General features: G+C 37.1%; 46 protein-coding genes (2 of these 46 cut by a window edge). 32 read left to right on the top strand and 14 right to left on the bottom strand.

Annotation, left to right across the window (positions count from 1 at the left end; translation table 11 throughout):
• Positions 1-759, bottom strand: the 5' portion of a protein-coding gene (locus AEQU1_RS03520) for a polyprenyl synthetase family protein (RefSeq protein ID WP_111878801.1). It extends 216 nt beyond the left edge of the window; 759 of the gene's 975 nt are visible here — the first part of the coding sequence; its start codon is at positions 757-759; its stop codon lies off the left edge, out of view.
• A 153-nt stretch (positions 760-912) separates the two neighbouring features.
• Between AEQU1_RS03520 and AEQU1_RS03515 the strand changes: the two genes are divergently transcribed.
• The 9 genes from AEQU1_RS03515 to AEQU1_RS03475 all read left to right on the top strand — a co-directional run bounded on the left by AEQU1_RS03515 (position 913) and on the right by AEQU1_RS03475 (position 12,774).
• The gene (locus AEQU1_RS03515) at positions 913-1,524 is read left to right on the top strand and encodes a TetR/AcrR family transcriptional regulator (RefSeq protein WP_111878799.1); all 612 of its coding nucleotides are present in this window, start codon (positions 913-915) and stop codon (positions 1,522-1,524) included.
• A complete protein-coding gene (locus AEQU1_RS03510; RefSeq protein WP_111878798.1) occupies positions 1,517-2,896 on the top strand; it encodes a TolC family protein in 1,380 nt (459 codons plus the stop codon). The genes AEQU1_RS03515 and AEQU1_RS03510 overlap by 8 nt, the downstream gene beginning before the upstream one ends.
• Positions 2,897-2,953: 57 nt before the next feature.
• Positions 2,954-4,114 (top strand): efflux RND transporter periplasmic adaptor subunit, encoded by a 1,161-nt coding sequence (locus AEQU1_RS03505; protein ID WP_111878796.1) that lies wholly within the window; start codon positions 2,954-2,956, stop codon positions 4,112-4,114.
• 15 nt (positions 4,115-4,129) lie between these two features.
• A complete protein-coding gene (locus AEQU1_RS03500; protein WP_111878795.1) occupies positions 4,130-7,627 on the top strand; it encodes an efflux RND transporter permease subunit in 3,498 nt (1,165 codons plus the stop codon).
• Between the two features lie 87 nt (positions 7,628-7,714).
• Positions 7,715-8,407: a T9SS type A sorting domain-containing protein gene (locus AEQU1_RS03495; protein WP_111878793.1), complete on the top strand. Its 693-nt coding sequence runs from the start codon at positions 7,715-7,717 to the stop codon at positions 8,405-8,407.
• A gap of 204 nt (positions 8,408-8,611) precedes the next feature.
• Positions 8,612-10,366, top strand: a complete 1,755-nt coding sequence (aspS, locus tag AEQU1_RS03490; RefSeq protein ID WP_111878792.1) for an aspartate--tRNA ligase — start codon at positions 8,612-8,614, stop codon at positions 10,364-10,366.
• A gap of 42 nt (positions 10,367-10,408) precedes the next feature.
• Positions 10,409-12,205 carry a chloride channel protein gene (locus tag AEQU1_RS03485; RefSeq protein WP_111878790.1) on the top strand — a complete coding sequence of 599 codons (1,797 nt, stop codon included), beginning with the start codon at positions 10,409-10,411 and terminating at the stop codon, positions 12,203-12,205.
• Between the two features lie 27 nt (positions 12,206-12,232).
• Positions 12,233-12,478 carry a hypothetical protein gene (locus AEQU1_RS03480; RefSeq protein WP_111878789.1) on the top strand — a complete coding sequence of 82 codons (246 nt, stop codon included), beginning with the start codon at positions 12,233-12,235 and terminating at the stop codon, positions 12,476-12,478.
• A gap of 98 nt (positions 12,479-12,576) precedes the next feature.
• Complete coding sequence (locus tag AEQU1_RS03475) at positions 12,577-12,774, top strand: cold-shock protein (protein WP_111878787.1); 198 nt, start codon at positions 12,577-12,579, stop codon at positions 12,772-12,774.
• A gap of 55 nt (positions 12,775-12,829) precedes the next feature.
• On the opposite strand, the gene AEQU1_RS03470 is transcribed toward AEQU1_RS03475, so the two are convergent.
• Positions 12,830-13,279, bottom strand: a complete 450-nt coding sequence (locus AEQU1_RS03470; RefSeq protein ID WP_111879049.1) for a nucleoside deaminase — start codon at positions 13,277-13,279, stop codon at positions 12,830-12,832.
• A 115-nt stretch (positions 13,280-13,394) separates the two neighbouring features.
• Between AEQU1_RS03470 and AEQU1_RS03465 the strand changes: the two genes are divergently transcribed.
• The gene (locus tag AEQU1_RS03465; RefSeq protein WP_111878785.1) at positions 13,395-15,173 is read left to right on the top strand and encodes a 1-deoxy-D-xylulose-5-phosphate synthase; all 1,779 of its coding nucleotides are present in this window, start codon (positions 13,395-13,397) and stop codon (positions 15,171-15,173) included.
• 51 nt (positions 15,174-15,224) lie between these two features.
• On the opposite strand, the gene AEQU1_RS03460 is transcribed toward AEQU1_RS03465, so the two are convergent.
• Both AEQU1_RS03460 and AEQU1_RS03455 read right to left on the bottom strand, forming a co-directional pair.
• Entirely contained in the window at positions 15,225-17,843 is a 2,619-nt protein-coding gene (locus tag AEQU1_RS03460) for a T9SS-dependent M36 family metallopeptidase (RefSeq protein ID WP_111878784.1), read from the bottom strand.
• A 164-nt stretch (positions 17,844-18,007) separates the two neighbouring features.
• Positions 18,008-19,336 (bottom strand): deoxyguanosinetriphosphate triphosphohydrolase, encoded by a 1,329-nt coding sequence (locus AEQU1_RS03455; RefSeq protein ID WP_111879047.1) that lies wholly within the window; start codon positions 19,334-19,336, stop codon positions 18,008-18,010.
• A gap of 174 nt (positions 19,337-19,510) precedes the next feature.
• Between AEQU1_RS03455 and AEQU1_RS03450 the strand changes: the two genes are divergently transcribed.
• Together AEQU1_RS03450 and AEQU1_RS03445 are read left to right on the top strand one after the other, a co-directional pair.
• Positions 19,511-22,336 (top strand): TonB-dependent receptor, encoded by a 2,826-nt coding sequence (locus AEQU1_RS03450; RefSeq protein WP_111878782.1) that lies wholly within the window; start codon positions 19,511-19,513, stop codon positions 22,334-22,336.
• A 92-nt stretch (positions 22,337-22,428) separates the two neighbouring features.
• Positions 22,429-23,697 carry a hypothetical protein gene (locus AEQU1_RS03445; protein WP_111878781.1) on the top strand — a complete coding sequence of 423 codons (1,269 nt, stop codon included), beginning with the start codon at positions 22,429-22,431 and terminating at the stop codon, positions 23,695-23,697.
• 71 nt (positions 23,698-23,768) lie between these two features.
• Here AEQU1_RS03445 and AEQU1_RS03440 read toward each other — a convergent pair whose 3' ends face one another.
• A complete protein-coding gene (locus AEQU1_RS03440) occupies positions 23,769-24,128 on the bottom strand; it encodes a toxin-antitoxin system YwqK family antitoxin (RefSeq protein WP_111878779.1) in 360 nt (119 codons plus the stop codon).
• 387 nt (positions 24,129-24,515) lie between these two features.
• On the opposite strand from AEQU1_RS03440, the gene AEQU1_RS03435 reads away from it, so the two are divergent.
• Together AEQU1_RS03435 and AEQU1_RS03430 are read left to right on the top strand one after the other, a co-directional pair.
• On the top strand, positions 24,516-25,742 hold the full coding sequence (locus tag AEQU1_RS03435; RefSeq protein ID WP_181566697.1) for an OprO/OprP family phosphate-selective porin: 1,227 nt from the start codon (positions 24,516-24,518) through the stop codon (positions 25,740-25,742).
• A gap of 75 nt (positions 25,743-25,817) precedes the next feature.
• On the top strand, positions 25,818-28,061 hold the full coding sequence (locus AEQU1_RS03430; RefSeq protein ID WP_111878776.1) for an inorganic phosphate transporter: 2,244 nt from the start codon (positions 25,818-25,820) through the stop codon (positions 28,059-28,061).
• 238 nt (positions 28,062-28,299) lie between these two features.
• Here AEQU1_RS03430 and AEQU1_RS03425 read toward each other — a convergent pair whose 3' ends face one another.
• The 8 genes from AEQU1_RS03425 to AEQU1_RS03390 form a co-directional block, all read right to left on the bottom strand.
• Positions 28,300-30,714 carry a ribonucleoside-diphosphate reductase subunit alpha gene (locus tag AEQU1_RS03425; RefSeq protein WP_111878775.1) on the bottom strand — a complete coding sequence of 805 codons (2,415 nt, stop codon included), beginning with the start codon at positions 30,712-30,714 and terminating at the stop codon, positions 28,300-28,302.
• A gap of 114 nt (positions 30,715-30,828) precedes the next feature.
• A complete protein-coding gene (locus AEQU1_RS03420; protein WP_111878773.1) occupies positions 30,829-31,806 on the bottom strand; it encodes a ribonucleotide-diphosphate reductase subunit beta in 978 nt (325 codons plus the stop codon).
• A gap of 326 nt (positions 31,807-32,132) precedes the next feature.
• Positions 32,133-33,590, bottom strand: a complete 1,458-nt coding sequence (locus AEQU1_RS03415) for a HAMP domain-containing sensor histidine kinase (protein WP_111878772.1) — start codon at positions 33,588-33,590, stop codon at positions 32,133-32,135.
• Between the two features lie 66 nt (positions 33,591-33,656).
• Positions 33,657-34,196, bottom strand: a complete 540-nt coding sequence (hemJ, locus tag AEQU1_RS03410) for a protoporphyrinogen oxidase HemJ (protein ID WP_111878770.1) — start codon at positions 34,194-34,196, stop codon at positions 33,657-33,659.
• 82 nt (positions 34,197-34,278) lie between these two features.
• Complete coding sequence (locus tag AEQU1_RS03405; protein WP_111878768.1) at positions 34,279-35,361, bottom strand: T9SS type A sorting domain-containing protein; 1,083 nt, start codon at positions 35,359-35,361, stop codon at positions 34,279-34,281.
• Positions 35,362-35,400: 39 nt separating this feature from the next.
• Positions 35,401-36,744: an MATE family efflux transporter gene (locus tag AEQU1_RS03400; RefSeq protein WP_111878767.1), complete on the bottom strand. Its 1,344-nt coding sequence runs from the start codon at positions 36,742-36,744 to the stop codon at positions 35,401-35,403.
• Positions 36,744-37,781 (bottom strand): ferrochelatase, encoded by a 1,038-nt coding sequence (gene hemH, locus AEQU1_RS03395; RefSeq protein ID WP_111878765.1) that lies wholly within the window; start codon positions 37,779-37,781, stop codon positions 36,744-36,746. Before hemH ends, AEQU1_RS03400 begins: the two co-directional genes overlap by 1 nt.
• A gap of 88 nt (positions 37,782-37,869) precedes the next feature.
• Positions 37,870-38,760, bottom strand: coding sequence for a helix-turn-helix transcriptional regulator (locus tag AEQU1_RS03390; RefSeq protein WP_111878763.1), 891 nt, complete (start codon positions 38,758-38,760; stop codon positions 37,870-37,872).
• A 192-nt stretch (positions 38,761-38,952) separates the two neighbouring features.
• Between AEQU1_RS03390 and hemA the strand changes: the two genes are divergently transcribed.
• The 17 genes from hemA (at position 38,953) to AEQU1_RS03305 (ending at position 53,569) form a co-directional block, all read left to right on the top strand.
• Positions 38,953-40,212 (top strand): glutamyl-tRNA reductase, encoded by a 1,260-nt coding sequence (hemA, locus tag AEQU1_RS03385; RefSeq protein WP_111878762.1) that lies wholly within the window; start codon positions 38,953-38,955, stop codon positions 40,210-40,212.
• A 2-nt stretch (positions 40,213-40,214) separates the two neighbouring features.
• The gene (gene hemC / locus AEQU1_RS03380; RefSeq protein WP_181566696.1) at positions 40,215-41,150 is read left to right on the top strand and encodes a hydroxymethylbilane synthase; all 936 of its coding nucleotides are present in this window, start codon (positions 40,215-40,217) and stop codon (positions 41,148-41,150) included.
• Entirely contained in the window at positions 41,147-42,898 is a 1,752-nt protein-coding gene (locus AEQU1_RS03375; RefSeq protein WP_111878758.1) for a TrkH family potassium uptake protein, read from the top strand. The genes hemC and AEQU1_RS03375 overlap by 4 nt, the downstream gene beginning before the upstream one ends.
• Before the next feature lie 28 nt (positions 42,899-42,926).
• A complete protein-coding gene (locus AEQU1_RS03370; RefSeq protein WP_111878756.1) occupies positions 42,927-43,631 on the top strand; it encodes a TrkA family potassium uptake protein in 705 nt (234 codons plus the stop codon).
• On the top strand, positions 43,609-44,262 hold the full coding sequence (locus AEQU1_RS03365; protein ID WP_111878755.1) for a uroporphyrinogen-III synthase: 654 nt from the start codon (positions 43,609-43,611) through the stop codon (positions 44,260-44,262). Before AEQU1_RS03370 ends, AEQU1_RS03365 begins: the two co-directional genes overlap by 23 nt.
• Positions 44,255-45,283: a uroporphyrinogen decarboxylase gene (hemE, locus tag AEQU1_RS03360; protein ID WP_111878753.1), complete on the top strand. Its 1,029-nt coding sequence runs from the start codon at positions 44,255-44,257 to the stop codon at positions 45,281-45,283. The genes AEQU1_RS03365 and hemE overlap by 8 nt, the downstream gene beginning before the upstream one ends.
• Entirely contained in the window at positions 45,284-45,769 is a 486-nt protein-coding gene (locus AEQU1_RS03355) for a DUF6973 domain-containing protein (RefSeq protein ID WP_111878751.1), read from the top strand.
• Complete coding sequence (locus AEQU1_RS03350; RefSeq protein WP_111878750.1) at positions 45,770-46,525, top strand: EI24 domain-containing protein; 756 nt, start codon at positions 45,770-45,772, stop codon at positions 46,523-46,525.
• Entirely contained in the window at positions 46,525-47,442 is a 918-nt protein-coding gene (gene hemF / locus AEQU1_RS03345; protein ID WP_111879045.1) for an oxygen-dependent coproporphyrinogen oxidase, read from the top strand. The genes AEQU1_RS03350 and hemF overlap by 1 nt, the downstream gene beginning before the upstream one ends.
• Before the next feature lie 69 nt (positions 47,443-47,511).
• Positions 47,512-48,501: a porphobilinogen synthase gene (hemB, locus tag AEQU1_RS03340; protein ID WP_111878748.1), complete on the top strand. Its 990-nt coding sequence runs from the start codon at positions 47,512-47,514 to the stop codon at positions 48,499-48,501.
• A 45-nt stretch (positions 48,502-48,546) separates the two neighbouring features.
• Positions 48,547-48,903 (top strand): hypothetical protein, encoded by a 357-nt coding sequence (locus AEQU1_RS03335; RefSeq protein WP_111878747.1) that lies wholly within the window; start codon positions 48,547-48,549, stop codon positions 48,901-48,903.
• A gap of 81 nt (positions 48,904-48,984) precedes the next feature.
• Complete coding sequence (locus AEQU1_RS03330; protein ID WP_111878745.1) at positions 48,985-49,455, top strand: hypothetical protein; 471 nt, start codon at positions 48,985-48,987, stop codon at positions 49,453-49,455.
• Between the two features lie 112 nt (positions 49,456-49,567).
• A complete protein-coding gene (locus AEQU1_RS03325) occupies positions 49,568-50,671 on the top strand; it encodes a CNNM domain-containing protein (protein ID WP_111878744.1) in 1,104 nt (367 codons plus the stop codon).
• The gene (locus tag AEQU1_RS03320; protein WP_111878742.1) at positions 50,668-51,168 is read left to right on the top strand and encodes a methylated-DNA--[protein]-cysteine S-methyltransferase; all 501 of its coding nucleotides are present in this window, start codon (positions 50,668-50,670) and stop codon (positions 51,166-51,168) included. The genes AEQU1_RS03325 and AEQU1_RS03320 overlap by 4 nt, the downstream gene beginning before the upstream one ends.
• On the top strand, positions 51,169-52,317 hold the full coding sequence (locus AEQU1_RS03315) for a serine hydrolase (protein ID WP_111878740.1): 1,149 nt from the start codon (positions 51,169-51,171) through the stop codon (positions 52,315-52,317).
• Between the two features lie 44 nt (positions 52,318-52,361).
• Positions 52,362-53,075, top strand: coding sequence for a 3'-5' exonuclease (locus AEQU1_RS03310; RefSeq protein ID WP_111878739.1), 714 nt, complete (start codon positions 52,362-52,364; stop codon positions 53,073-53,075).
• Positions 53,076-53,161: 86 nt separating this feature from the next.
• Positions 53,162-53,569: a hypothetical protein gene (locus tag AEQU1_RS03305; protein WP_181566695.1), complete on the top strand. Its 408-nt coding sequence runs from the start codon at positions 53,162-53,164 to the stop codon at positions 53,567-53,569.
• A 79-nt stretch (positions 53,570-53,648) separates the two neighbouring features.
• Here the strand turns inward: AEQU1_RS03305 and AEQU1_RS03300 are convergent, their stop codons facing one another.
• Positions 53,649-56,702 (bottom strand): M4 family metallopeptidase, encoded by a 3,054-nt coding sequence (locus AEQU1_RS03300; RefSeq protein WP_111878737.1) that lies wholly within the window; start codon positions 56,700-56,702, stop codon positions 53,649-53,651.
• Positions 56,703-56,844: 142 nt separating this feature from the next.
• Here AEQU1_RS03300 and AEQU1_RS03295 point away from each other — a divergent pair, with 142 nt between their 5' ends.
• Positions 56,845-57,671, top strand: the 5' end (the start) of a protein-coding gene (locus tag AEQU1_RS03295) for an ABC transporter ATP-binding protein (protein WP_111878736.1). The gene runs 862 nt beyond the window's last position; the window shows 827 of its 1,689 coding nt (coding positions 1-827); the start codon lies at positions 56,845-56,847; the stop codon falls past the right edge of the window.

Genomic DNA, 57,671 nt, shown 5'->3' with positions numbered 1-57,671 from the left:
CAATTCTTCAGCCTGTACTGAAGATCCCTGCCCAACTGCCATCAAATAAAGAAAGGTCTTTTTATTCGAAATAATATCACCCCCCACTTGTTTTCCAAATGTTTGGGGGTTACCGAAAACATCTAAATAATCATCTTGCAACTGAAAAGCGATACCCAGATTTCTTCCAAATTGATATATTTTGTCTTTATCATTTTCAGAAGCTTCCGCCACAATAGCACCCATTTTCATTGCTGCTCCAACCAAAACTGCGGTTTTATGATCTATCATTTTTATGTATTCTACCAAGGTTACGTCATCACGCGTTTCAAAATCCATGTCGTGCTGCTGCCCCTCACAAACCTGGAGTGCGGTTTGGCTGAAAAGTTTTGCAAGTTCCTGAAACATTTTTGGTTCGTAGTTTTCAAAAAACTGGTATGCCAAAATCAACATCGCATCACCAGAAAGGATGGCGGTACTTACATCCCATTTTTCGTGAACTGTTTTTTGACCCCTACGCAGTGGCGCATTATCCATTATATCGTCATGAATAAGCGAAAAATTATGGAATAATTCTACAGCAAGCGCGGCATGTATGGATTTTTTAAAATCAGTTCCAAAAAAATCACAAACCATTAATGTAAGTATAGGCCGTAACCTTTTACCTCCCAACGAAAGAATATATTTTATAGGGTCGTAAAGTTGGTGCGGTTCTTTTTGGGCAACAGCATTATCGAGATATTCCTGAAGCACGTTGTTGTATTTATTCAAAAAATCCATTGTTAAAAATTTTGGCTAAAGTAAAACAAGCAAAGCAAAACCGCACAATTTAAGAACAAAAATAGGTGTGTTGTTAATGCCGTGTTAAAAAAATAAAACTTCGGAAACTTTTTTTGTTTTAATAGTTTCCCAGACATATCTTTGCGCTCTATTATGAAAGAAAAAATTATTCAAAAATCTACTGATCTTTTTTTAAAGCTTGGCTTCAAAAGTGTTACGATGGATGATATTGCCAATGAAATGGCCATTTCAAAAAAAACTATTTATACACATTTCAAGAATAAAACAGCTTTGGTTAAAGAATGTACCCATAATATTCTACATAACATTACTGCTGGAATTGATGAAATCTGTTCTCATGAGCAAAACCCTATTGAGGAGTTATTTGAAATAAAGAAGTTTGTCATGGGCACAATTGAGGCTGAACAATCTTCGCCACAATATCAGCTTCAAAAGTATTATCCAGAAATATTCGAGGGTATTAAAGAAAGTCATTTTGAAAAAATGATGGAATGTACCCACACCAATCTACGCAGAGGGATTAAAAACGGAGTTTACCGAAGCAACTTAGATATAGATTTTATTGCAAGACTTTATTTTTTAGGAATTCACGGTATAAAAGACCAAAAGCTATTTCCAATTGAAAAGTTTTCAACGGAGTTTCTTACAGAGGAATATCTTGAATATCATATACGTGGAATTGTAACACCTGAAGGTTTCTTAACACTAACAAAATTCATTAAAGAGCACCAAACCAATGACTAACAAAATTTTAGTATTCAGCTTCCTATTGTTTACTGCCCTGAGTTTTTCTCAGCAAAAGAATAATTACACTTTCAGTTTGGAAGAGGCCGTAACTTTTGCTCTTGACAGCAATTATACTTCCATAAACGCACAGCGAGATATAGCCAAAGCCATCAAACAAAAGTGGGAAACCACCGCGCAAGGCCTTCCGCAGATAGATGGAAGTATATCTTATAACAACAATTTAAAACAACCTGTATCGCTTATTCCCGCAGAGTTTGGCGGCGGTGAGCCCGGCACTTTTGTACCTATTACTTTCGGCACAAAACAAAATGCAAATGCGGTTGCAACCTTAAATCAATTAATTTTTGACGGAAGTTACCTCGTAGGTATTAAGGCTGCAAAAGCATTTTTAAGATATTCCGAAAATGCCAACGAAAAAACACGTTTGGAGGTCAGAAAAGGTGTAATTAATGCTTATGGCAGTGTTCTGCTGGCACAGGAACTAGTAGCTATTTTTGAAAAAAACAAAACTAACCTTGAGAAAAATCTCAACGAAACCCGAAAAATTTACGAAAACGGTTTGGGGGAAGAAGAAAGTGTAGAACAACTTGAAATCACTTTTTTGGACATTGAAACCCAACTAAACAATGCCCGTAGAAGTCAGGCTATCGCCAAGCAGATGTTCAATCTTGCCTTGGGTATTGATGTGGAAGCGCCCGTAACATTGACCGATAACCTAGATCAATTGGCCAATCAAAATATAAGCCTTTCGCTTTTAGATTCGTCAATAAAAATTGAAGATAACGTAGATTATAAAATCGCCTTTAACCTTACGGAGCAGCGCTATTTTGAAAATAGGCTGGAAAAGAGCAAATTTCTCCCAAGTCTTTCGGCTTTTATAAATTACGGAACCTCAGCGAACAGTGAGGATTTTAGCTTTTTTAATGGGGATCAAATATGGTATCAATCTTCTGTTTTTGGGGTTAGTTTGAATGTTCCTATTTTTAGTAGCGGTATGAGAAGCGCAGCTGCACAACGCACTAAAATTGCGTTAGACCAAGCAAAGACAGATTTAGACCAAACCAAGCAACAAATAAAACTTGACCTAACAACAGCACAAAGCAATTATCAGTTCGCGATAGAAAATTATGAAAATTCAAAGAAAAACCTTGCTTTAGCTGAGCGTATTGAAAACAAGAATCAAATAAAATTCACGGAAGGCCTTTCAACAAGTTTTGACTTACGGCAAGCCCAAACGCAATTATATTCAGCACAACAGCAATTTTTTCAATCCATGCTTAATGTAATCAATGAAAAAGCGAATCTTGAAACTGTACTTAACATTCCACAGTTGCGTATCAATTACGAAGAAATTAAAGGCAAATACTAAAACCTCTCTTAAACCCATCAACTAATAAACTAATCGACTTTTTAAATAAAATCAACAATGAAAAAATCAATTCTAATATTAATAACGCTAATCACCCTCGCTTCCTGCGGTGGCGATAATAAATCGGTTGATGCGATAATTGGATCCAAAGACATGGCCGCTGTAAAAGCTAAGCGTACTGACTTAAACGAACAACAAAGAGTGCTTAAGGCAGAAATAGATAAGCTAAATGAATACATAGATCAAAACGAAAAGAAAGAACGGCCTGCTTTAGTTACTGCTGAAGTAATTAAAGACAGCGTTTTTAATCACTATGTTGAAGTGCAGGGAAATGTAGAAACAGATCAAAACGTAGTATTAAATGCGGAATATTCTGGAGTACTCACAAATGTTTATGTGAAAGAAGGCCAACGCGTTTCTAAAGGGCAGCGACTTGCCAAAATAGACGATGGTGGAATGGGAAGCCAAGTGGCGCAACAAGAGGCACAACTGGCACTTGCCAAAACTACATTTGAGCGTCAGGAAAAACTTTGGGACCAAAAAATAGGTTCGGAAATTCAATTTCTTCAAGCTAAAACCAATTATGAAGCTGCTAAAAACGCTACTCAGCAAATGCGTACACAATTGGGAAAAACAGTAATCACAGCTCCTTTTAGCGGAGTGGTTGATGAAATTATTTCTGATCCGGGACAAGTTGTAATTCCGGGGCAAACACAAATAATTCGATTAGTAAACCTGAGCAATATGTACGTAAAAGCGTCTATACCGGAGACTTATATTAAAAACATAAAGAAAGGAACCCAAGTAAAAGTGAATCTTGCTTCCATAAATGAAGATTTCACTGGAACGGTTCGCCAAGTGAGCAATTATATCAACCCAAATAACAGAAGTTTTGATATACAAGTTGAAATTCCGAACAAAGACGGGCTTGTAAAACCAAACCTTATTGCAACCGTAAAAGTAAATGACTATAGCGCAGATGCAGCTATAACTGTGCCTGAAAATATACTTATGGAAAACGCAGAAGGTGAAACTATCGCTTTTCTCTACCAACCAGTGAATGATTCAACTGGAGTTGCAAAACGCGTACTTCTTGTAACTGGACTATCCTATCAAAACCATACAGAAGTAAAATCTGGCCTAAAAAAAGGAGATACAATTATTATTGAAGGAGCCAAAACCCTTCGCGACGGTCAAAAAGTAACTATCAAAAACTAAGAAACCCTTTGCACCATGAGCAAAAACCCGTATAAAGAATTTAGTATTTCATCTTGGGCCATTGACAATAAAATGACGGTCTATGTAGTAATGGCAATCATCCTCTTTTTGGGTGCTTACGCTTACTACAGTATGCCGCGCGAGGCTTTTCCAGAAATTATTGAAACCAAAATCTACGTAAGTTCCGTAAACCCTGGAAACTCTGCCGAAGATGTTGAAAAATTTATCACAGAACCTTTAGAGGAAGAATTTAAGGACATTGCAGGCGTGAAGGAAATCACCTCCACTACCCTTCAGGATTACTCTATTATCATTGTGGAATTTGAAGAAAGCGTAGAAATTCCCGTAGCAAAACAGTTGGTAAAAGATAAAGTTGATCAAGTAAAATCTGAAACTACTTGGCCCACTTTAACTAATGGCGGCAAAGTAGAACCCAACGTTTTCAATTTAAATTTTTCTGAAGAAGTTCCCATATTAAACATCAATCTTACGGGAGACTATCCCGTTCAGCAGTTGAAGGATTATGCCGAATATCTTCAGGACAAAATTGAATTGCTCCCGCAAATTAAAGAAGCTACCGTAAGAGGCGCCGAAGGAAAGGAGGTTGAAATAGCGGTAGACATTTATAAAATGACCGCTTCGCAGGTAAGTTTTGATAATATCATAAATGCTGTGAAAGGAGAGAATAACACCATTTCTGGTGGAAATATCATCACCAACGGCGTTCAAAAAAACATCCGTATAACTGGTGAAATTGAAGATCCAAAAGAACTGGAAAACGTAGTAGTTAAAAAAGACGACGGGATTATTTTCCTCAAAGACATAGCTGATATAAAATTTAAGGAAAAAGACGCTACCACCTATGCCCGAGAATACGGCAAGCCTGTAGTGATGCTTGACATAAAAAAACGTGCCGGTAAAAACATGATTGAAGCCGTAGAGCAGATTAAAAAAATCGTGTCCGAAGAAGAGGAAAATTATCTACCGCCAGGCTTACACGTTAGTTTAACCAATGATCAATCCATCAAAACAGAAAATCAGGTAAATGATTTGGTAAACAATATCATTTTTGGGGTTCTTTTGGTTGTATTGGTTTTGATGTTTTTCTTAGGTTTCAGAAATGCGTTATTTGTAGGTTTCGCCATTCCGCTTTCTATGTTAATGTCGTTGTTTATACTTTCATCATTAGGCTTTACGCTAAACACAATGGTGCTTTTCGGGCTTGTTATGGGACTGGGAATGTTAGTGGATAACGGTATTGTAGTGGTTGAGAACGTGTATACTTTAATGAGTGAAGGCATGCCACCCCGAAAAGCTGCGAAACAAGGAATGGGCGAAATAGCATGGCCCATCATTGCTTCTACTGCAACTACATTGGCGGCTTTTTTTCCACTTGGGCTTTGGCCGGGAACCATTGGTAAGTTTATGATTTATTTCCCAATAACGCTCTCGGTGGTACTTTCATCATCGCTTTTTGTAGCCTTGGTTATCAACTCTATGCTTACTTCAGAATTTATGAAAACTGAAGAAGAACCAATGACAAAAAAGAAACTCATCCGCTGGAGTATGATTCTATTGGGTGTGGGTATTTTACTTTTAGTCGCTGGTTTTGCTATGGATGTAGCGGCTTTTCGTGGTTTTGGAAACTTGGCCATTCTAACCGCTATTATGCTTTGGGTTTACAAATATTTCTTGGCAGGAGCCGTGGATTATTTTCAGTATAAATCCCTTAAAAAACTAGAGAATTATTACGAAAACACATTAAAATATGCTTTGCGGGGAAGAAAGGCCTATGTGTTTTTCTTCGGAACAATTATTATTTTGATTCTGTCTTTCGTTTTAGTGGGAATTGTACAACCAAAAGTGCTTTTCTTTCCCGAAAACCAGCCCAACCAGATTATAACATACATAGAATATCCACAGGGAACTGACATTGAAAAAACAAACGAACTTACAAAACAAGTAGAGCAACGCGTTTTTGATGCTATCGAGAAATACAATGACAACGGCTACAATTATATGGTAGAGTCTGCTATTTCGCAAGTAGGTCAAGGTGCCGGAAACCCGCAGACTGACGGAGGCCAAAGCAACGAAATGCCGCAAAAGGGAAAAATAACTCTTTCTATGCGCGACTTCCAACTTCGCCGTGGTGTGAAAAGTAGTACTGTTTTAGAAGAAGTACGTGAATCTGTAAAAGGTTTCCCCGGCGCCTCTATTATTGTTGAAAAAGATGCTGCTGGCCCACCTGTTGGCTATCCTATTAATATTGAATTGAGCGGTGAAAATTATGAAGAGATGCTTCGCGAAGCAGAAAACTTACGCTCTTATATTGAAGGATTGGGCATCAGCGGTATTGAGGAACTGAAAATAGATGTAAACAAAAGCAAACCTGAAATGGATGTAACCGTAGACCGACAAAAAGCTGGTCAATTGGGAATATCTACAGGGCAGATTGGCCAAACATTGCGCCGTGCAATTTTTGGGGAAGAAGCTTCTACGTATAAAGAAGGCGACGATGATTACGAGATAAACGTACGCCTATCAGACAAATCCCGTTATGATGAAAGCGCGCTTTTCAACCAGCCAATTACCTTCAGAAACAATCAAGGGAAAATTGTACAGGTTCCAATTTCTGCGATGGTTACGAAGAACAATACAGCTTCTTTCAGCGCTATTAAAAGAAAAGATTTAAAGAGAACCATTACCGTTTATTCTAACGTAATTGGTGGCTACAACGCTACCGAGATTGTAAATGACCTAAAGACCGAATTGCAGAGTTACGAACTTCCAAAGGATATAAACCTTGCCTTCACGGGTGAACAGGAAGAACAGGCAGACAATATGGGTTTCCTATTAATGGCGTTGTTTTATGCCCTAGGTGGTATTTTGCTGATACTCGTGGCGCAGTTCAACTCGCTTTCCAAACCGGTGATTATTCTAACTTCGGTGGTTCTCAGTTTAGCAGGTGTATTCCTTGGATTGGTGGTTTTCCATATGGATTTCGTGATTATTATGACGATGATGGGTATTATTTCGCTGGCAGGTATTGTTGTTAATAACGCCATCGTACTCATAGATTACACTCAGATTTTAATAGATCGAAAAATGAGCGACCTAGAAATGGATGATGATGATATGCTCACTAAGAAGCAGTATTTTGACATAATAGTTGCTGGCGGTAAATCGCGTTTGCGCCCTGTATTGCTTACCGCAATTACAACTGTGCTTGGGCTTGTACCTTTGGCAATAGGTTTCAACATAGATTTCTTTGGGCTATTTACAGATTATAGTCCAAATATCTACATTGGCGGTGATAACGTTATTTTCTGGGGGCCGCTGGCGTGGACGGTAATCTTCGGATTGATTTTCGCCACGTTCCTAACCTTGATTGTGGTACCTGTAATGTTCTATTTGGTGAACCGCGCCAAGATTAAGTTTAGAAAAAAACGCAGACTCAAGGAATTGAAAAAATTGAAGGCGAATCAAGCTATGTATAATGAGCGTATTGGCTAACTAATAAGTAAATACTTCTCTTAAAAATTCCTTTGCGGCATTACTGTTCAAAGGGGTTTTTTTGTACTTTGTTGTAAAGTTTTAAATTTGAAACAACTATACATTCTTCTCGCCATCCTCACCTTTCAAACAAGCGTTGCGCAAAACCCGCAGCTTTTTGAATATACGTGGTATTTATATTCAATGCAGCCTACAGATTTAGATCCCGTTTATATGGTTTCAGAAATAGAACCGCCAATTAATCCATACCTTGTTATTAATGAAAATCTTGAATTTTATGGAGAAGGGGCCTGTAATTCGTTTAATGGTCTATATGAAGCTGGACAGAATTTTCTTACAATCTTAAATTTTACCGAAACTGGCGAAGATTGTGGAATTCCCGAACACAATTCATTTGAAGATGGTTACTTTTATGTCATAATGGAAATGTCATACTCCATAACCCAAGATGGATCAGGGTATGTTTTGACAACAAACACTGCTCTTTTGGGAAACGCCGTTTTTAAAAGCTACCCCCTTTCCGCTTCAGACTTTCAAAAAAATAAATTCCAACTTTACCCAAATCCTGCAAAAGACAAATTATTTCTAAGCACCACGAGTCCCGTAGAAAATCTAAAAATCAAGATCTTCAACATAGAAGGCAAACTTTTAAGCAATCAAACTTTAGCGCTCGAAAAGCAAACCGCCATAGACGTTTCCAATCTATCAAGCGGTATGTATTTTCTAAATATTGAAGATGAAAATGGGAATACGGTTACTAAAAAATTTCTAAAAGAATAATACCAATCAAAAGCAAACACAAAGTTTATTAATCTGCAAGTATTCTGATGCTTGCAGATTTTTTATTTATAAAACTATGTGAATTCGGAACAACAAATAATAATCCCTTCAAAACCATAACTATTCATTAATTACTTATTAAATTTGCACCCTTAATAAAATTTAGGTTTAATTCAAAAGATTCCCGCCTTCGCGGGAAATATTATGTACAGAACGCACAACAACGGCCAGCTTCGCGCGGCAGATATCAATAAAGAAGTAACCCTTGCAGGCTGGGTACAAAAAACCCGCGACAAAGGCTTTATGGTTTGGGTAGACCTTCGCGACCGCTACGGTATCACCCAGCTTATTTTTGACGAAGAAAGAACTTCAAAAGAAGTAATTGAAAAAGCCGCAAAATTGGGTCGTGAATTTGTGATCCAAGTAAAAGGAACCGTTATTGAGCGCGAATCGAAGAATCCAAATATGCCCACGGGCGATGTAGAAATTTTGGTTTCTGAATTAAACATTTTAAACGAATCACTTACTCCACCCTTCACCATAGAAGACGAAACAGACGGCGGCGAGGATTTGCGAATGAAATATCGTTATCTAGACATCCGCAGAAAACCCGTTCGTGAAAACCTTATTTTCCGTTCAAAAGTTGCGATGGCGGTTCGCAATTATCTTTCAAATGAAGGATTTATTGAAGTGGAAACTCCTTATTTAATAAAATCAACTCCAGAAGGCGCACGCGATTTCGTAGTGCCTTCACGGATGAATGAAGGTCAGTTTTATGCGCTTCCGCAGTCACCCCAAACCTTTAAGCAATTGCTAATGGTTGGAGGTTTAGACAAATATTTTCAAATAGTAAAATGCTTTCGCGATGAAGATTTGCGTGCAGACCGCCAGCCGGAATTCACACAAATTGACTGCGAAATGGCTTTCGTAGAGCAAGAAGATATTTTGAAGGCTTTTGAAGGTCTGACCAAACATTTATTGAAAGAAATTAACGGCATTGAGATTTCCGAATTCCCAAGAATGACTTATGATGAAGCAATGGAAAAGTACGGAAACGATAAACCGGACATCCGTTTCGGAATGGAGTTTGGCGAATTAAACGCGGTTGCCCAACACAAAGATTTTGGTGTTTTTAACCAAGCTGAGTTGGTTGTTGGAATTGCAGTTCCTGGCGGAAATGCATTCACCAGAAAAGAAATAGACAATTTAATCGATTGGTTAAAACGTCCACAAATCGGGGCGATGGGAATGGTTTACGTTCGTTGCAACGAGGATGGAACCTATAAATCTTCCGTAGATAAGTTTTACAATCAAGAAGATTTGGCAAAGTGGGCAGAAGCAACCGGTGCAAAAACTGGCGACTTAATCTGCGTACTTTCGGGAGCAAAAAATAAAGCGAGAACACAGTTAAGTGCATTACGTATGCATTTAGCAGAACAACTCGGGTTAAGAAAAAATACAGAATTCGCTCCCCTTTGGGTTGTGGATTTCCCGCTATTGGAATGGGATGAGGAAACAAACCGATATCACGCTATGCATCACCCGTTCACCTCCCCAAAACCTGGTCAGCTTGAACTTTTAGATACCAATCCCGGCGATGTAAAAGCAAATGCTTACGACCTTGTTTTAAATGGAAATGAAATAGGTGGTGGTTCAATACGTATTCACGATAAAAAAACACAGGCACTGATGTTTGATTATTTAGGCTTTACACCTGAAGAAGCAAAAGCACAGTTTGGTTTTTTGATGGACGCCTTCCAATATGGAGCGCCACCACACGGCGGTATTGCTTTTGGATTGGATAGATTGGTAGCCATTTTGGGTGGACAGGAAACCATCCGCGATTTTATTGCCTTCCCAAAAAACAACTCAGGCCGCGATGTAATGATTGACGCCCCAGCAACCATAGACCAAAAGCAACTGGAAGAACTTCATTTAAAGGTTGAACTAAAATCATAATAAAAAATCCTGCACTTGCAGGATTTTTTGATAGCTTTAAAGATGCCTACACAAAAAAGAACTTTACTAACCCGCTTCCTAATTTGGAGAATTAAATATATCTCCCAAAACCAATTTGTATATTTAATTAGTATCGTGGTGGGCTTTTTGGCAGGAGTAGGGGCTGTAATATTAAAGAACCTTACCCACTTTATACAGCATTTGCTAGAAGGTAATTTGATAGAATATTATCACACAGCCTTTTATTTTATCTTTCCTATTCTTGGTCTATTAGTTGTATATCTTATTATTAAATACGTAATTCGAAACAAGGTAAGCCACGGAATACCTTCCACTTTATTTGCTATTTCAAAAAAGAAGGGTTTTATAAAACGCTACCAAATGTTTGGAAGTATTTTAACGGCTCCATTAACAGTGGGCTTTGGAGGTTCTGTAGGATTAGAGGGGCCTACCGTTGCTACTGGTGCGGCAATAAGTTCAAACTTATCTAGAGTTTTGCACTTGAATCAAGCAAACAGAACCCTATTGATAGGTTGTGCTGCTGCAGGCGCGATGGCATCAATTTTTAAAGCACCTATTGCAGCACTGATTTTTGCAATTGAAGTTTTCAGTCTTGACCTCACATTGGCTTCCATGCTTCCCCTTTTGTTAGCCTCTATTTCTGGAATACTTACCTCCTATTTCTTTTTCGGAAATGATGTATTATTACCTTTCAAGAATACAGATCCATTCACACTTAGTGACGTGCCTTTTTTTATGATTCTAGGCGTTGTTGCGGGTTTTACTTCAGTTTATTTCACAAAGGTGTATGCTTTTTTTCAAGATTTCTTTGAGAAAATAAGCTCTCCAGCCAAGCGATTAATAATTGGAGGAATAGGTTTGGGTGTTCTCATTTATTTCATTCCCCCACTTTATGGAGAGGGGTTTGATGTAATAAACAATTTGGTAAAAGGAAATCCCGAATTAGCCCTGCAAAACAATATTTTCCAGTTAGAACTTTCAAGTATTTGGATAGTTATTGCACTATTAGTAGGGTTATTGCTTTTCAAAATTATTGCAAGTTCACTTACTTTTGGCGCTGGTGGGGTTGGAGGAATTTTTGCTCCAGTCCTATTTATGGGAAGTATAATGGGGAACGTTGTATCAAAAATACTAAACAACTGTGGGTTATTATCCACGCCTATTTCTGAAAGCAATTTTACGCTGGTAGGAATGGCGGGATTATTGGCGGGGGTTCTCTACGCACCATTAACAGCTATTTTCTTGATTGCAGAGGTGACGGGTGGTTATGAGCTTTTTATTCCATTGATGATTACAGCTGCGATTTCCTTCTCCATTACAAAATATTTTATTCCCCACTCTGTTTATGCCATGGAATTGGGAAGAAAAGGTGATTTGATTACGCATAACAAAGATCATGCGGTACTTACATTGATGGATATTCAAACTGTAATAGAACGCGATTTCATTGCTATTTATCCTCAGATGAATCTTGGCGAAATTGTACATCAAGCCATAGTAAAATCTAAAAGAAACCTTTTCCCTGTTCTGAACAAGGAAACAAATGCGTTGGAAGGAATCATTCTTTTAGATGATCTAAGACCAGTGATGTTCGACCAAAATCTATACGAAGAAGTTAAAGCCAGCGAGCTAATGCACAGCGCACCCGAATTGATTTATCTAAATGAAGATAAAATGACAGATGTAATGAAAAAATTTCAAGATACTGGTGCCTGGAATCTTCCTGTAATAAATAATGGAGCATACTACGGCTTTGTTTCAAAGTCAAAACTGCTCACGGCCTACCGAAGAAAATTAATTGATTTTTCGGGGAAATAGTTGAGTAACGAGTAAAAATTAAATAAGATGAGATATTTTTTGACAATATTGTTTATTTCAATTCTCATAGCATTGGGCATAGGTTTTTACATTAAACCAGAAGATGAGGTTACCGGAAATCTAATTATTGGTCTTACCCTAATGGCTGGCTTTTTTGTTTTGATGCCACTTTTTATCTACCATCGATGGAAAAACAGGAGTGTAAAAGACTATATGCTAACAAAGGAAAATATCGAAAAAATGCAAGATTACCAAAAAGATAAAAAGATATAAGCCTTGTGCGATTTGAAAAAATTTTTGATTTCCTTAACATTTGAAATCATAATTATTATACATTTGTATACTTATTATTAATTTATTTTTTATTTAAAATGGAAGGAACTGTAAAATTTTTTAACGAATCTAAAGGTTTTGGTTTTATCACTAATGATGACACCGGAAAAGACATTTTTGTACATATAACTGGCTTAAATGGCGAAGCTCTTAACGAAGGTGATAAGGTAGAATATGTAGAAGAAGAAGGAAGAAAAGGACGTGTTGCGGCTCAAGTTCGCGTAATCCACGACTAAAAAGACATAGATTACGGATTCTCTAAAGGCCTTTCATTTATGAAAGGCTTTTCTTTTAGTTTAAATTTCTTTTCTCGATAAAAAACCGTTTTAGCAGTTGTGAAGTTTGCTCAGCCATCACACCTCCTGCCATAATAGTTTTGGGATGCAGTTTTGTATTTAAAGCGATACAGCCACGCTGTTCATCCCTTGCACCATAAACTATTTTTGAAATTTGACTCCAAAATAAAGCTCCCGCGCACATTTGGCAGGGTTCAATAGTTACATAGAGCGTACAATCAATTAAATATTTTCCACCCAGATAATTTGCGGCAGCGGTAATTGCTTGCATTTCCGCGTGAGCGGTAACATCATTTAATGTTTCAGTTAGGTTATGTGCGCGCGCAATAATTTGATTGTTTATAACGATTACAGCGCCAATAGGTATTTCACCTTTTTCATAGGCAGCCTCTGCTTCTTGTAGAGCGCGTTTCATAAAGTAGGTGTCATCAAAAGGATTTATTATGCTCAAAGTATAATTCTTTTACAAGTAGTATGCGAAATTACAAATTAACAAACTCACTGATTCACAAATTCATCAAAACCAAATAAGAAATATTCAATAACTGTATCTTTACACTGTGTCAGAAAACATTTTAAATACAATAAAATTCCCCGAAGACCTTCGGAAAATTCCAGAGGAAAAATTGGAACAATTGGCGCGGGAGCTTCGTGAATTCATTATAAATATTGTTGCTACAAAAGAAGGCCATTTGGGAGCGAGTCTTGGCGTTGTAGAACTTACAATTGCCCTTCATTATGTATTTAACACCCCAAACGATATTTTGGTTTGGGACGTTGGCCATCAAGCATACGGCCATAAAATATTAACGGGAAGAAAAGAAATATTTCATACCAATAGACAATTGGGAGGTATAAGTGGTTTTCCTAAGAGAAGTGAAAGTGAATACGATACTTTCGGTGTTGGCCATAGCAGTACCGCAATTTCCGCGGCACTTGGAATGGCGATTGCATCAAAACTGAAAGGAGAAATTAATAAACAGCACATAGCAGTTGTTGGCGATGCTTCAATAGCAAGTGGAATGGCTTTTGAAGCCTTAAATCACGCAGGAGTTACAGACACAAACCTTTTGGTAATTCTAAACGATAATGCCATTGGCATTGACCCCAGTGTAGGCGCATTGAAAAATTATTTTACGAAAGTGAAGCTTGACGGGGCAAAGGAAGCAGACAATATTTTTGAAGCTTTAAACTTTAATTACTCCGGACCAATAGATGGTCACGATTTAAATCTCGTCATTTCAGAATTGGAAAGGCTGAAGAATGTTCCAGGACCCAAAGTGCTCCATGTAATTACAACAAAAGGTAAAGGATTACGGCAAGCCGAAGAAAATCAGGTAGTTTATCACGCACCTGGAAAATTTGATGCACTTACTGGGGATTTGGCGCCAAAAAGTGCCGAAAAACAACCTCCAAAATTTCAAGATGTCTTTGGTAAAACGTTAGTTGAACTAGCTTCAATGAACGAAAAGATAATAGGCATTACCCCAGCGATGCCAACGGGAAGTTCACTAAAATTTATGATGGATATTTTTCCTGAAAGAGCCTTTGATGTTGGCATTGCGGAACAGCACGCAGTAACTTTTGCAGCAGGAATGGCGACCCAGGGATTTACTGTTTTCTGTAATATTTATTCCACATTTTTGCAGCGCGCTTATGATCAGGTAATCCATGACGTTTGCCTTCAGAAAATTCCAGTAATTTTCTGTTTAGACCGCGCAGGGATTGTGGGTGAAGATGGTCCAACCCATCACGGTATTTTTGATTTGGCGTATTTAAACTGTATTCCAAACCTCATCATTTTTGCGCCGCGTAATGAAACGGAACTACGAAATATTATGTACACCGCACAGAAAGGATTGGACTTACCCATATTCATTCGCTATCCACGAGGCAGGGGAACTATCATTAATTGGGAAAACCCATTCAGCGCCATTGAAATTGGAAAAGCAGAAATAGTAAAAGAAGGTGCAGAAATTGTTGTTTTAACCCTTGGAACAATTGCCAACAACGCCCTGGAGGCGATTGAATCATTTCCACTTTTACTACAGAAAAAAATTGGTTTGATTGATATTCGCTTTTTAAAGCCATTGGACGAAACCCTTCTTCATCAGGTTTTTAATAATTATAAAACAATTATTACGGTTGAAGACGGAACAATTATTGGCGGTTTAGGAACTACTATTGCGACTTTTGCTTCAAAAAATACTTATAAAAATCCCATTGAAATTTTAGGCATTCCAGATGTTTTCCCTGAACAAGGGACTATTTCAGAATTGCAGGATATTGTGGGCATCTCTTCTGAAAAAATAAAAAAATCCCTTCAAAAATACTTATAAAAAAAGAGGCTCTTTCGAGCCTCTTTTAATTTTCAATAACTAAATAATATCTTATTTGATTATCAATTTAGTTGTTTGTGAACGATTAGCACCTTCAATCTGCATTACGTAAATACCTGGATTAAGGCTGCTAGCGTTAATATTAGCAGTATGATGAATTTCAACTTCTTGATTGAAGACTTTTCTGCCATTCATATCAAAGATAGAAATTGTAGCATTCCCAACATCGAATCTTGATTTAATACTCAATTCTCCATTAGATGGATTTGGAAATACTATGAAATTGTTCTCAAGTGTACTATTATCTGATACACCCAATACACAGTCTACAGGAACATCAAAAGCCTCTGTACCATCTGATTTACTACTAGAGCTTCCTTGATCTGCACTTTCACCAAGACCACGCTTAGCAAAGGCACGCCAAATAATACATCTGTTGGCACCAGCATTGGTAAGCAGATCAGCTTCTAAAATAGCATCACGGGCATCTACAAATCCAGGGCTACATGGTGTTAGTTTTAAGCCATCCATAACAAGTTGAAGCGCAATATTATTTCCACCAGTACCGTTTTTGATATCTGGATCATAACCATATTCATCTATTAAATCCCAAGTTAAATCCCAAAGCATTGTAGCCCATACAGAGCCAACACCGTGTGGTGCAACTTGTGTTTTAATATTATCATATGTAAAGTTATTTAGAGCAAAATCTCTTGTATACATTTTTGTTCTAATACCTCTTCCTGCAATTCCCTCACCAATAGCGTAATTTCCAACACCTCTTGGAGTTTCTCCAGTATCACCATCTTGCATTGTAAGAATTAAACCAAAATAATCACTCCAGCCTTCACCCATTTGCTCTGGAGTTGTTTGAGTACTTAAACATCCTGTATTTGCAGCCCCACCTACTAAACGGTTTGAAATACCATGGCCATATTCATGCGCAATAATTACATTGTCAAGATCGCCATCTCTTTGGAAGGGATCGTTTCCTGATCCGTCATCACGAAGAGTAGCATTAACCGTTTCACCATTAAGAAGTGCAGTAATGATTGCTTCTCCATCAGATTGGTAAATCATAATTGAAGGAATGTCTATGGAAGAACCTCCACCAACCATGGCAGTTGGATCAGTAGGAAGATTATTAACCACCACTACGGCGATAGCACCTGCTGCTTGAATTTGGATAACTTTAAATGTATTTCCACATGCACCAGCTCTAACTACAGCAATTTTTCCATTAAGCTCTGCAGCGTTTAAAATAGAATCACACCCATCGTGTTCATCTGTTGAACTACCAGCATTATCATCTACAACCAATACCATATTTTCAGTAATTGCAGTAGTTGGTAGCGGAGTTCCACCTGAAAAATTGGATTCAATGGCATAGTATTCACCAGCCAATGGGCCACCATTAATATTCATCAAAGTACCTAAAACTTTTCCTGGAGCGGTCCAAAGGTACATCTGCATTCTTGGTTTACCTCCGTCTGGGGGAGTTCCAAAGTTCGCATTGTTTAAGCCACTACCATCTTGGGCATCGGCTAATACATAATCATTTTCCGAACCCAAACCACTATAGTTTGTTGCCTGAAAATTACCACTCTCTTCATCAAAACCATATGCATACATTATATCGTGCATCATATTATTCATGTAGAATAAGTTGGTGATTGCACCATCTCTATATGAAGCAGGAGATTGTGGAAGGTTAAAAGGAAAATCAAATTCCAATGTTGGGCCTCCTTCAGCTGTAGCACCCGCTCCATTATTTCCATTTACATCTTCCATAGATAACACGTTGTTACCACGTGTATGAGTAAATTCTGCACCAGCGATACCGTCTGTGTCATGCCATCCAAATGGAGACGCAACAGGATCTGATGGATCAGAAACAATTTGATCTGGACCAGAGTTAGGGCCTATTAAAGGTAATGGAAATACGCGATACGAAGAGCCATCCCCAAGCATACGGCTTGAATTGCTTATATTGGTAGTTGAGAAAAGTACATTCTCAGTATTGGAGTGGGAATGTGAACCTTCGCCAAAGTTACAGTTTACAACCCAATCATTAGTCGCCAATAAATCACCCGAAAGCGCGTCTATTCGCACGCTATAATAATGTGTTGAATCTAAAAGATAGATACTCAAATTCCAAGCAAGTTTTAAAGCTCCTGTATCATCCATTTTTTGGTAAACAAGTTCTACAGGAATATTTTCCTGTGAAATGTTTCCATTGGAAAAAACATAGCTATTGTCTGAAACTGTTTCTATCAAATTCAAATTTGTAGGGTTTTGCAGTCCTAACCAGTTTGCAGCTTTTGAAATTGCATTTACAGCTGATATTGAAGGCGAAGATGCATTTATCTTTGCCGCCGCATTATCTGTAAAAGACATTTTAGCACTATATACTGCCCCATCTTTTATTACAAAGGGAGAAGTAGAATTGAACAATTTAATGCCTTGGTGGCGTTGTTCGACATAAACATTATAAGCCTTCAAGCTTTTAGAATAGGTCTGTGATGCAATTGAAATGTCCGAAATATCCTGCTGTTGCAGCGAATATTGGGTTCGATTTTGTTGAAGGTACGTTTTTACCAAATTGCTGTAATCCTGCGCAAAAGACGTATTTACAGCAAAAAAGATAATTAAGTAAAGAATTTTTTTCATAAGATTAAAATAAGTTTTTAGGTGAATAAGACCAGATGGATTGATCTAAAAAAATGTTGATTTAATGTTCCTATAGATAGGATTTATAAAAATATCATAAAATTGATGATATAACCTTCTATAATTCACACTTTAACATATTTAAGTAAAACAAAAAGCTATTTTTATAAATTGCCTTTTATTTTTTTAAATATTTGTAGTGCATTTCCGTCAGTTAATCGTGAGATGTAACTACAGCACTCCATTAAATATTCATAAACTGATAGGTTTTTGGAAAGATTAACTTCAAACATCCGCAATACTAGTTTATCATAATGCCGAACTTTGTTGTTTTGATGATTTTCATAGGCAGTAGTAAAGGCATCGAGCAATGTTGACAATATATTATAACCCGCAATTTCCTTTTCCATCACTTCCGTGCTTTGGTACACTTTTTCAACACTTACCTTTATAATATCAGCTATCTGAGCTTTGTATTGGCTCTTATCCAACAATGCTTCGGAAAAAGTACCTTTCAAAATTTCTTCTTCATTTTCAATAAAAATTGAAGCGGCTTCAGCAATCAACGTGTTTATAGCAAGTGAGCGCAAATAAGCCAATCGATCCTGTGAAGTTTTCAAACTGGAATAAACCTCTTTCTTCAAGTTATTCCGAACCAAATTGATTAAATACTCCAGCGCTATTTCTTCTTCAATCAACCCTAGATTAATACCATCTTCAAAATCTATAATCGTGTAACAAATATCATCTGCGGCCTCAACCAAAAAAGCAAGTGGGTGTCGCGCGAAGCCATTATTCTCTCTGTTTAAAAGACCGAGCTCGGAAACTACTTCACTAAAAAAATCTGTATCGCTTTGAAAAATGCCAAATTTTTTATCAGCAACATGAGCTGTAGGTTTTTTGGGAAGCGATTGTTTTGGGTATTTCATAAAAGCGCCCAAGGTTGCATAGGTTAACCGTAAACCGCCTTCTACACCGTTTTTGGATTCTGTAAGAATTTTGAACCCATTGGCGTTTCCTTCAAAATCTATCAAATCTTGATATTCCTTTTCGTTTAGATCATCTTTAAAACGCTTCCCATTTCCGTTTAAAAAATAATCACCGATGGCCTTTTCGCCACTGTGCCCGAATGGCGGGTTGCCAATGTCGTGCGCTAAAGCAGCAGCAGCAACAATCGCCCCAAAATCGTTGAATTGATACCCGTGCGCATTTTGCAATTGCGGATGTTTTTTCAATATCTCTTTTCCCACAATTCTTCCCAAAGAGCGACCTACTACCGAAACTTCCAAACTATGCGTTAATCGCGTATGAACGAAAGAAGTTTTTGACAATGGAATAACCTGTGTTTTATCTTGCAAACTTCGGAACGCCGAAGAAAAAATAACCCGGTCATAATCCACTTCAAAACCCAAACGGGTTTCATTTTCTTCAATCCTAATTCTCTTTCCTGTATGTCCTTGCTTCCGTAAAGAGAGCAGCTGTTCCCATTGCATCATAATATTCAAAAATTTGTAGGCAAGATAGTATTTTCAAAAAGTAAAGCAATGATAATTTTTGGGTTGTTGCTTAACCTTTAGCTAACGCTATAGTGACGAATTGGTAATGCTTAATTAACACGGTCTTTACATTACGGGAGTTCCTTTGCACAAATAAATCAAACGACAAAAATGAAAACAATTATTAAAGTTTTATTCTTCTTTTTAACTTCAATATCGATAGCCCAAACAGGCTCCATTGTTGGAAAACTTACCGATACCGATTACAATAACGAACCGTTGCCCTTTGCAAATATATTTCTGAAAGGAACTACTAAAGGTGTAACTTCAGATATTGATGGTTTGTATTCTTTGGAAAACATTGAGCCCGGAACCTATACCGTGGTATATAGTTTTGTTGGTTACGAAACTGTTGAAATTCCAGACGTTAAAGTAATTGCAGACAAAGTAACTAATATTGACGTGCCCATGGGCGCTAGTGCGGCTGCCTTAGATGAAGTAGTAATTAAAACTACAACGCGTAGGGAAAGTGCTGTTGCTTTATTATTAGAACAGAAGAAAGCTGTGGGAATTACACAATCTATCGGGGCGGAAGACCTTTCAAGAAAAGGCGTGGGCGATGCAGAAGGCGCTGTAACCAAAGTAACGGGTGTTAAAAAACAGGCAGGAATTAAGAACGTATTTGTTCGCGGTTTAGGAGACCGTTACAATTCCACCACTTTAAATGAGTTGCCACTTCCTTCCGAAGATCCGGAATACAAAAATATCTCTTTGGACTTTTTCTCTAGTGATGTTATTGAAAGTGTAGGGATTAACAAAACTTTTTCTGTACCACTTTACGGTGACGTTGCGGGAGCTAACATAAACATTGTAAGCAAAGAACTTACTGGACCTGGAAGTTTACAGTTTTCCATTTCCCCGGAAGTGAATTCTCGAGCTGTTGGAAAGGAATTTTTAATTATGGACAATGCAAAATACATTGGCAACATTCACGATACGCACGTACCTATTACGGACTTGAATGTGCATGCTTTTGATAACAACTTTAAACCAAACACACAAAATGCACAACTAAATTCTAGTTATTCTCTTTCTGGCGGAAAGCGTTTTGATATTGGGAGAAACAGACTAAGTCTTTTCTTCGTAGGTAATTTTGATAATAAATATGAATACCGCGAAGGAACTTCAGATAGAATAAACGCTGCTGGAGGATTTAACCAACAATTTCAACGAACCGAATATAATTATAACGTTTCAAAATTGGCTATGGCCAATATAAAATTCCGTTTTCAGGAAGGAGATTATATCGCGGCAAACAGTATGTTCATAAAGAGCAATAGCCAAAGCGTTGCTGATTATTACGGATTAAAAGCGGGACTTACAGAAAACGATGAGCCTCAAAACCCAATTCGTGCCTTAGTTAGAAGACAGCAGGAAAACGAGAATAATCTTTTTGTAAACCAGCTTTTAACTTCGCTTACCATTTCTGAAAAACTTAGTTTGGAAGCGGGCGCTTCATACAATACCATCCGTGGATATGAGCCAGACCGTAGAACCAATACTTATGTTATTGATGTAAATGCAGATATTGCCCGTGCTGCATCGGGAAGCGCTCTTAACAATCGTTTTTATTCAAATCTTGAAGAAAATGATCTGGCCGGAAAACTTTATTTGGATTATGCTTTAAATGGACAAAATGAAGACAGTAAAAATAGTAGAATCCGTTTAGGCTACAATTATAGAGATACAGACCGAACTTTCAATTATACCCAACTAAACTATATTTTTGATAGCCCGGCTGTTGTTGATATTGATAATCCAGATACTTCACTCTTCAACCAACAATCTTTAAACGACGGAATATTTAGACTTACCACAAACCGCGGGGATGGTCGTGACGGGAAAGATCCTTTCATTCCATTTTCTTATGATGGAACTAGAACCATTCACTCAGGTTTAGGAGAAGTAAGTTATGATTTTTCAAATAGCTTTTCAGCAAACGTAGGCGTTCGTTACGAAAAAGTGAAACAAGAAGTGCTTTTTGATACCAACCTTGCAACAACCAACGATCCAAACACAGATCCTTCACTTATTGATGAAAACTTCGTTTTACCAAGTTTTAATTTGAAGTATAACTTTAACGAAAACAGCATCGTTCGTTTAGCGGGAAGCAAAACATATACACTTCCACAATTTAAGGAGGTAGCACCTTTCCTTTATGAAGACGTAAGCTTCAACAGTTTTGGTAATCCAGATTTGTTGACTGCTGACAATTACAACCTAGATTTAAAATATGAATACTACTTCAGTCCGGGTGAAATTGTTGCGGTTACAGGTTTCTATAAAAACATTAAAAATGCCATTAACCGTATTGAAGTAAATTCTGCGGCAGGCGAGCTTTCCTATGTAAACACCGGCGATGCAACTATTGCAGGTGTTGAGCTTGAACTGAGAAAAAACATTTTGAAACTTTCAAATGATTCGGACAGTGAAAAGACTTTGACTTTCGGTTTGAATGCTTCCTATTTATACTCAAACCAAAAATTGGAAGACGTTCCAACAGATAATCTTACAGTTCGTTTCACCAATAAAGAAGATGAATTGGAAGGCTCTTCGCCATTCATTTTGGGCTCAGATTTAACGTTGAATTTGAAAAAGAAAAACAGCGGCATTACCAGCTCGGTGGTTTTCAACTATAACAGCAAAAGTATCTACTCTTTGGGAACAGGTGGTGATGATGCAAATCCTGGCTCAGGAAAGAACAATATTGTGCTCTCTGCAATCCCAACTCTTGATTTCATTAATAAAATTGCCATCAATGAAAATTTCGGAATCAAACTTAACATTAAAAACATATTAGATCCTGAGTATAAATTGACACAGGATGTAAACAATATTGGGGTTCCAAATGCAGCATTGCCAGACGGACAGGAAGTTCCAGTAGAAACCTACAAAAGAGGTGTAGTTTTTAGTGCAGGCGTTTCCTATTCATTCTAAAAAATACAATTAACAGAACCATAATATTAACCTAAGAGTTACGAAACAAGCTAGTTGTTTCTTTGCACCAAACTTTTAAACAAAACAAAAAAATGAAAAAATTTCTTTTATCAAGCTTTGTAATCGCAACATTAGCCCTTACTGGCTGTAGTAAAGACGATAGCCCCACACAAGTGGAAGCTACTTGTAATGATGGAGTTCAAAACGGTGACGAAACTGGTATCGATTGTGGTGGTTCAGCATGTGAGCCGTGCGCAGTGCAAGCTGAAAAAGACGGTATAATTGCCTCTCAAGACGATCCAGATTTAGATCCCACAGACCTTAAAGGTGATGTAACTGCAGATGTATGCTTAACTGCAGACACCGTATGGATTCTTAATGGCCCGTTACACGTTAAAAACGGAGCTACATTATGTATTGAGCCTGGCACAACTATTAAAGCTACTGCTGGTGGAACAAACGTTTATGTTGCCATAGAGCAAGGAGCAAAAATTAATGCCTCTGGAACTTCTGCTGCACCAATAAAATTTACTTCAAGTGCTGCAAATCCAAGATCTGGAGACTGGGGTGGAATTCTTCTAATTGGAAAAGCTCCTATTAGTGGTGGTGGAACTGCAACTACTGAAGTTGTAGACCTAACTTACGGCGGAACAACTTCTAACGATAATTCTGGAGTTATGAAATACGTGGAAGCTTCTTATACTGGAGCTCGTATTAATGGCGACAAGGAATTTAATGGAATTACTTTCTATGGCGTTGGAAATGAAACCGTTATTGAAAACTTAGCAGTATTTTACGGCGATGATGATGCCTATGAATTTTTCGGTGGAACTGTGAATGTAAAGAATTTAATGTCAGTAAACATTAAAGATGATATGTTTGACTGGACCCAAGGATGGACCGGAACTGCCACAAACCTTTATGGTTTAAGAGAAGCTAATTATACTTCAATTACCGAAGACCCACGTGGTTTGGAAGGCGATGGAAATCTAGATGGTAATTCTCCTGGTGATAGCGGACAATCAAACCCAACCATTAATGGCTTGGTATTGATAAATGGAGCTGTAATAGAAATGGCAGATATGATAAAAGTACGAAGAGGTAGTGGACTTACACTAACCAATGCATACGTAGCCTTTGCAAATCCTAATGCAAAAGCGGCAGATTTCATTGATTTAACAGATTCTAAGGGTGATGCCAAAGGTTCTTTAGTTAATCTTTCAGTAGTTGGAGATTCTTCAACAGGTCTTGATATTGCAGATATCAAAACAACTCTTGACGCAACAATTAATGTAACAGACGGAACTGTTCCAACAGTGAGCAGAGATTTGTTCAACTGGACTGGTTACGTTTTTGAATAAATATTGAATTAGCAAAAAATTAAAAACCCGGTTTCTTTCGAAACCGGGTTTTTTTATATTAATTTAAATCTTTAATTTGAAACCACTTGTGTATCGGAAGACTTCCAAGTAACAACTTTAGCTACACGTGCGTCCATAAAGTTTACTTCTTTAATACTATTATTTGAGAAGAAATACCAAGTACCTACTTTTTCACCATTATTATATTCTGCTACGGCAGTCTTGTTTCCTTGAAGATCATAGCTCACCCATTCTCCAGTAAGTTTATTTTCCTTATTATAAAAACCCGTTTGTGCTATCATTCCATTATCGTGATAGATTGTAGCTTCTATTACATCACCATCTAAAAAGTAAGTGTTGCTTTTATTATCCTGAGCTAAAGCCAAAGATGTTGTCAAAATGATTGCTAAAAGTGCGATTATATTTCTCATAAGTAAGTTTTTAAATATTTTGGAATATTCAAATTTACAAAATTAACCTTTAAGAAACTATTGCATAACATTATAATAACATTAACCCTATAACTAATTGTTATTCAATTATTTAAAAAAATAAGAAAAATAAGATTAATAACTTAATGATTTGGTAAAGGTAAATTTACACAAACTAAACATCGTGTCATTTTCTTTGTATCTGCCTTATAGAAGGCAAATTTTAAAATCGTTTAGTTTTTGTCGACTAGATTTTAAAACTGGGCTGTATTTAATTATGCAGCCCTTTTTATGTTTAAAATTAATAATTTTAAACCATTCCTTAACATTCACATAACATTAAAATCGGTTCTTTGTACCCGACAAAAACTAAGAAACGATTTTTTAATGTTACACAAGCGCATACTTTTAGTTGCCTTGGTGTTTTCTTGTATTAGTGCATTTTCGCAGGAAACACCCAATAATCCTTTTTCCTTCAAGTGGGATAATGGCTTTAAACTAGAAAGCCAGGATAAACAATTTTCTTTAAAATTTGGTGGTCGTATAATGGTGGACCACGCCTACTTTTTCCAAAATGATAAATTAGATACTACTTTGGGGCCCTTAGTGTCTAAAAGCGGGACAGAATTTAGGCGAGCCCGTATATTTATGTCTGGAACTGTTTACAGCAATGTGGAATTTAAACTTCAATTTGATTTTGCCAGTGGCGAAGTAGCTTTTAAAGATATGTTTATTGGTCTTACAGATATTCCGGGTGTTGGAACTATACGTGTAGGCCATGTAAAAGAGCCATTTCGTTTGGATGCTTTAACGAGTAGTAAATACATTACTTTTATGGAGCGATCGTTTTTTATTGATTTTTCGCAAGAACGCAATAATGGTGTTTTGATTTTTAATGATTTTTTCGGAAATCGTCTTTCCGCGCAAGCTGGAGCTTTTAGAATGGCCAGCAACAACGGAAATGACATACTAGCGGATGATGGATATGTTTTTACAGGAAGAATTACCGGATTGGCACTTGATAATTCTGAAAAAAAGCAATTACTTCACCTTGGTTTAGGGTACAGTTATAGAAAACCAGAAAGTAAAACCTACAGCGTTGCTTCACGGCCCGAAGCCCATCTTGAACTAAAATATATAAATACTGAAAATATTCAAAACGTGAATAATATTAACCTTGCAAATTTTGAAGCAGCTTTCGTAAGCGGACCTTTATCAATCCAAGCGGAATATTTAACAGCTACAGTAAACAATAATACCGAAGCTACTTTTAAAAAATATAACTTTGAAAGTTACTATGGACAATTAAGCTATTATCTAACCGGCGAGAGTAAAAATTATAAAAGTTCATACGAAGGTTTTGATAGAGTAAACCCAAAAAAGAATTTTGGCGGAAAAGATAAAGGTGCTGGAGCTTGGGAAGTAGCGCTCCGTTATTCAAATTCAGACCTTAATAATAATGATATTTTAGGCGGCCAACAATCAGATATTACTTTAGGTGTAAATTGGTATCTAAATCCAGTAACAAGAATAATGATAAATCATGTTTGGGCAAATATAGAAGATAAGGGCAACGCAAGGATTTTGCAAGGCCGATTACAGATAGATTTTTAAACAATACAGTTAACAATTTGGTAACAATCAATCCTATTTTATATGGGAAATTTGCACCAGTTTAAATAAAAAGAAATGGATAATATTTATTTATTAATGATTGTTGCGCTTGCCGCACTTGCCATTGCAGATTTGGTAGTTGGGGTTAGTAACGATGCCGTAAATTTCTTGAACTCGGCCATTGGTTCCAAGGCAATCTCATTCAGAACCATCTTGATAATCGCGAGTTTGGGGATTTTCATTGGGGCAGTTTTTTCAAGTGGAATGATGGAAGTAGCACGAAAAGGAATCTTCGTTCCTGGTGAATTCTACTTCGACGAAATCATGATTATTTTCATGGCTGTTATGATTACTGACATATTGCTGCTGGACTTTTTCAACACTATTGGTTTACCAACATCTACAACGGTTTCCATTGTGTTTGAACTTTTGGGTGCCGCAGTTATTATGGCATTGATAAAAATTGGTCATTCTGACACTGAATCATTTTCAGCACTCTCAAAATATATTAATACAGATAAAGCCTTAGAAATTATCTCTGGAATTATAATCTCTGTTGGGGTTGCTTTTACCGTGGGGATGATAGTTCAATATATTTCTCGACTTATTTTCACTTTTCACGCAGAGCAAAAAATGAAGTATTTCGGTGCCATCTTCGGAGGTGTTGCTTTAACTGCAATTAGTTATTTCATCTTTATGAAAGGCTTGAAAGGAACTCCATTTTACGGAGATTTTAAGGACATCGTTGAAAATGATACCTTGTTGATAATTGGGGTAAGCTTTGTTGTTTTGACTGTTTTCTCGCAACTTTTTATGATGATATTCAAAAAGAGTATCCTTATTATAGTAATTGCGGTAGGTACTTTCAGTCTTGCGTTAGCCTTTGCAGGAAACGATTTGGTAAACTTTATTGGAGTACCAATGGCTGCATATCATAGCTTTATGGATTGGTCCGCATCTGGCGTTCCTGCTTCAGAATATAGTATGAATAGCCTTGCAGAGCAAGTACCAGCAGAACCAATGCTTCTTTTTATTGCAGGGGGTGTTATGGTGCTTACATTGTGGTTTTCCAAAAAAGCAAGAACTGTTTCTGACACAGAGATAGACTTAGCGCGCCAAGGTGACGGTCATGAAAAATTTAACCCGAATATGCTTTCTAGGTTTTTGGTTAAATCATCCACGCAATTATCAACTTATTTCGATTATATCATTCCACAGAAGCTTCAGGGAAAAATTGATAAACGTTTTGAAAAACCTGTTGTTAATCTACCAAAACACAAAACCTATGAGTTGCCGGCGTTTGATATGATTCGTGCATCCATTAATCTTGTAGTTGCGGGTATTTTGATCGCTACAGCTACATCTATGAAGCTTCCGCTTTCCACAACCTATGTAACTTTTATGGTGGCCATGGGTACATCCTTAGCCGATAGAGCTTGGGGCCGTGAAAGTGCCGTTTACAGAGTTGCCGGGGTGCTTAATGTAATTGGTGGCTGGTTCTTTACCGCCTTTGTTGCCTTTGCTGCCGCAGGAACTTTAACCTACTTGATTTATATTGGCAGAGGCGCCATGATTGCTGTACTATTGTTATTGGCAATTCTTTTATTAGTGAGAAATTATATTTCCCATAAAGATAAAGTGAGAGTTAAATTAAGTAAAACAGGACTTAAGAAAGCAGAAAGTAAAACTGTTCAAGGTATTATTCAGGAAAGTGCAGATAACATCAGCAATGTTATTTCACGCTCAAACAAAATCTACAGTGATATGCTTCGCGGTTTGGCCAAGCAGGATACTAAAAAACTGAAGAAGAGCAAGAAAGGCGTAAATAAACTGAATGATGAAGTAGAAGAATTACGGGATAATATTTTCTATTTCATTAAAAATCTTGATGAAACCAGTGTTCGCGGAAGTAATTTCTATATCGTGATTCTTGGTTATTTGACAGATGTTGTACAATCCTTGGAATTTATTTCGAAAGCGAGCTACAAGCATGTGAATAACAACCACAAAGCGCTTCGTTTTAATCAAATAAAGGATTTGCAGGAAATAGATCAACATTTGGAAGAACTCTTAAGCGAAATTGAAGATATTTTCCAGAAAAAAGAATTCCAACGAATTAAAGATGTCCTCAATAAAAAAGAAGGAATTTTCGAAAGTCTTTCAAATAAGATTGAAAAGCAGATAGCCAGAACTCGAACCGAAGAATCGAGCCCGAAAAACACAACTTTATATTTCAGCTTATTGCTTGAGACAAAAGATTTGGTAACGGCTTTGATGAATTTGATGGAGGAATACTATTCAAGTTTTAAGAAAGCTTAAAACCCTTTAAAATAATAAAGCCAAAAGCCCCAACATCTAAATAATGTTGGGGCTTTTTTAGTATAGAAATAAATCTTTTAATGAGTCGCTCTGCTAATAATAGTCTTCCATTAACATCAATAAATTGTGTTTAAGATCCACAATCATTCCAAGTGAAAGGGTTTTTAACAACGCCTTAAATAACTCATAAAAAAAAGGAAGACAAATGCCTTCCTTTTCAAAAATTTATGGTCAAAATTTATGACCCACACATTAAACAATCATCGTCACCGGCGTTTTTGGACTGCGCTAACATTTCGCGTAACTCTTGAGGTGTCATTGGTTTTGTTGAGAAATCTTCAGCTACAGTTGCTATAACTTCTGCACCCACGGTTTCTTTTTTCTCTTCTTTTTTAAGGGTGAACTTAATCGCATCCACCGCACTTTTCGTTCTTAAATAATACATTCCAGTTTTTAAGCCGCTCTTCCAAGCATAGAAATGCATGGAGGTAAGTTTTGCCATATTTGCATTTTCCATAAACAAGTTCAAAGATTGGCTTTGGTCAATGAAATAACCACGCTGGCGGCTCATATCAATAATGTCTTTCATAGAAAGTTCCCAAACCGTTTTATACAGTTCCTTTAAATCCTGCGGAATAATTTCCACATCCTGAATGGAACCGTTCGCACGCATAATCTCTTCCTTCAAATCTTCGTTCCAAAGTCCGAGTTCTACCAAATCTTCCAAAAGATGCTGATTCACAACAATGAATTCCCCCGAAAGAACGCGACGCGTGTAAATATTTGAAGTATAAGGCTCAAACGCTTCGTTGTTACCAAGTATTTGCGAGGTAGATGCAGTTGGCATTGGAGCAACTAAAAGGGAGTTTCTAATGCCGTGCTTCTTTATATCTTTTCGGAGTTTTCCCCAATCCCAACGGCCGCTCAATTCTTCGTCTTTTATTCCCCACAAATTATGCTGGAAAAGTCCTTCGGAAATTGGCGAGCCTTTATAAGTTTCATAAGCACCATCTGCTTTTGCTTCTTCCATAGAAGCGGTAACTGCAGCAAAATAAAGCGTTTCAAAAATTTCTTGGTTCAGTTTTTTTGCTTCATCACTAGTAAACGGCATTCGGAGCATAATAAATGCATCTGCCAAACCTTGAATTCCCAACCCAATTGGACGGTGGCGGAAGTTTGAATTTTCTGCTTCAATCACTGGATAATAATTTCTGTCAATAACGCGGTTCAGGTTTTTGGTAACACGTTTGGTTACTCTGAAAAGTTCTTTGTGGTCAAACTCTTTATTTTTTATAAACATCGGTAATGCTATGGAAGCCAAATTACAAACTGCAACTTCGTCTTCAGAAGTGTATTCCATAATTTCAGTACACAAATTTGAAGAACGGATGGTTCCCAAATTTTTCTGGTTGCTTTTGCGGTTTGCAGCATCTTTATAAAGCATATAAGGCGTACCAGTTTCAATTTGTGACTCAAGGATTTTCTCCCAAAGTTCACGCGCTTTTATAGTTTTTCTGCCTTTATTTTCTGCTTCATATTTGTGGTAAAGTGCCTCAAATTCTTCACTGTGGCATTTATACAAATCCGGACATTCGTTCGGGCACATTAATGTCCATTCTGCATCAGCCTGAACACGTTCCATAAATAAATCTGGAATCCACATTGCATAAAAAAGATCACGGGCGCGCATCTCTTCTTTTCCGTGATTCTTTTTCAAGTCTAAAAAGTCAAAAATATCAGCATGCCACGGTTCTACATAAATTGCAAAAGAACCCTTACGTTTTCCTCCGCCTTGATCAACGTAACGCGCTGTGTCGTTAAAAACGCGAAGCATTGGTACAATTCCGTTTGAAGTTCCATTAGTCCCAGAAATATAGGATCCTGTTGCGCGAACATTGTGAATTGATAAACCAATTCCACCGGCAGATTGCGAAATTTTTGCAGTCTGCTTCAGCGTATCATAGATTCCATCGATACTGTCGTCTTTCATTGCTAGCAAAAAGCAGGAAGACATTTGTGGTTTTGGAGTTCCACTGTTGAAAAGCGTTGGTGTTGCGTGCGTAAAATATTTCTTTGACATCAACTCGTAAGTTTCCTTCACCGCGGCTAAATCATCTAAATGAATGCCTACGGAAACACGCATCAACATATGTTGTGGACGTTCTGCTATTTTTCCATTCAGTTTCAATAAATAGGAACGTTCCAAGGTTTTAAAACCGAAATAATCATACCCAAAATCACGGTTGTAGATTATTGTTGAGTCAAGTTCTTCCGCATTATTTTTTATCACTTCAAAAACCTCATCGCTCAACAATGGTGCTTTTTTTCCGGTACGCGGATTTACATATTCGTAAAGATCCGTCATCACTTCCGAAAATGATTTTTTGGTATTTTTATGAAGGTTAGAAACAGAAATTCGTGCTGCCAAGCGTGCATAATCTGGATGAGAAGTAGTCATTGTAGCTGCAATTTCCGCAGCCAAATTATCAAGCTCGCTAGTTGTTACACCGTCGTAAAGACCTTCTATAACACGCATTGAGATTTTTACAGGATCTACCAATTCGTTCAAACCATAGCAAAGTTTGCGCACGCGAGCCGTAATTTTATCGAACATCATGGGCTCTTTTCGGCCATCTCTTTTTACTACATTCATAATTGTTTAATTTAAATGGTTAGGAATTTTAGCTGAAAGTTTAAGGCGAAAATATTAATTTGCACTGATTCAGCAACTTATTAAAATATTTTTATCTTTTGTAAGCGATGCTGCCTAAAAATCTGCGTCGAAACTGATTTTATTAGATTCTTTGTCTTTGTTGGTAACTCCAGCTTTTTGGTATTCCCCCACGCGCTTTTCGAAGAAATTGGTTTTCCCTTGAAGCGAAATCATATCCATAAAATCAAATGGGTTGGTAACGTTATATTCCTTTTCACAATCAAGCTCCATTAAAAGTCTATCGGTTACAAATTCAAGATATTGCGTCATCAATTTTGAATTCATCCCAATCAAACTTGCAGGAAGTGACTCGGTAATAAATTCGCGTTCAATATTCAAGGCGTCCACCAATATTTCACGAATGCGCTCTTTTGACACCTTATTGATTAAGTGATGATTGTGAAGGTGAACGGCAAAATCGCAGTGAACGCCTTCATCACGTGAAATCAATTCATTTGAAAAGGTAAGTCCAGGCATCAAGCCGCGTTTTTTCAACCAAAAAATAGAACAAAACGCTCCAGAAAAGAAAATTCCTTCAACCGCTGCAAAAGCTATCAATCGCTCAGCAAATGAATCGCTTTCAATCCATTTTAATGCCCAATCTGCTTTCTTCTTAATCGCCGGAAATGTTTCAATAGCATTGAAAAGTTGGTCCTTTTCCTTTTCGTCCTTAACGTAAGTATCAATTAGCAAAGAATAGGTTTCGCTGTGAATGTTTTCCATCATAATTTGGAAACCGTAGAAGAATTTTGCTTCGCTATACTGCACTTCATTCACGAAATTTTCGGCAAGATTTTCATTAACAATCCCATCGGAAGCAGCAAAAAATGCAAGAATGTGCTTAATGAAATAACGCTCATCCGCATTCAGTTTTGTAGCCCAATCTGTAAGATCTTGGTGCAAATCAATTTCTTCGGCTGTCCAAAAACTGGCTTCGCTCTTTTTATACCACTCCCAAATATCGTGATGTTGGATCGGGAATATTACGAATCTGTTTTTGTTTTCCTGTAAAATTGGTTCAATTGCACTCATGTCCTTTGCTTTTTTTAGGTTAAAATTAGCCGCTACTCGGGACTAACAAATATGTAAAAATTTAAAGGAAATTGGGGGGAATTAATATTAGGTTTTTAACAAAGTTTTCAACACGTGATAATCAATTGTTTACAAAAAAAATTATAATAAAATTTATAATATATTGATTAAAAATAACTTACAGTATTTTTACTGGCTTCACGAAGATAAAAAGTTTACAAAAAATGAAAACTATAAATAACTTTTTTAGATGACTTTAAAACCTTTGTGATGCTACGAAATTATTGGCTTTTTTAAAAAAAAGGGCATCCTATCAATCAAAAATTTTAAACAATTGCTGGAAAGGAAACTTTAAAAATTGTTTTTTCTTCGGAAGATTCCAGTACGATGGTTCCTCCATAAGTTTCCACGATATTTTTTACCATTCCAAGCCCTAGACCCATTCCGCTAGTTTTAGTTGTAAACTGAGGTTCGAAAATATTATTTCTGTTTTCTTCGGAAACGCCTATTCCGTTGTCGGTAACCAAAATATTTACAAAATTTTCTTCTGTTTTAACAATAACATCAATTCGCGGCTCGGTAGGCTTTTTTTGCTCAATGGACTGAATACTGTTTTTAATCAAATTTGTAATAACACGAATTAGTTGTGTACGGTCAAAACGCGCGCGAACCTCATCCTGTTCCGAGAAGAAGTAGATAAAATCTTCATTAAAAATATCTAAAGCCAGCTTTGTGATTTTTACAACATTTAATGTTTCATCCTGTTGGGCAGGCATCTTTGCATAGGTTGAAAATGCCGAAGAAATAGAACTCAGCGTATCTATTTGTTGAAGCAGTGTATTGGTGTATTCGTCCATTTTTTTGTCAATCTCCGGATCATTATGATCAAATTTGCGTTGAAAACTTTGAACGGTAAGCCGCATTGGTGTTAATGGGTTCTTTATTTCATGGGCCACCTGCTTCGCCATTTCGCGCCAAGCAGTTTCCCGCTCACTTGCAGCGAGTTGGGCGGCACTGTTTTCCAGCTCATCAATCATCCCGTTATAGGAATTTATAAGTATTGATATTTCCTGTGGCGTATCACTGATTATAATTTTTTTGTTGCGGGCGTCAAAACGTGTTTCAGAAAGTTTTTCACTTATCTCTTTTAAGGATCGCGTAATGTATTTTGAAAGAAAATAGGATAATATAATAGCAACCAAAAGCATAAAAAAGTAGGCCATGCCAAGACGATAAAGGTATTCCGTAAGTTCTTTTGTAATGAAGCCATCATCTTCAATATATGGTAAATTAAGGATTGCCAAAGGTTTGAAATAACTGTCTGTAATATACGTATAGGATGATTGGTACTTTTGGCCACCTTCCTCAAATTCCTTTATATAATTTTTTGTAGGCGAATTTTGAAGCGTTTCCAAAGCATATTCTGCCATTTTTGGGGAAACGGTGTCTTTAAAAAAAGAAGGTTTTGATGATTTCAAAAGATTTCCGTCAAGATCATATAAAAAAATCTCAAGGCCATGGATATCTTTTATTTCGTAGATTTTATCTTTAAAAATTAAAGGAATTTGTTCCGTTTCAACAGGATAGGTCGTTGTTTTTAAAATATAGTTTATGTTTTCCCGTATAGCCGCTTCTTTTCGTAAAAGTCTGTCGCGGTGGTAGTCTTGGGCTTCTTCTTTATATTGAAATACGGTAACAATAGCAATCAGTACCGAAGCTCCCAAAACCAGAAGAAACATAGAAAGAAAGATTCGGGTGCGAAGCGATTTTTTGTAAAAATACATTTACATTATTTTGAGAATGAAAGATAGCAATAATTAGTCCGAAACAGAAAACCCCAAAAAGTTGTACTATTTCTCCCGAATTCTCTTGTAAATTTTATAGCCCATCATCAGCAAAATGGCAAAGACAATAATACCAACGGTACCATATATCCAGTTGACAGCGCTTTTCAGAATTACCAAAAAAACCACGGCAAAAAGTATGATTGTTGGTATTTCATTAAATAGGCGCATATAGTTCGAGGAATGTTTTACAACGCCCTTTTGAAGTTGTTTAAAAATTTGGTGACATTTAAAATGGTAAATTATTAAAATTACCACGAAAGCCAATTTCACTTGCATCCAAGCATCACTCAAGAAAAACAGTCGCATATAAATAAGCCATATACCGAAAAAAAGTGCCAAAATCATAGAAGGCCAAGTGATAATATTCCACAGTCGGGAAGCCATTATTTTAAGTTGTTCCCCTAAAATTTGCTTATCGGGCGAAGGCTTTTGGGTAGCTTCAATTTGGTATACAAATAAACGGACAATATAAAAGAGCCCCGCAAACCAAGTGATTATAAATATTAAGTGAAGTGATTTTATGTAAGGATAGTATTGTTCCATTAACAGCTCGGTTATGTAAAAACTGACCGTAAAGATACCCAATAATTCAAAATATGTGGTTGCACCAACTAGAAGCTGGAAATCAATTTTTGATAAATTTCTTGGTAATATTCCCTTCGGCAGAAGTAATGGTTATAAAATACATTCCGGTTTTTAACGCTGAAACATCTATTTCATTTGAAATTAAGTTTTTAGTTGATTTTATTACCCTCCCATTAATATCTGAAATAGAAACAGTATTGAAAATAGTAGTCGCAGATTGAATAATCAATTTATTTTTTGCAGGATTTGGATAAATCTTTAAATCGGCCAAACTGTTTTCAGGAGTTGAGAGTAACACATTTCTGAAATAGGAAATAAATCCAGCAAAGGTTTCGTATTGAAAATAGTCTTTTCCATCATTTCCTGTATATAAAGTGCAGGCCAGAGGAGGATTGCTCGACATTAAATCATACAGAACATAACCAACTGGTCCTGGCGGACAATTGCTGGTGTCTTGCTGATAATTTTGTGATTGTAGTTTAAAATCATAATCTTCCCCGTTTCCTAAAATAAAATCACCGCTAATGGTTGCGCAACCTTCCACGCCAGTATAGGTAAAATCAGGATTTATCGTAATCTGTGGTGGGTTTGGGCCACCGTATAATATAGGGTCGCCCAAATCTACTTCCGTCATATAGAGATACCAAGTTTGAAACAAAAGTGGATCGGGCTCTGGAGCAGGCTCTGTACTGAAATACGCCCAATTATAATCAGCATCACGCAACGATAGGTACTTATAACCGTTTCTTTCGTTATAATTATACGTTAATGTTTTGGATTCTAGATTTTGGTTTGTGACAATTTCATAAAAATAAATATTTTCATAATAACAATTAGGTTCTATACAGTCGTTTAGTGTAACGCCAAAATCATTAAGAATTATTGAATTACCATTAAAACTTGCGGCGGCATTTAACGTATTAAAAATTCCGTCAGCATCCAAAACGTAATTTCCAGCAACCTCGTATATGGTTAAATTTGGATTTTCACCATTAGGGGTGAAAAAGAGATCGTTTGTTTGTATAAATTGTAAGTTGAAAGTTTCGTTCAACATTCCGGCAGGCTGTGCGAATGTGGCCAGAAACATAAGATTAACTGCAAAGAGAAGTAGAATTTTTTTCATAACCGATATTTAGTATTTTAAAAATACTAAATATTCAGTTTATTCTTTCAGTGTCTTCCGTATTTCCCGATTCAAAAAATAACCCGTTACTATAGTTGAAAGTATATCTGCCGCTGGAAAAGAAATCCAAACACCCAGTTCCCCGAAGTAATGCGGAAGAATAAAAATTAAAGGAATAAAGAAAAAACCTTGCCGCGTTAATGTGAGTAATAAAGCTGGAAAAGCTTTCCCAATAGCCTGAAAGTAAGCCGAGCCAATCAATTGAATAGCAATAATTGGCGTTGCAGCAAAAACCCAGCGCATATAATGGGGTGTTTCAGATAGGATATCGGGATCTGTTGTAAACACTGAAACGATTGCCTCTGGGAAAATCATTATTACTATAAAAATAATAAGACCCAAACCACCCGCATACAGAATTGCTTTGTTTATACTTTCTCGAACGCGTGGAAATTTATTCGCGCCATAATTATAACCAGCAATCGGCAAAAACCCTTGGGTTACTCCCAAAACTGGGAAAAGTGCAAACATCAACATTCTGGCAATGATTCCGTAGGATGCAACAGAAGCTTCGCCGCCAATATCAAACAAAATATTATTCATCAACAGGTAGGTAACGCTTACTACGGCTTGTCGTGCAAGGGTTACAAAACCGAGCGCAGACATCTCTTTTAAAATAGGAAAATTGAGTTTAAAATGTGGCAATCTTATTTTCAATTCAGATTTACCACTTAAGAAGAACCACAAAACATACAGAAAACACAATCCATAAGAAATAGTCGTTGCCCAAGCGGCGCCCGCCATTCCCAAATCTAATAGATTAATAAGAATATAATCCAAGACAAGGTTCCCCACAGAAGGGATAATCATTGCAATCATTGCGAATTTAGGTTTCCCCTCAGCGCGAATTACATTATTTCCCATCATACAAAGTGCCAAAAGTGGCACGCCGTAAAGCACAATGCGGTAATAGATTTTTGCAGGTTCAAAGATGTCTCCTTTACCTCCAAACGCGGGAATCAGTTCATTTATGAAAATCAAGCCAAAAACTACCATTGCAGTAGTGAGCAAAAGCGTTAAAGTGATTTGGTTTCCAAAGGTTTTCAGTGCCCGTTCTTTATTGTCAGACCCCAAAGCACGAGAAATAATGGAGGAACCACCAATACCAATAGCCATTCCAAGGGCAGCGATGAAGAATGAAACTGGTAAAACTACATTAATGGCTGCAATAGCTATTGAGCCAATCCAGTTTCCTACAAAGATGGTGTCCACCAAAATATTTAGCGACATCACCAAAATACCTATAGATGCTGGTACGGCCTGTTTTATCAATAAGGTTGCTATGGAATCTGTGCCCAAGGCGGCGCTTTGGCTCGGTTTCATTAGGCGATTGCGGTTTTTACGTCCACAATTCGCCATTGATCAATCCAGCCCGTTACAACTTCTGCCCAATCATCGCGGTCATTTAAACAGGGAATTACCGTAAATTCTTTTCCGCCAGCTTCGTGGAAAATTTCTTCGCCTTCCATGGCTATCTCTTCCAAAGTTTCTAAACAATCGCTTACAAAAGCTGGGGTCACGATCGCCATCTTTTTCACGCCGTTGAGCCCCATTCGCTCTATGGTTCTATCTGTTGGCGGTTTCAGCCACGGATCAAAACCTAATCGTGATTGAAACGATGTGGAATAAGTTCCAGGTTGTAAATTCAACTTTTTCGCAACTAAATCAGTAACTTTTAAACATTGGTGGCGATAGCAAAATTGGTGGGCAGGCGAATCTGTGATGCAGCAGCTCCCGTCTATTTTGCAATGGCTTTTTGTAACGTCTCTTTTATAAATATGCCTTTCTGGAACCCCGTGATAGCTGAAAAGAATATGTTCGTAATCTAGGTTTTTAAGTTTTTCCGAAATGCTTTTTGAAAGCACTTCTATATACTCGGATTTGTTATAAAATGCTGGAAGCGAAGTAATTTGAAGTTGTGGAAAAAATTCATTTTTAAGTTCTTCAACCTTCACATCAATAGTTTCCGTTGTTGCCATTGCAAACTGCGGATAGAGTGGAATAGTAAGAATTTCATCCACACCTTGATCTACTAATTCCTGCAAACCTTTTTTCAATGTCATACTTCCGTAGCGCATCGCCAAAGCAACGGGAATAGTTGTTTTTTGTTGAATTTTTTTCTGAAGTCTTTCCGAAATCACAATCAAAGGCGAACCTTCCTCCCACCAAATTTTTTGGTAAGCTTCCGCAGATTTTTTTGGGCGTGTGTTCAAAATAATTCCCCGCACCAAAAAAGAGCGGAACCAAAATGGAACATCAATAACCCGTGGATCCATTAAAAATTCATCGAGGTATTTTTTTACATCTTTTGGATTTGTACTGTCCGGCGAACCGAGGTTTACGAGGAGAACTCCTTTCATAGCGTAAAAATTTTAAGCAAAATTACTCTTTTAAAATACAATGCTCAAAAAGGGCAGTATTTAAAAACAATGAAACTATATTGATAATTTATGCATTTAAACTCATCAAAAACTTTTTTGGTGTAGTGCCAAATTTCTTTTTAAAAGCTGAAATAAAATGGCTTGCCGTGCTATAGCCAACTTTTAATCCCACTTCATTCACATTATGTGAGCCTGTGGCGAGTAATTGGCGCGCCACTTCCATTTTATAATCAAAAAGAAAACTAAAAACGGAGTCGCCATAAATTTGTTTAAAACCTTCCTTCAGCTTGTTTAAGGGCAAGTTTATTTCATCAGCCAATTTCTGCAGCGTTGGAGGTTCTGCCATTCTTGATATTATAATTTGTTTGGCTTTTTTAATTTTTGAAACATTGTCTTCATCCGCCAAAAAAGGGCATTGCTCAACATCAGCATCGGCTGGTCTATTAAAATATAGACTTAACAACTCATACGCTTTCGCCTTAAAATAGAGAGGTTTAATTGTAGGATGAAGATTATAATTCATCAACTGGTTTAGCACAATAGCCATAGAAGGTGAAACATGACCATCTTTATAATACTTTCGGTCTTTGTTTTCTTTACTCAAAAAAGTTATATAATCTGCCTCTGTAGAAAAAAGTCCGTGAAATTTATTGATGGGCAATAGAACAGAAAGTACCCAAGAATGCTTTTCAAGTGCCAAATTAATGGGTAAATCACGCTGTGGATTATAAAGCAACAAAGAGTTTTCTTCACTTATTGGCAAGGTATAATTTCCTTCATTAAAAAGAAACGAAGCCGAACCTTTTATGCAGAAATGAAACTGAATAAAATTGGAGTTTACCTCCCGCTTAAAAGTTTGATTATCATCACTTTCATTATTGAATTTAAGGATGAAAAAACCTGAAGAAATTGCAGTTTCTTCGTAAAAGCTTTGAGCGACATTTTTTTCGGAATCCATATCGGTTTTAAAATAGTTTTATTTAGAATAGTTCTAAATAAATGTAAGTCAATTGTCTTTGGAAACCGCGAATTTAGGGGTTAATGTATGATAAATATCATATTTCGAGGATTTTTAACAGGCATCGACAAAAAAGATACCGCTGGCGTTATTTTTTAAAAAACAATGCGCTTACATTTGCTGCTGTTTTATATGGGAAATTTGAAAACATATTCTGAGGAATCACTTGAAGGCAATTTTTACGCCATCGGCCTCAACTACAAAAAAGCAGATGCTGAAATCCGTGGCCACTTCAGTATTAATGATGCTGCAAAAGAGAAAATTCTTTTACAGGCTAAAGAGAATCGTATCCCTTCGCTTACCGTTATTTCCACTTGTAATAGAACTGAACTTTACGGTTTCGCACAACACCCTTACCAAATTATAAAATTACTTTGCGAACACACCAACGGTACCGTTGAGGAGTTTGAAAAAGTGGCTTACATATATAAAAATCACGATGCAGTTTCGCATCTCTTTAACGTTGGCACTGGACTTGACAGTCAGATTCTGGGCGATTTTGAAATTATAAGTCAGTTGCGCAATGGTTTTCGAGAATCTAAAAAGCACGACATTATCAATCCATTTGCCGAGCGACTTGCAAATGCAGTTATACAAGCTAGCAAGCGCATAAAGAATGAAACGGGAATTTCTTCGGGTGCTACTTCCGTCAGTTTTGCGGCGGTGCAATACATTATGGCACGTGTTCCCTACATTTCTGAAAAAAATATTTTGCTTTTTGGAACAGGGAAAATAGGTAGAAATACTTGCGAAAACTTAATAAAACACACCAAAAACGACCACATAACGCTTATAAATCGCACAAAGGAAAAGGCTGAAAAAGTTGCTGGTAAATTTAATCTGATTGTAAAAGATTATGCTGATATACAAAGCGAGATTGCCCAAGCAGATGTGTTGATTGTTGCAACTGGAGCACAGCAGCCCACAATTTCAAAAGAACTTTTACATTTAAAAAGGCCATTGCTTATTTTGGATCTTTCCATACCTAAAAATGTTTCTGAAGATGTTTTGGAAAATGAATTTGTAACCTTAGTTCATATGGATCATCTTGCTGCGGTAACAGACCATACCCTAGAACAGCGTGCATCCCAACTTCCTGTAGCGAAAAAGATTATTGCTGAAATAGAGAAGGAATTTAACCAATGGGCAGACAACCGCAAATTTGCGCCTACCATTAAAGCTTTGAAATACAAATTGGCTGAAATTAAAGCTGCAGAAATTGATAATCAGCGTAAAAAGATTGCTGGTTTCAATGAAGAGCAGGCAGAAATAATTAGCGATCGCCTTATTCAGAAAATTACTACACATTTCGCAAACCATTTAAAAGGCGAAGATGGCTCCGCCGAAAGTATAGAACTCATAAGAAGAGTTTTTCAACTTGAAACCGCCTAATCTTGAAAAAAACAATCCGAATTGGTACCCGCGACAGTGAACTTGCACTTTGGCAAGCTAACACTGTAAAATCCAAACTTGAAAATTTAGGATATACTACCCAATTAGTTCCAGTGAAATCTGAAGGCGATTTAATTTTAGATAAGCCACTTTACGAAATGGGCATTACTGGAATTTTCACTAAAACACTGGATGTGGCAATGATAATGGGAACCGTGGATATCGCCGTGCATAGCATGAAAGACGTACCTACACTTTTACCTAATGGCATTGTACAAACAGCCGTTTTGGAACGCGCCTCTTCCGAAGATATTTTGGTAACAAAAGATGTAATTGATTTTGAAAAATACTTCAACAAGCTCAGCGCATCGCCCTGCACAATAGCAACGGGAAGTCTTCGGCGGCAAGCACAATGGCTTCATAGGTATCCAAATCATAAAGTGGTGGATTTACGCGGAAACGTGAATACACGACTTCAAAAATTGAAGGATAATAATTGGGAAGGCGCCATTTTCGCTAAAGCGGGATTGCAAAGAATTAATTTGTTGCCCGAAAATCATATAGATTTAAGCTGGATGCTCCCTGCACCTGCACAAGGCGCCATGGTAGTGGTAGCTTTAGAAAATGATGAATTCAGCAAAGAAGCCACTTCCAAATTGAATCATGCCGCTTCCGAAATCTGCACCCACATTGAACGCGAATTTTTACGAACTTTAGAAGGCGGTTGCACTGCTCCTATTGGCGCTTCTGCAGAAATTATCGGCGATGAGATACTTTTTAAAGGCTGTCTTTTTTCATTGGATGGGCAAACTAAAATTGAAGTTGAAAAGAAAGTTTTAACATCAAAATACAAAGGTTTCGGTAAGGATTGTGCTACATTTATTCTAAATAATGGTGCGGCTGAACTAATGCTTTCCATAAAAAATCAATTGAAATGAGCCTTTGGAAAAAAACGAGCCTAACGAATATTGTCGTTTGGTTTTTAGACCTAGGCCTACTCTCCTTTTTAATTTTTGATTTCGGCTTTGAAAATTTCAATGACTTCAGGAAGTATAAACTCATTGTGCTGCCAAGCTTGTTATTTGCTTTGATTGCATTTAACTTTTACAAATACTACAAATACCGAAAAGACCCCGATGTTTACCGAAGTAGTAGGATAAACTTGTTCATTTTGCTGTTGTTAATTGTACTGGAAGTCATTATGATTTTGGCCAATTATGAAACTTCTTTAATTGAAACTTTCTTTAATGCACGTTATGTTATAGAATATGGGCTGTTATTTTATTTTTTTATACGACTCACGTTTCTGCTTCGGAAAATTTACAGTATGTATTTTAACCCTGCAATTCTTTTTGTGGGTAGTTTTGCCATAATCGCACTAGCGGGGACTTTTATATTGATGCTGCCAAGCGCCACTACAAATGGCATAACTTTTACAGATGCGTTATTTACAGCAACAAGTGCCACAGCCGTTACAGGATTGATTGTGGTTGATACTGCAAAGGATTTCACGCCATTTGGGCAAACCATTATAATGATCTTGTTTCAAATTGGTGGTTTGGGAATGCTAACATTTACTTCTTTCTTTGCCTATTTCTTTAAAAGTGGTGCATCCTTTAAAGAAAGTCTTTACATGAAAGATATTTTAGGACACGATAAGTTGAACAGTGTTATGAAAACTGTAATGCAGATTGTGGTTTTTTCCTTGATTTTAGAGGGTATCGGCGCCTTATTAATTTATCACTCCTTGTCTCACATAGACTCGTTTGGAAGCAGAGGTTTTTTTGCTGTTTTTCATGCTATTTCAGCTTATTGTAATGCTGGTTTTTCCATAGCCTCAAATGGACTTTATGACAACGGATTACGCTTCAATTATTATATGCAGTGGGTTGTAATGGGGCTTATTGTTTTTGGAGGGCTCGGGTATCATATTGCATACAACGTCATTCAATATTTTAAAAAATTTGTCACAAATATTTTTAGCAAAAAAGATCGTGTATTTATTTCGAGGGTTATCAACTTAAACACCAAAATTGTTCTTTATACCACAATAATTCTTATAGTCGCTGGGACAATTTTTTTCCTCTTTTCGGAACAGCAAACCAACCTTCTGCCACACACAACCGCTTTCGGAAAATTTACCACTGCAATGTTCTCATCAGTAACTTCGCGAACAGCTGGTTTCAATACAGTAGATATGGCAGATTTTACTATTCCTGGAATCCTTTTCATGATATTTTTAATGTGGATAGGTGCTTCACCAGCATCAACTGGAGGTGGAATAAAAACCACAACTTTTGCCCTCGCTACACTTAATATTTTCGCCATAGCTCGCGACAAAAAATATATTGAAATTGGAACCCGAAGAATAGCAGTTGAAGCTGTACACCGCGCCTTCGCCATTATCTCAATATCCTTAGCGTGCATTGGCATGGGTATTTTGTTATTGCTTATTTTCAACCCGGAATTCTCCTTGTTGCAAATAGCTTTTGAAGTCTTTTCAGCATTTTCCACAGTAGGGTTATCTATGGGTATTACCTCACAACTTTCTGAACACAGTAAATATGTAATTATATTTCTAATGTTTTTTGGAAGAATTGGTCTGCTAAATTTAATGATAGGTCTCTTGAAAAGCGTTGGAAGAACAGAATATACCTATCCCGAAGAAAACATTTTGATAAACTAAAAATGCTTAATTTTTAAAAAACAAGCGTATGAAGATAGTAGTTATTGGTCTTGGAAATTTTGGGATGTCGCTGGCTGTAAACCTTTCAAATACAGGCAACGAAGTAATTGTTGCAGACCACGACCTTGAAAAAATAGAACAAATAAAAGATAAGGTGGCCCATGCAGTAGCTATAGATGCTACTAATGAAAACGCCTATCAGTCATTGCCACTAAAAAATGCAGATCTAGCAATAATTGCTATTGGTGAAAAAAATGGGGCTGCCATTATGAGTACTGCAATTGTGAAAAAATTGACAAAAGCAAAAATCATTTCACGATCTGCATCTGCTTTGGAAGATACCATTCTGGAAGCAATGGGTGTTGATCAAATAATTCATCCCGAGCAGGAATATGCAGAAAGGTTTACGAAAAAAATCAATTTAAAAGGAAGTATAGACAATTTTGAAATTGATGACGAACACTTAGTTTCGGAAGTTGAAGTTTGTAAATCTTTGGTGGGAAAAACCATTCAGGAATCTAATTTTCGAAAGAATTTTAACCTCAACATAATTACAATAATTCGTAAAAAGCAACACACCAATTTATTGGGAAGAATTGTTGAAAAGAAAGAAGTGGTAGGCCTTCCAACCCCAGATATGGCTTTTCAAAGGGGCGATATTCTAGTGGTTTTTGGGAAGGATGCCGACATAAAGAAATATCTTAAAAACTATGCCAGCAGTTCTATCAACTAAAAAGCTAAGTGAAAGTCAAAAATCATTATTACTCAGTGCGGGCAATTCACTGTTGGAATACAATGCTATAAAAATAGATTTTATTCCTTTTGAAGTTCGCTCCACAATCGTAAACGCAATTTTTACAAGCCAGAACGCAGTGAAATCAATTCAGAATTTAAGTTTGGTGGTTCAAGATTGTTTTTGTGTAGGTGAAAAAACAAAATTAGCTTTGGAAAAAAGTGGCCACAAAGTGATTAAAATGACCGAATATGCTTCCGAATTGGCAGATTATTTGGTGAAAAATCACACAAATGACCCCTTTTATTTCTTCTGCGGAAATATCCGAAGTGATGAAATACCTTCAAAACTAAAAGAGAACAATATTCCTTTTGAAGAGATTGAAGTTTACAATACAACTCTAAACCCAAAAAAATTTGGAAGAAAATTTGATGCTATTTTATTTTTCAGCCCAAGTGGCGTGCGGAGTTTTTTTTCAGAAAATAAAATAAATAACGCAAAGGCCATCTGTATTGGAAAAACAACCGCTTCTGAAGCAAAAAAATATACTGAAAACGTGTTAATTTCAAACACCACAACCGTAGAAAGCGTAATTGCCAAAGCGGTAAATACATTAAAAAACGATGATTAAAAACGATTTATTCTTAAAAGCCCTTCGCGGTGAAACCGTGGAAAGACCACCCGTTTGGATGATGCGCCAAGCTGGAAGATATTTGCCAGAATTTCAGGAAATAAAAGCGAAATACGACTTTTTTACCCGTTGCCAAACCCCAGAACTCGCTAGTGAAATCACTGTACAACCCATCCGCAGATACGGAATGGATGCAGCTATTTTATTCAGTGATATTTTGGTCATACCACAGGCAATGAATATTCATGTGGAAATGAAACCCGGAATTGGTCCTTGGGTTCCTGACCCAATTCGTTCTATGAAAGATTTGGAACGCGTTATTGTTCCAGACATTAACGAAACACTTGGCTACGTAATGGAAGCCATAAAAATGACCAAAGAAAAACTGAATGACGAAATTCCGTTAATCGGTTTCGCGGGAAGTCCGTGGACCATTTTGTGTTATTGTGTGCAGGGTCAAGGCTCGAAAAACTTTGATTTAGCAAAGGAATTTTGTTTCACTCAACCTGTTGCGGCGCATGAATTGCTTCAGAAAATAACGGATACCACAATTTTATATTTAAAAGAAAAAGTAAAGGCTGGCGTAAACGCTGTTCAAGTTTTTGATAGCTGGGGCGGCATGCTTTCGCCAACTGATTATCAAGAATTCAGCTGGCAATATATGCAACAGATTATTGATGCCTTAAAAGATGAAACGCACGTAATTGCTTTCGGAAAAGGTTGTTGGTTTGCGTTGGATACGATGGCAAAAAGTGGTGCTTCGGCATTAGGTGTAGATTGGACTTGTTCGCCTAAAAATGCCCGATATTTAACGGGTGGAAAAATTACCCTTCAGGGAAATTTTGACCCAACGCGACTTTTTAGTCCGCCATCAGTAATAAAAAAGATGGTAAAACAAATGATTGATGAATTCGGCAAAGACCGATATATCGTGAATCTAGGCCACGGAATTTTACCAAATATTCCGTTGGAAAACGCCGGTGCTTTTATTGAAGCAGTTAAGGAATACAAGCAGGAATAGATGCTTTGGCAGATTTTTAAGAAGCTGGATTTCAAGCAACTCTTTGCCTTGTTTGGTCTTTTCCTTAAAAACCCTATGTATGCTTTACCTACAATTTTTTCGACCAAAAAATGTATGGATATTGCGCAGCAGGAATACGGAAGCAAGCACCATTTAAGCAATAAGGCTAATGCATTTAGACATGCACTTTGGGCTATATTGATAATCCGAAAATGCTTAAAATGGAAAAATAACGAAGAAAAAGCAAAAGCGTGGGCAAATACATTTACGGATTGGCATGAAGATTTTTCACCAAACGAAGCTTTGGAAAGAGCAATGGACTTGCACAATAACCAAGTGGGAATTGATTATTTTGAAGAAATAAAAGGTAAAAATGAAACAGAAATCATTTCACTTATAAAACAAAAAGCTTCGATAGCGGCAAAGATTGAAACGGTTGATGAAACAGACAAGTTTGAAAAACAACTTGTTTTTATTGAAGAATAGATGATTAAAAATATTCTAAAAGCCATAAAAGCATATACAGGAACTTTCAAGCTCATCAACAAACTTGGGCTTTGGAAGTACTTTGGTGTGCCTATGGCAATTAGTTTTTTAACTGCTGTTTTGATCGGTTTTTCGGCTTGGGGACTGAGTGATAATCTTGGAGCCTTTATTTCTAAAATTTGGTTTTGGGAATGGGGCGCCGAAACTTTTAGAACTATTAGTGATTTCATTGGCGCTTTAATAATCATTGCTTTGGGAATCATTTTATATCGGCATATTGTGATGGCGTTGAGCGCCCCGTTTATGAGTCCGGTTTCTGAAAAAATTGAGAAACATCTTTTCGGAACAGATCATTCACATCGAAATACTTCAAATGCCGAACAGCTATGGCGTGGCGTGCGGATAAACGTTCGGAATTTAATAATGGAACTGTTGCTAACAATTCCAATAATTTTGATAGGGTTTATACCTGTTATAGGAATTATTTCTTCGGTACTTTTGTTTTTGGTGCAGAGCTATTACGCCGGTTTTGGGAATATGGATTACACATTAGAAAGACACTTTAAATATTCCGAAAGTATTCAATTTGTTAAAAGAAATCGGGGTTTGGCAATTGGAAATGGTATTGTTTTTATGCTTATGCTTTTAATTCCCGTGGTTGGAATTATTTTAGTATTACCACTTTCGGTTACAGCAGCGAGTACGGAAACCTTGAGAGTATTAGATAATGCCAAATCACTTCAGAAAACAATATGATGAAAGAACAGTTTGTTAATTATATAAAGAATTTACAGAACCAAATTACTTCCGCTCTTGAAGAAATTGATGGAAAGGCTAAATTTAGAGAAGATAAATGGACACGTGAAGAAGGTGGCGGCGGCCAAACCCGTGTAATTGAAAACGGAGCTGTTTTTGAAAAAGGAGGTGTAAACATCAGTGAAGTCCACGGTAAATTGCCCGAAAGCATGCAAGCATATTTTGGTGTGAAAGATGCCGATTTCTTTGCCTGCGGTTTGAGTTTGGTACTTCATCCAAAGAGTCCGATGGTGCCAACAGTTCATGCCAACTGGCGTTATTTTGAAATGTATGATTCCGAAGGGAATATTGTGGATAGTTGGTTTGGCGGCGGGCAGGATTTAACGCCGTATTATTTGTTTGAAGAGGATGCGAGACATTTTCACCAAGTATGTAAAAATGCTTGTGATAAACATTCCCGAAGCTTCGGGACTGAGTTTTATGAAACTTATAAAAAGCGCTGTGACGAATATTTCTGGAATTCACATCGCGAGGAAGCTCGTGGAATTGGTGGTTTGTTTTTCGATTATTTGAAGAAAACAGAGACAATGAAAATGCAGGATTGGTATAATTTTGTAACAGAGATTGGCAATAGCTTTTTGGATTGTTACCTTCCCATTGTTCAAAAAAGGAAAGATCTTTCATATTCCGCAGAAAACAAAACTTGGCAGGAAATACGTCGAGGGCGGTATGTTGAGTTTAATCTGGTTCACGATAAAGGAACGCTTTTCGGATTAAAAACCAATGGCCGAATAGAAAGTATTTTGATGAGTTTGCCGCCACATGTGCAGTGGAGATATGATTATCACCCTGAGGCGGGAAGTGAGGAAGAGAAGCTTGTTGAGCTGTTGAGAAATCCGAAAGATTGGATAAATTAATTTTAGATGTAAGATTTATGATTTTTAATTCAAAAATCATAAATCGTTAATCATAAATCATAAATAATTATGTACCCATTAAGAAGAAACCGAAGATTGCGAACCACTGAAAGTATGAGAAGCTTGGTTCGTGAAACTATTATTAGCCCAAACGATTTTATTGTGCCGCTTTTTGTGGTGGAAGGAAAGGGCGTGAAAGAAGAAATTGCCTCTATGCCGAATTATTATAGGCTTAGTTTAGATATGCTTCAAAAAGAAGTAAAAGAACTTTGGAAACTTGGATTGAAGTCGGTGTTGCTTTTCGTAAAAGTTGATGATAAACTGAAGGACAACAGCGGAAAAGAAGCCTTAAATGCTGATGGATTGATGCAGCGCGCCATAAAAAAGGTTAAAAATGCCGTTCCAGAAATGATTGTGATGACAGATGTTGCGATGGATCCTTTTTCAATTTATGGACATGACGGAATTATTTCTGAAGGAAAAGTTTTGAATGACGATACAAATGCAGTTTTAGCTGAAATGTCCCTAAGCCATGCAAAGGCAGGAGCAGATATAGTTGCTCCGAGTGATATGATGGACGGCCGTATTTTTGAAATCAGAACACTTTTGGAAGACGAAGGTTTTTGCGATACTGGAATTATGGCCTACAGTGCCAAATATGCTTCTGCCTTTTACGGCCCATTCCGCGATGCTTTGGATTCAGCTCCTGTGGATGCAAAAGATATTCCAAAGGATAAAAAAACATACCAAATGGATTTTGGAAACCGCGAAGAAGCTATCCGAGAAACGTTGATGGACATTGATGAAGGCGCCGATATTGTTATGGTGAAACCCGGACTTTGCTACTTGGATATTGTTCGCGACATTAAAGAGGTTGTTAACGTTCCCGTAGCTGTATATCAAGTGAGCGGCGAATATGCGATGCTTAAAGCTGCAGCCGAAAAAGGTTGGTTGGATCATGATGCTGTAATGCTCGAGCAGGTAACTGCCATAAAACGCGCCGGAGCTTCAATGATTGCAAGCTATTTTGCGAAGGACATTGTCAAGTTAATTAATTAGCAAAATTTTATCTTTAGCAATTCAAATTTGATATACATTTGATGCGTGAAAAATGTTGAAAAACATATAAGTAAATTACTGGTTTCGATTGCCATTTTGTTGGTATTCGGGAATATAGCTTTTGCGGCGGAAACTCTGGTCAATAATAAAACCACTGAAATTTCCGCCGTGCAGCATGATGACCACGGTAAGCCTTTTATTTTTAATGAAGTTTCCGTTGGTGAAGTTTCTCAGACGGTTTCACAGAATGAGTATTTAGGTCTTGGTTTGTTTGGGCTTTTTTATCCCAGTCAGGATTTTTCGAATGCCCGCATATCTTCTTTATATAATTCTTCTTATTCATTAAAAGATAAACGGGAGCTCATCTTCCGGCATTTGTTTCCTTTCCATTTTTTTTGGTGATTTTTTAAAAATTTTTAGCTGGCTTGAATTGATTTTCAAACCCTTATTTATTTAAAATTATTCATCTTAAAATTATTCAATATGGAATTTAGCTCAACCCTTGTGGGTATTATTATTACAGTAGTTATGTTAGTGCCAGTTATTTTTTTGATTATGAACTCTTCCGGCACGGACAGTAAAGTGAAAAAATCTGTTACAAAGCTTTCACAGAGCAACGGCATCAATTTAAAAACCATTGACGTTATTGGCAATTGTGTGATTGGCATAGACGAAGTTTCAAAAAAACTGGTTTATACTTCAAAGAGAAATCCTTCCGCAGATTTGAAAATTGTAAATATGGAGGACGTGAAAGACTGTCGCGTAAAAAGCATTAAACAAACTGACAAAACCCTTGACTGGGTTGGAATAGAGTTGGTTGAAAAAACGGGCAGACGCCAGATCCCATTTTACAATGAACACGATGAAAATGAACTTTCTAACGACCCGTTTGTTTGTCTTCAAGACGCAAAACGTTGGGAAAATACATTGAGGCCGCTATTAAAGGCTTCCTAAAGATTGTTTTAAAAAACCGCCCAATGTGGCGGTTTTTTTATGTAATTAACAAAGTGTTTCGATAAAAACAGTTTGTAAATCTTTATTTTAGGGGAAAATTATTTCTATCATTATGACATTACTTATTGTTTATGCGGTGCTTTCCATTTTCTTTTCCTTTTTGTGCTCTATTCTGGAGGCCGCGCTACTAAGTTTTACGCCAACTTATTTACGGATGAAAACCCATGAAGGAAAAACGTATGCAAAGACGTTGACGAATTTTAAAAAAGATATAGATAAACCATTAATAGCAATATTAACGCTGAATACTATTGCACACACTGTTGGAGCCATTATGGTTGGAGTTGAAGCGGAAAAGTTGCCTTATAAAATAGACCTCTTCGGGATGAATATTGTGGGAATTGTTTCAGCAATCATGACCATGCTTATTTTAGTGGTTTCAGAAATAATCCCGAAAACTATTGGTGCAACCTATTGGAAAAAACTCGGTCCATTTACGGCAATGTTTTTAAACGTGATTATTTTTCCGCTAAAATACACGGGACTACTTTGGCTATTAATGCTCATAACCCGTCTTGTTGGTAAATCTGCTCACGTTAGCACGATGAGTAGGGAAGAATTTATGGCAATAACAGATGCAGCTGAAGAAGAGGGTGTTTTTGAAGAAAGCGAGACTACCGTAATCAAAAATCTTTTGGTTTTTAAAAGCGTTCAAGCTAAAGATGTAATGACTCCTTTTACCGTAGTAACGTTGGAAGATGAAACAATGAATTTGGAAAATTTTCACCAAAACCATAAAAGTTTGCGGTTTTCGAGGATTCCTGTTTATAAAGGTAAGAGCCATAACATAACAGGATTTGTACTTCGGGATGATATTTTAGAGGAAATTGTGGAAGATCGCGGCGACAAACTTTTAAGCGATTTGAAACGAGATATTTTTGTTATTGCTGCTGAAAAACCAATTCCGGAACTTTTTGAAACGTTTATAAAACAAAGAGTGCATATTGCTTCCGTAGTAGATGACTTTGGGAATACCATTGGCGTGGTAACCATGGAAGACATTATAGAAACCCTCTTAGGACTTGAAATTATGGACGAAAGCGATAATGTTGAAGACATGCAACTACAAGCCAGAAAAAATTGGGAAGTGCGTGCAAAACGCATGGGAATTAAACTAAACGAAGATATAGAGCCCAAAATAGAAGACGAGAAATGAAAACTGCCTTCCTAAATACGCCAATAGGAATTTTGGAATTGAAAGGAGATGCTAATGGTTTAGCATCTCTACTTTTTAAAGATTCTGATGAAACTAACATTTCAGAAAAAGTATCAACTGAATTGCTGGAAACAGTACCAGCTGAATTGCAGGAAACAGTATCACAACTTCAGGAGTATTTTGAAGGAAAGCGGAAAGAATTCAATTTAAAACTTTCACCCACCGGAACAGATTTTCAAAGAAAAGTCTGGAGGCAATTGCAGAAAATTCCCTTCGGAAAAACAACAAGTTACCAACAAATGGCAAACCAACTTGGCGATCAAAAAGTGATTCGTGCGGCAGCCTCTGCTAATGGGAAGAATCCTATTTCTATAATTATTCCCTGCCATCGAGTAATTGGCAGCGATGGTTCACTTACGGGTTACGCTGGTGGACTTCACCGCAAAAAGTGGTTGTTGGAGTTTGAAAGTCCTTCGCCACAGCAATCTTTGTTTTAGATGCAAAAGATTAAGAAATTATTTAAGTGGATTTTTATACTGCTAGTTACCCTTGTAATTGGACTTTATATTACTGGCTACGGCTATATACTAAAAGGCATTTGGGTAGTTTATCTTCACGGACACACCACGGCATATATTGACGATTTTAAATTTTTCGAAACTGAAGAAATTTCGGCAAGTAACAATTTACAACCTTGGCCTATTCATAAAAAATATAACACTATTGAAGCTACACCAGCACTTTCTGAAATGAACGATACCTTGGGAACAGTTGCTTTTTTGGTAATTAAGAATGATAGCCTTTGGTTTGAAAAATACTTTGATGGCTTCGGAAAAGATTCGCAGACCAACTCTTTTTCAATGGCGAAGAGCATAACCTCGTCCCTACTAGGAAAAGCAATTAATGATGGGTTCATTAAAAGTTTGGAACAGCCTGTGGGCGATTTTTATCCTCAGTATGCTGGAACTGGTTTAACGGTTGGCGATCTTTCATCGATGGCTTCAGGACTGGATTGGGATGAGTCGTATTTCAATCCGTTTGGAATGACTGCGAAAGCCTATTATGATAGTGACTTGGCTGAAATAATTTTAAAACTAAAAGTGGTCGATACGCCCGGTGTGCGCTACAAATATTTAAGCGGAAACACCGAACTTTTAGCAATGGTCATTCAGAAAGCTACGAAGAAGCGTTTAGCGCATTATTTATATGAAAGTTTTTGGAATCCTATGGGTGCGGAAAACTCTGCGGTTTGGCAGGTAGACGATGAAAAAAATAGATTAGTAAAAGCATATTGTTGCATAGGCAGTAATGCAAGAGATTTTGCGCGTTTCGGGAAACTTTATAAAGATTACGGCAAATGGAACGGACAACAAGTTTTAGATTCCGCATTTGTGGCGAAATCTATTACGCCCCGTTTTGCAGAAAGTCCCGAATACGGTTATGGGTTTTGGCTGAGCGATTTTTTGGAGAAAAATATTTTTGTAATGCGGGGTATTCTTGGTCAGTATGTAATTGTAGTTCCCGAAGATAACTTGATTATTGTGCGTTTGGGACATCAAAAAGGCGAGAATTTTGGACAGCCTTTCAGTAGTGATTTTTATGTGTATGTTGAAGAGGTCTATAAAATGCTGGATAAAAATCAATAATTTTTTGTAGCTTTAAACTTCTCCCCGATTGAAATTTTCAAAATATGATTAAGCGTATAAACTTGGAACATATCCTCTTTTTGGATATCGAAACTGTTCCACAACACGAAAATTATAGCGAATTGGACGATGCTTCCAAAACGCTTTGGGAGCTGAAAAGCCAATACCAAAGAAAGGATGATATTTCAGCGGAAGACTTTTACGAACGTGCTGGCATTTGGGCAGAATTTGGAAAAATTGTATGCATATCTGTAGGTTATTTTGTGATGAAGGGCGAGGTTAGAAATTTTCGTGTAACCAGCTTTCACGGGGATGAGGTGAAAATTTTAAAGGATTTTAAAAGTCTTTTGGAAACACACTTCAACAAACCTCATCATGTGCTTTGTGCTCACAATGGAAAGGAATTTGACTTCCCATACATTGCACGGAGAATGATAATAAATGGAATCGACATTCCCTTTAAATTAGATCTCTTCGGAAAAAAACCTTGGGAAGTTCCACATTTAGACACACTGGAACTTTGGAAGTTTGGTGATTACAAAACTTTTACTTCTCTTAAGTTAATGGCTCATGTTTTGGGAATTCCTTCCCCGAAAGATGATATTGATGGCAGCCAAGTGCGCAGCGTTTTTTACGAAGAAAAAGATATTGACAGAATCGTAATTTATTGTGAAAAGGATACGGTTACCGTAGCCCAAATTCTTTTACGCCTTAGGAATGAAGCCATTTTAGATGAAGACGAAATACTTTCTGTGTAAATTTTTTTCTTCGGAAGAAATCTCTGAATGTGGTTTTCTACTTAATTTTTAGTAGATTTATCGGTCATAATTAAATAGCTACTTCTATGACAATCCCAAGATTCAATCCAAAATCATTTTTAATAGTCTTACTTGCTTCGGCTCCATTTTTTATATCCTGTAAAGATAAAGCGGCGACTGCGGAAGAACCAATAAACAAAACGCAAGAGGCAACACTTGAGCAGAAAAAACAAGCCCTTCAAAATGTGGCTCCAACAACAAATACAACCTCTATAAGTGGTGATTTGGCTATGAACCCAGCTCACGGACAACCGGGGCATCGCTGTGACATTCCTGTGGGAGCACCTTTAAACGGAACTTCTGAAAGTTCAAACTCTGCACCTGCTATAAATAAAACCAATCAAGTTCCTGCTTCAATTTCTGGGAATGGCATCAATCCACCCCACGGCCAGCCAGGACACAGGTGTGATATTAAAGTGGGCGACCCCTTATAGACTTTAAAATATTTTTTATAAAAAGAAGAGGCCCGTTTCAAAATTGAAACGGGCCTCTCTAACTATCAATATTAACTAACTATTCTTTTACAAAACGTTTCATTATTTTGTTTGCTTCGGTATTTACTTCAATCATATAAACACCACTTTGCAATGTTGAAACATCTAAAATTTCGGTGAAAGCACCTTTACTTACAACTTGTCCCATTACATTATAGATTACATATTCTTTACCAGTTGCATCAAGCAATGAAATATTCAAAGTTTGTTTTGCAGGATTTGGATAAAGGGTCATTTCTAAAGATGCAAAACCGTTGCCTTCAGTAAATCCTTGTGATGCTGCTCCACTTCCAATAATAACGGTATAATCTTCCACTTCTCCATAGGTAAAAGTTTCACATGGGGTGGGATTTGCGTTATACTTCATAGAAACTCGCATTCTAGTTGCACCGTTAAGTGCTGATGTGGGCACTGTAAAGCTTCCTGAAATTGGTGTAGATTTGGTGCGGGAACGTGTATAAACCTGCTCTCCAGCATCGCTGAAATCACCATCTTGGTTATAGTCAATCCATACCCCATACGCTTCGTTATAAACCGTGCCGGTCCATCTTGGTGTTATGGTTATGGTATTACTACTTCCTTTTGACAATGTTGTTGATATACTTGTGAAATCTGCATAACCACTGTTATTCCCAGAAAGATTATTGATACTTCCAAGCTGAACTCTGTCAATATACTCGTCGTTCGTATTGTTTCCTTTTGAAGTACAATAGGTAACAGAATTTGACGGAGTAGTGACACTCACTATATTGCTGTACCCTGAATTATTACCGGCAGCATCATGCGCACGCACTTTAAAAGAATATGCGGTCGAAGCTGTTAGGCTTGTGATACTAGCCGAGGTTCCAGTTACACTTCCAATGTTTGTAGTGCCTTGAAAAACATCGTAACCTGTTACACCCACATTATCTGTAGAAGCATTCCACGATAGTGAAAGTGTAGTCTGCGTAACATTTGAGGCTACTAAATTTGAAGGTGCCGTAGGGGCCTGTGTATCTGGTCCTGCACCACCTAAATTAATGGTATAATCTTCAACTTCACCATAACTGAATGTTTCGCAAGAAGTTGGAATTCCATTGTATTTCATAGATACTCGCATTCTTGTTTCTCCTCCCACGGTTCCAGAAGGCACTGTAAATGATCCACTATTAGTAGTATTGGTAGAAGCGGCTTTGGACCAAACCAATTCGCCAGCATCACCAAAATCTTTATCACCGTTATAGTCAATCCATACTGCATAACCTTCACTGTAAACTGTACCCGTCCAAGTTGGAGTAACTGTAACAGTATAGGTTGAACCTTCACTCAAAGAAGTAGAGATACTTGTAAAATCAGAATAAAGCTGAGCACCTGAAGCATTGTTTATAGTGTTTAGTTGTACACGGCTTATGTATTCATCATTCACGCTATTTCCTTGAGAGGCACAATAATCGCTTCCGCCACCGCCACCGCCATAAGCAGCTCCAACACCTACTGCGTACCAAGCGTTTGTAGTTGCAATTTCTTCGGCACTTCCTGCACCGTATAAATCTTTTGCAGCTTGAATAGCACCATTTCTTGCATCACTATATTGTGAATTTGAATTTAAATAAACAGTAAGGTTTCTATATGCTATAGCACCTGCTTTGTCCATTCCAATTCCTGTTACATTATAGCTGTCACCTTTATCATTGGTACCGCTTTTACCTACGCTCAATACATAATACCAAAAATTTTGCACTCCAGAGTTTGTGTGAACTCCTCCAGAATCACCTGAACCAGAGTACCAATTTGTTCCTAAATAAGTATCTGGATCGCCATAGGCATTAGGGTTGCTCATAGAACGAAGGGCGCCACCGCTTCCGCCAGCACCAATATCATCACCCATTAGCCAGTCATTGCTTCCAGATGCAAATTTCTCAATAGATTCACCAAATATATCTGAGAATGATTCATTCAAAGCTCCAGATTGGTAACTATAAACCAAATTTGCAGAGTATTCTGTAACTCCGTGGGTAATTTCGTGACCACAAATATCCAAGGAAACTAAAGGTCCATAATTTGTACCATCGCCATCACCATAAGTCATTCGGGTTCCATCCCAAAAAGCGTTCACGTAATTACTAGAATAGCTAACGTATGATTTAATAACGCCTCCAGTATTGTTATATGAATTTCTACCATACTTCTGAGAATAATATTTATAAGTTTTCTCAGCACCAAAATGAGCTTGAACCCCCGTTGGATTTGAAGTAAAGTTTGTTGAATTGCTAGTAACATCAACTGCGCTGTTATAGTTGGTGCTATTGTTCAAATCAAACGTTTGGATACCACCACCGTCTGCAGTTTGGCGTAACCTGTATGGGCCAGACGCATTGTCCGCAGTAAAAGATACAGTGCCATTATAGAGGCTTGTTCCTGTTGCGGGCACATTGGCATCATGGATTCTTTTATTCTCCATAATAAATTGACCCGTTTTGGCATCAATATATACATCTGCTCTGTAAAGAGGTGCTGTAGCATAAATGTCGAATTTATAAGCAAGTCGGTTTGTTTCAGAAATATTTTTAACAGCTGGAATAATTACCAACTCTCCCGTCGGTTTTTTATAATTATCAGCTAATGCAGCTTCAGAAGCATTCTGCCACATATATTTTGTTGCTCCTACATGAGCAATTGCACTATTTAAAGCTTGTGAATTACTTATTGATGAAGTTACACTAAAATCTTCAGCAATAGGAAAATAAGCAGAATTTAAAGACTGTAAGGTTCCGTTTTTACTACTCAACGTAACGGTTGCAAACTCCACTTTAACACCGTTAAAGTACTGTTGCATTTTTTTGTGTGTAAACCCTAACGGATCTTGTTCTTGTTTTAGCGTTGTGAAAGAAGTTAGGGAGGATGGATTTAAAACTTCTTTAAAAATTTGTGTAGAATTTTGAAGAGAATAAGATTGTGAGGCATCAAAAACCACTAGACTTGGGGGTTGCTTTACGTTTTTCTTTTCATCTTTTTTGTTTTGGGCAGAAACTGCTACTGAAAAACCAAAAATTAGGAGTGAAAGAAGAATAACGATCTTGTTAATTTTTTTCATAATAATGTAAGATTTAGTGAATAAAAAGTTTGTTGTTTTGTTAAAAACACTTAAAAGAACAAAAAATATCGATTAAATGAAATTATATTCGATGAACTACAGTTAAAGTTTTAGTCCATCTGATTGTATTATCTTTGAATTGATGAAAAATGAGCCATTATTATCAGTTGAAAAACTGTCCGTATCCTTCGGAAATAAGGAAAGCAGCATTGAGGTAGTGCATTCAATTTCGTTTGAAGTATTTAGAAATGAAATTTTGGGAATTGTAGGCGAATCAGGTTCTGGAAAATCTGTTACGTCACTTGCCATTATGGGTTTATTTCCAAAAAAACAATCGAATCTATCCGGAAACATTCTTTTTGAAGAAAAAAATTTACTCAAAGTGAATGAGAAAGAATTCCAAAAAATACGTGGAAAGGAAATAGCCATGATTTTTCAGGAACCTATGAGTGCGCTCAATCCGTCTTTAAAATGTGGTTTTCAGGTTTCAGAAATAATTCGCCTTCATTTAAAAATGAACGCTTCCGAAGCTAAAAAGGAAACAATTTTATTATTTGAAAAAGTAAAATTGCCTCGACCTAAAGAGATTTTCAACAGTTATCCGCACCAAATAAGCGGCGGACAAATGCAGCGGGTAATGATTGCAATGGCAATTGCCTGCAAACCTAAACTGCTAATTGCTGACGAACCCACCACTGCTCTTGATGTAACCGTTCAAAAGGAGATTATCTCTCTCTTAAAATCCATCCAAGAAGAAACAAAGATGTCAATGCTTTTCATATCACACGATTTGAGTTTGGTTTCCGAAATTGCTGATAAAGTTGTGGTAATGTATAAAGGTGAGATTGTTGAAAAAGCTACTACTTCTGAAATATTTAAAACTCCAAAGGCAGAATATACAAAAGCACTTCTGGAATCGCGGCCTTCATTAAATGTTCGTTTGGCAAAATTGCCAACCATTGCATCCAT

Origin of the sequence: Aequorivita sp. CIP111184, from assembly GCF_900489465.1 — a bacterium.
Taxonomy (GTDB): Bacteria; Bacteroidota; Bacteroidia; order Flavobacteriales; family Flavobacteriaceae; genus Aequorivita.
The sequence above is the reverse complement of the archived record's forward strand: the minus strand, read 5'-3'. Positions and strand labels throughout refer to the sequence as shown.

Excerpts from the sequence above, each read along its gene's own strand:
- AEQU1_RS03515 (WP_111878799.1), top strand. The coding sequence starts at position 913 with ATGAAAGAAAAAATTATTCAAAAATCTACTGATCTTTTTTTAAAGCTT.
- AEQU1_RS03510 (WP_111878798.1), top strand. The coding sequence starts at position 1,517 with ATGACTAACAAAATTTTAGTATTCAGCTTCCTATTGTTTACTGCCCTG.
- AEQU1_RS03505 (WP_111878796.1), top strand. The coding sequence starts at position 2,954 with ATGAAAAAATCAATTCTAATATTAATAACGCTAATCACCCTCGCTTCC.
- AEQU1_RS03500 (WP_111878795.1), top strand. The coding sequence starts at position 4,130 with ATGAGCAAAAACCCGTATAAAGAATTTAGTATTTCATCTTGGGCCATT.
- aspS (WP_111878792.1), top strand. The coding sequence starts at position 8,612 with ATGTACAGAACGCACAACAACGGCCAGCTTCGCGCGGCAGATATCAAT.
- AEQU1_RS03485 (WP_111878790.1), top strand. The coding sequence starts at position 10,409 with ATGCCTACACAAAAAAGAACTTTACTAACCCGCTTCCTAATTTGGAGA.
- AEQU1_RS03480 (WP_111878789.1), top strand. The coding sequence starts at position 12,233 with ATGAGATATTTTTTGACAATATTGTTTATTTCAATTCTCATAGCATTG.
- AEQU1_RS03475 (WP_111878787.1), top strand. The coding sequence starts at position 12,577 with ATGGAAGGAACTGTAAAATTTTTTAACGAATCTAAAGGTTTTGGTTTT.
- AEQU1_RS03460 (WP_111878784.1), bottom strand. The coding sequence starts at position 17,843 with ATGAAAAAAATTCTTTACTTAATTATCTTTTTTGCTGTAAATACGTCT.
- AEQU1_RS03455 (WP_111879047.1), bottom strand. The coding sequence starts at position 19,336 with ATGCAATGGGAACAGCTGCTCTCTTTACGGAAGCAAGGACATACAGGA.
- AEQU1_RS03450 (WP_111878782.1), top strand. The coding sequence starts at position 19,511 with ATGAAAACAATTATTAAAGTTTTATTCTTCTTTTTAACTTCAATATCG.
- AEQU1_RS03445 (WP_111878781.1), top strand. The coding sequence starts at position 22,429 with ATGAAAAAATTTCTTTTATCAAGCTTTGTAATCGCAACATTAGCCCTT.
- AEQU1_RS03440 (WP_111878779.1), bottom strand. The coding sequence starts at position 24,128 with ATGAGAAATATAATCGCACTTTTAGCAATCATTTTGACAACATCTTTG.
- AEQU1_RS03435 (WP_181566697.1), top strand. The coding sequence starts at position 24,516 with ATGTTACACAAGCGCATACTTTTAGTTGCCTTGGTGTTTTCTTGTATT.
- AEQU1_RS03430 (WP_111878776.1), top strand. The coding sequence starts at position 25,818 with ATGGATAATATTTATTTATTAATGATTGTTGCGCTTGCCGCACTTGCC.
- AEQU1_RS03425 (WP_111878775.1), bottom strand. The coding sequence starts at position 30,714 with ATGAATGTAGTAAAAAGAGATGGCCGAAAAGAGCCCATGATGTTCGAT.
- AEQU1_RS03420 (WP_111878773.1), bottom strand. The coding sequence starts at position 31,806 with ATGAGTGCAATTGAACCAATTTTACAGGAAAACAAAAACAGATTCGTA.
- AEQU1_RS03415 (WP_111878772.1), bottom strand. The coding sequence starts at position 33,590 with ATGTATTTTTACAAAAAATCGCTTCGCACCCGAATCTTTCTTTCTATG.
- hemJ (WP_111878770.1), bottom strand. The coding sequence starts at position 34,196 with ATGGAACAATACTATCCTTACATAAAATCACTTCACTTAATATTTATA.
- AEQU1_RS03405 (WP_111878768.1), bottom strand. The coding sequence starts at position 35,361 with ATGAAAAAAATTCTACTTCTCTTTGCAGTTAATCTTATGTTTCTGGCC.
- AEQU1_RS03400 (WP_111878767.1), bottom strand. The coding sequence starts at position 36,744 with ATGAAACCGAGCCAAAGCGCCGCCTTGGGCACAGATTCCATAGCAACC.
- hemH (WP_111878765.1), bottom strand. The coding sequence starts at position 37,781 with ATGAAAGGAGTTCTCCTCGTAAACCTCGGTTCGCCGGACAGTACAAAT.
- AEQU1_RS03390 (WP_111878763.1), bottom strand. The coding sequence starts at position 38,760 with ATGGATTCCGAAAAAAATGTCGCTCAAAGCTTTTACGAAGAAACTGCA.
- hemA (WP_111878762.1), top strand. The coding sequence starts at position 38,953 with ATGGGAAATTTGAAAACATATTCTGAGGAATCACTTGAAGGCAATTTT.
- AEQU1_RS03375 (WP_111878758.1), top strand. The coding sequence starts at position 41,147 with ATGAGCCTTTGGAAAAAAACGAGCCTAACGAATATTGTCGTTTGGTTT.
- AEQU1_RS03370 (WP_111878756.1), top strand. The coding sequence starts at position 42,927 with ATGAAGATAGTAGTTATTGGTCTTGGAAATTTTGGGATGTCGCTGGCT.
- AEQU1_RS03365 (WP_111878755.1), top strand. The coding sequence starts at position 43,609 with ATGCCAGCAGTTCTATCAACTAAAAAGCTAAGTGAAAGTCAAAAATCA.
- hemE (WP_111878753.1), top strand. The coding sequence starts at position 44,255 with ATGATTAAAAACGATTTATTCTTAAAAGCCCTTCGCGGTGAAACCGTG.
- AEQU1_RS03355 (WP_111878751.1), top strand. The coding sequence starts at position 45,284 with ATGCTTTGGCAGATTTTTAAGAAGCTGGATTTCAAGCAACTCTTTGCC.
- AEQU1_RS03350 (WP_111878750.1), top strand. The coding sequence starts at position 45,770 with ATGATTAAAAATATTCTAAAAGCCATAAAAGCATATACAGGAACTTTC.
- hemF (WP_111879045.1), top strand. The coding sequence starts at position 46,525 with ATGAAAGAACAGTTTGTTAATTATATAAAGAATTTACAGAACCAAATT.
- hemB (WP_111878748.1), top strand. The coding sequence starts at position 47,512 with ATGTACCCATTAAGAAGAAACCGAAGATTGCGAACCACTGAAAGTATG.
- AEQU1_RS03330 (WP_111878745.1), top strand. The coding sequence starts at position 48,985 with ATGGAATTTAGCTCAACCCTTGTGGGTATTATTATTACAGTAGTTATG.
- AEQU1_RS03325 (WP_111878744.1), top strand. The coding sequence starts at position 49,568 with ATGACATTACTTATTGTTTATGCGGTGCTTTCCATTTTCTTTTCCTTT.
- AEQU1_RS03320 (WP_111878742.1), top strand. The coding sequence starts at position 50,668 with ATGAAAACTGCCTTCCTAAATACGCCAATAGGAATTTTGGAATTGAAA.
- AEQU1_RS03315 (WP_111878740.1), top strand. The coding sequence starts at position 51,169 with ATGCAAAAGATTAAGAAATTATTTAAGTGGATTTTTATACTGCTAGTT.
- AEQU1_RS03310 (WP_111878739.1), top strand. The coding sequence starts at position 52,362 with ATGATTAAGCGTATAAACTTGGAACATATCCTCTTTTTGGATATCGAA.
- AEQU1_RS03305 (WP_181566695.1), top strand. The coding sequence starts at position 53,162 with ATGACAATCCCAAGATTCAATCCAAAATCATTTTTAATAGTCTTACTT.
- AEQU1_RS03300 (WP_111878737.1), bottom strand. The coding sequence starts at position 56,702 with ATGAAAAAAATTAACAAGATCGTTATTCTTCTTTCACTCCTAATTTTT.